The 57671-nt window shown below is 64.4% G+C and carries 42 protein-coding genes and 1 pseudogene (2 of these 43 running past the window's edge); 23 read left to right on the top strand and 20 right to left on the bottom strand.

Features of this window, described 5'->3' with window-relative positions; genetic code table 11:
- Both DEQ92_RS13825 and DEQ92_RS13820 read left to right on the top strand, forming a co-directional pair.
- Positions 1 to 1275: the final stretch of an FAD-binding and (Fe-S)-binding domain-containing protein gene (locus tag DEQ92_RS13825; protein ID WP_049968645.1), read on the top strand. Its footprint begins 1749 nt before the window's first position; 1275 of the gene's 3024 nt are visible here — the last part of the coding sequence; the start codon falls outside the window, past its left edge; its stop codon occupies positions 1273 to 1275.
- A 190-nt stretch (positions 1276 to 1465) separates the two neighbouring features.
- Positions 1466 to 2071, top strand: coding sequence for a YqaA family protein (locus DEQ92_RS13820; RefSeq protein ID WP_004971785.1), 606 nt, complete (start codon positions 1466 to 1468; stop codon positions 2069 to 2071).
- A gap of 16 nt (positions 2072 to 2087) precedes the next feature.
- Here the strand turns inward: DEQ92_RS13820 and DEQ92_RS13815 are convergent, their stop codons facing one another.
- From DEQ92_RS13815 to DEQ92_RS13785, 6 genes are all read right to left on the bottom strand, one after another.
- The gene (locus DEQ92_RS13815; protein WP_115821021.1) at positions 2088 to 3749 is read right to left on the bottom strand and encodes a multicopper oxidase family protein; all 1662 of its coding nucleotides are present in this window, start codon (positions 3747 to 3749) and stop codon (positions 2088 to 2090) included.
- A gap of 209 nt (positions 3750 to 3958) precedes the next feature.
- Positions 3959 to 6322 (bottom strand): PGF-CTERM sorting domain-containing protein, encoded by a 2364-nt coding sequence (locus DEQ92_RS13810; RefSeq protein ID WP_199522915.1) that lies wholly within the window; start codon positions 6320 to 6322, stop codon positions 3959 to 3961.
- A gap of 368 nt (positions 6323 to 6690) precedes the next feature.
- Entirely contained in the window at positions 6691 to 7542 is an 852-nt protein-coding gene (locus tag DEQ92_RS13800) for a sugar phosphate isomerase/epimerase (RefSeq protein WP_115820984.1), read from the bottom strand.
- Positions 7543 to 7638: 96 nt separating this feature from the next.
- A complete protein-coding gene (locus tag DEQ92_RS13795; RefSeq protein ID WP_115820983.1) occupies positions 7639 to 8592 on the bottom strand; it encodes a UbiA family prenyltransferase in 954 nt (317 codons plus the stop codon).
- Between the two features lie 45 nt (positions 8593 to 8637).
- A complete protein-coding gene (locus tag DEQ92_RS13790; protein WP_115820982.1) occupies positions 8638 to 9513 on the bottom strand; it encodes a sugar phosphate isomerase/epimerase in 876 nt (291 codons plus the stop codon).
- Between the two features lie 3 nt (positions 9514 to 9516).
- Complete coding sequence (locus DEQ92_RS13785) at positions 9517 to 10296, bottom strand: TatD family hydrolase (RefSeq protein WP_199522918.1); 780 nt, start codon at positions 10294 to 10296, stop codon at positions 9517 to 9519.
- A gap of 171 nt (positions 10297 to 10467) precedes the next feature.
- Here DEQ92_RS13785 and DEQ92_RS13780 point away from each other — a divergent pair, with 171 nt between their 5' ends.
- From DEQ92_RS13780 to DEQ92_RS13770, 3 genes are all read left to right on the top strand, one after another.
- Positions 10468 to 10677, top strand: a complete 210-nt coding sequence (locus tag DEQ92_RS13780; protein WP_008096745.1) for a hypothetical protein — start codon at positions 10468 to 10470, stop codon at positions 10675 to 10677.
- An 80-nt stretch (positions 10678 to 10757) separates the two neighbouring features.
- The gene (locus DEQ92_RS13775) at positions 10758 to 11954 is read left to right on the top strand and encodes an inositol-3-phosphate synthase (protein ID WP_115820981.1); all 1197 of its coding nucleotides are present in this window, start codon (positions 10758 to 10760) and stop codon (positions 11952 to 11954) included.
- The gene (locus tag DEQ92_RS13770; protein ID WP_115820980.1) at positions 11951 to 13351 is read left to right on the top strand and encodes an alkaline phosphatase family protein; all 1401 of its coding nucleotides are present in this window, start codon (positions 11951 to 11953) and stop codon (positions 13349 to 13351) included. The genes DEQ92_RS13775 and DEQ92_RS13770 overlap by 4 nt, the downstream gene beginning before the upstream one ends.
- A gap of 117 nt (positions 13352 to 13468) precedes the next feature.
- Here the strand turns inward: DEQ92_RS13770 and DEQ92_RS13765 are convergent, their stop codons facing one another.
- Positions 13469 to 18697 carry a PVC-type heme-binding CxxCH protein gene (locus DEQ92_RS13765; RefSeq protein ID WP_115820979.1) on the bottom strand — a complete coding sequence of 1743 codons (5229 nt, stop codon included), beginning with the start codon at positions 18695 to 18697 and terminating at the stop codon, positions 13469 to 13471.
- Between the two features lie 452 nt (positions 18698 to 19149).
- Between DEQ92_RS13765 and DEQ92_RS13760 the strand changes: the two genes are divergently transcribed.
- The 7 genes from DEQ92_RS13760 (at position 19150) to DEQ92_RS13725 (ending at position 27301) form a co-directional block, all read left to right on the top strand.
- Positions 19150 to 20361: a Tm-1-like ATP-binding domain-containing protein gene (locus tag DEQ92_RS13760; protein WP_008096739.1), complete on the top strand. Its 1212-nt coding sequence runs from the start codon at positions 19150 to 19152 to the stop codon at positions 20359 to 20361.
- A 181-nt stretch (positions 20362 to 20542) separates the two neighbouring features.
- A complete protein-coding gene (locus DEQ92_RS13755; RefSeq protein WP_008096737.1) occupies positions 20543 to 21961 on the top strand; it encodes a substrate-binding protein in 1419 nt (472 codons plus the stop codon).
- A gap of 276 nt (positions 21962 to 22237) precedes the next feature.
- Positions 22238 to 23179 (top strand): branched-chain amino acid ABC transporter permease, encoded by a 942-nt coding sequence (locus tag DEQ92_RS13745; protein WP_008096734.1) that lies wholly within the window; start codon positions 22238 to 22240, stop codon positions 23177 to 23179.
- Positions 23176 to 24318 (top strand): branched-chain amino acid ABC transporter permease, encoded by a 1143-nt coding sequence (locus tag DEQ92_RS13740; RefSeq protein WP_008096732.1) that lies wholly within the window; start codon positions 23176 to 23178, stop codon positions 24316 to 24318. The genes DEQ92_RS13745 and DEQ92_RS13740 overlap by 4 nt, the downstream gene beginning before the upstream one ends.
- The gene (locus DEQ92_RS13735; RefSeq protein ID WP_115820978.1) at positions 24318 to 25076 is read left to right on the top strand and encodes an ABC transporter ATP-binding protein; all 759 of its coding nucleotides are present in this window, start codon (positions 24318 to 24320) and stop codon (positions 25074 to 25076) included. Before DEQ92_RS13740 ends, DEQ92_RS13735 begins: the two co-directional genes overlap by 1 nt.
- A complete protein-coding gene (locus DEQ92_RS13730; RefSeq protein ID WP_004971743.1) occupies positions 25073 to 25816 on the top strand; it encodes an ABC transporter ATP-binding protein in 744 nt (247 codons plus the stop codon). The genes DEQ92_RS13735 and DEQ92_RS13730 overlap by 4 nt, the downstream gene beginning before the upstream one ends.
- A gap of 222 nt (positions 25817 to 26038) precedes the next feature.
- Positions 26039 to 27301 (top strand): PQQ-binding-like beta-propeller repeat protein, encoded by a 1263-nt coding sequence (locus DEQ92_RS13725; RefSeq protein WP_115820977.1) that lies wholly within the window; start codon positions 26039 to 26041, stop codon positions 27299 to 27301.
- 83 nt (positions 27302 to 27384) lie between these two features.
- Here the strand turns inward: DEQ92_RS13725 and DEQ92_RS13720 are convergent, their stop codons facing one another.
- From DEQ92_RS13720 to DEQ92_RS13695, 6 genes and pseudogenes are all read right to left on the bottom strand, one after another.
- Complete coding sequence (locus DEQ92_RS13720; protein ID WP_008096729.1) at positions 27385 to 28218, bottom strand: phosphoenolpyruvate hydrolase family protein; 834 nt, start codon at positions 28216 to 28218, stop codon at positions 27385 to 27387.
- Positions 28219 to 28337: 119 nt separating this feature from the next.
- A complete protein-coding gene (locus DEQ92_RS13715; RefSeq protein ID WP_115820976.1) occupies positions 28338 to 28748 on the bottom strand; it encodes a cupin domain-containing protein in 411 nt (136 codons plus the stop codon).
- Positions 28749 to 29675: 927 nt separating this feature from the next.
- Positions 29676 to 30629: an AEC family transporter gene (locus DEQ92_RS13710; RefSeq protein WP_004971734.1), complete on the bottom strand. Its 954-nt coding sequence runs from the start codon at positions 30627 to 30629 to the stop codon at positions 29676 to 29678.
- A 686-nt stretch (positions 30630 to 31315) separates the two neighbouring features.
- Positions 31316 to 31510, bottom strand: a pseudogene (locus DEQ92_RS13705) (2-dehydro-3-deoxyphosphogluconate aldolase); the annotation flags it as partial.
- 335 nt (positions 31511 to 31845) lie between these two features.
- Positions 31846 to 35169, bottom strand: a complete 3324-nt coding sequence (fdhF, locus tag DEQ92_RS13700) for a formate dehydrogenase subunit alpha (RefSeq protein WP_115820975.1) — start codon at positions 35167 to 35169, stop codon at positions 31846 to 31848.
- The gene (locus DEQ92_RS13695; RefSeq protein ID WP_115820974.1) at positions 35166 to 36686 is read right to left on the bottom strand and encodes an NADH-ubiquinone oxidoreductase-F iron-sulfur binding region domain-containing protein; all 1521 of its coding nucleotides are present in this window, start codon (positions 36684 to 36686) and stop codon (positions 35166 to 35168) included. Before DEQ92_RS13695 ends, fdhF begins: the two co-directional genes overlap by 4 nt.
- A gap of 223 nt (positions 36687 to 36909) precedes the next feature.
- Between DEQ92_RS13695 and DEQ92_RS13690 the strand changes: the two genes are divergently transcribed.
- The 3 genes from DEQ92_RS13690 to DEQ92_RS23905 all read left to right on the top strand — a co-directional run bounded on the left by DEQ92_RS13690 (position 36910) and on the right by DEQ92_RS23905 (position 39156).
- Positions 36910 to 37185 (top strand): hypothetical protein, encoded by a 276-nt coding sequence (locus DEQ92_RS13690; protein WP_008097301.1) that lies wholly within the window; start codon positions 36910 to 36912, stop codon positions 37183 to 37185.
- Positions 37186 to 37764: 579 nt separating this feature from the next.
- A complete protein-coding gene (locus DEQ92_RS13685) occupies positions 37765 to 38922 on the top strand; it encodes a glutathione-independent formaldehyde dehydrogenase (RefSeq protein ID WP_115820973.1) in 1158 nt (385 codons plus the stop codon).
- 69 nt (positions 38923 to 38991) lie between these two features.
- Positions 38992 to 39156: a hypothetical protein gene (locus DEQ92_RS23905; RefSeq protein WP_193493643.1), complete on the top strand. Its 165-nt coding sequence runs from the start codon at positions 38992 to 38994 to the stop codon at positions 39154 to 39156.
- Between the two features lie 68 nt (positions 39157 to 39224).
- Here the strand turns inward: DEQ92_RS23905 and DEQ92_RS13680 are convergent, their stop codons facing one another.
- The 3 genes from DEQ92_RS13680 to DEQ92_RS13670 form a co-directional block, all read right to left on the bottom strand.
- Positions 39225 to 40460, bottom strand: coding sequence for an RNA-guided endonuclease TnpB family protein (locus tag DEQ92_RS13680; protein ID WP_115820972.1), 1236 nt, complete (start codon positions 40458 to 40460; stop codon positions 39225 to 39227).
- Entirely contained in the window at positions 40457 to 40846 is a 390-nt protein-coding gene (gene tnpA / locus DEQ92_RS13675) for an IS200/IS605-like element ISHvo18 family transposase (protein WP_115805550.1), read from the bottom strand. Before tnpA ends, DEQ92_RS13680 begins: the two co-directional genes overlap by 4 nt.
- A gap of 142 nt (positions 40847 to 40988) precedes the next feature.
- A complete protein-coding gene (locus DEQ92_RS13670) occupies positions 40989 to 42122 on the bottom strand; it encodes a GTP-binding protein (protein ID WP_115820971.1) in 1134 nt (377 codons plus the stop codon).
- A gap of 277 nt (positions 42123 to 42399) precedes the next feature.
- Here DEQ92_RS13670 and DEQ92_RS13665 point away from each other — a divergent pair, with 277 nt between their 5' ends.
- Entirely contained in the window at positions 42400 to 44154 is a 1755-nt protein-coding gene (locus DEQ92_RS13665; protein WP_115820970.1) for an aldehyde ferredoxin oxidoreductase family protein, read from the top strand.
- Positions 44155 to 44205: 51 nt separating this feature from the next.
- On the top strand, positions 44206 to 44937 hold the full coding sequence (gene yqeC / locus DEQ92_RS13660) for a selenium cofactor biosynthesis protein YqeC (RefSeq protein ID WP_115820969.1): 732 nt from the start codon (positions 44206 to 44208) through the stop codon (positions 44935 to 44937).
- On the opposite strand, the gene DEQ92_RS13655 is transcribed toward yqeC, so the two are convergent.
- Positions 44934 to 45545 (bottom strand): molybdenum cofactor guanylyltransferase, encoded by a 612-nt coding sequence (locus tag DEQ92_RS13655; RefSeq protein ID WP_008097293.1) that lies wholly within the window; start codon positions 45543 to 45545, stop codon positions 44934 to 44936. The genes yqeC and DEQ92_RS13655 overlap by 4 nt on opposite strands.
- Positions 45546 to 47103: 1558 nt before the next feature.
- Here DEQ92_RS13655 and DEQ92_RS13650 point away from each other — a divergent pair.
- Entirely contained in the window at positions 47104 to 47907 is an 804-nt protein-coding gene (locus tag DEQ92_RS13650) for an inositol monophosphatase (RefSeq protein WP_115820968.1), read from the top strand.
- A gap of 655 nt (positions 47908 to 48562) precedes the next feature.
- Positions 48563 to 49360: an IclR family transcriptional regulator gene (locus DEQ92_RS13645; protein WP_115820967.1), complete on the top strand. Its 798-nt coding sequence runs from the start codon at positions 48563 to 48565 to the stop codon at positions 49358 to 49360.
- A 69-nt stretch (positions 49361 to 49429) separates the two neighbouring features.
- Here DEQ92_RS13645 and DEQ92_RS13640 read toward each other — a convergent pair whose 3' ends face one another.
- The gene (locus DEQ92_RS13640; protein WP_008097271.1) at positions 49430 to 51097 is read right to left on the bottom strand and encodes an aldehyde ferredoxin oxidoreductase family protein; all 1668 of its coding nucleotides are present in this window, start codon (positions 51095 to 51097) and stop codon (positions 49430 to 49432) included.
- Between the two features lie 158 nt (positions 51098 to 51255).
- On the opposite strand from DEQ92_RS13640, the gene DEQ92_RS13635 reads away from it, so the two are divergent.
- Both DEQ92_RS13635 and DEQ92_RS13630 read left to right on the top strand, forming a co-directional pair.
- Complete coding sequence (locus DEQ92_RS13635) at positions 51256 to 52635, top strand: aspartate aminotransferase family protein (protein ID WP_008097269.1); 1380 nt, start codon at positions 51256 to 51258, stop codon at positions 52633 to 52635.
- A gap of 18 nt (positions 52636 to 52653) precedes the next feature.
- Positions 52654 to 53040 (top strand): Rid family detoxifying hydrolase, encoded by a 387-nt coding sequence (locus DEQ92_RS13630; protein WP_115805557.1) that lies wholly within the window; start codon positions 52654 to 52656, stop codon positions 53038 to 53040.
- Between the two features lie 63 nt (positions 53041 to 53103).
- Here the strand turns inward: DEQ92_RS13630 and DEQ92_RS13625 are convergent, their stop codons facing one another.
- Positions 53104 to 53757, bottom strand: coding sequence for a hypothetical protein (locus DEQ92_RS13625; RefSeq protein WP_008097264.1), 654 nt, complete (start codon positions 53755 to 53757; stop codon positions 53104 to 53106).
- A 440-nt stretch (positions 53758 to 54197) separates the two neighbouring features.
- Between DEQ92_RS13625 and DEQ92_RS13620 the strand changes: the two genes are divergently transcribed.
- Both DEQ92_RS13620 and DEQ92_RS13615 read left to right on the top strand, forming a co-directional pair.
- Positions 54198 to 55832: a BCCT family transporter gene (locus tag DEQ92_RS13620; protein ID WP_049968809.1), complete on the top strand. Its 1635-nt coding sequence runs from the start codon at positions 54198 to 54200 to the stop codon at positions 55830 to 55832.
- A gap of 185 nt (positions 55833 to 56017) precedes the next feature.
- The gene (locus tag DEQ92_RS13615; RefSeq protein WP_115805559.1) at positions 56018 to 57376 is read left to right on the top strand and encodes an aminotransferase class III-fold pyridoxal phosphate-dependent enzyme; all 1359 of its coding nucleotides are present in this window, start codon (positions 56018 to 56020) and stop codon (positions 57374 to 57376) included.
- Positions 57377 to 57451: 75 nt separating this feature from the next.
- On the opposite strand, the gene ilvA is transcribed toward DEQ92_RS13615, so the two are convergent.
- Positions 57452 to 57671, bottom strand: partial view of a threonine ammonia-lyase gene (gene ilvA / locus DEQ92_RS13610; protein WP_049968807.1) — the end only. The gene runs 1079 nt beyond the window's last position; 220 of the gene's 1299 nt are visible here — the last part of the coding sequence; its start codon lies off the right edge, out of view; its stop codon occupies positions 57452 to 57454.

The following is a 57671-nucleotide window of genomic DNA, read 5'->3' as shown; positions in this document are numbered from 1 at the left end:
CCACAGACCGCCATCGACTTCGACGACGAGGGCGGCTTCTCGCACCTCGTCGAGCTCTGTAACGGCTGTGGCACCTGCCGGCAGACCGACTCGAACACCATGTGCCCGACTTACCGCGCCTCGAAGGAGGAAGTCCAGACGACTCGCGGACGCGCGAACATGCTTCGGGCCGCCATCTCGGGCGAACTCCCCGAGGACGAACTGTACTCCGAGCGCTTCCAGACCGAGGTGTTGGACCTCTGTGTCGGCTGTAAGGGCTGTAAGAGTGACTGCCCGACCGGCGTCGACATGGCGAAGCTGAAGTCCGAGGTGAAACACCAGTACCACCAGAAGGAAGGCACCAGCCTCCGCTCGCGGGTGTTCGGCAACATCGACACCCTGTCGAAAATCGGGAGCAAACTCGCCCCGCTTTCGAACGCCGCCGCGGAGCTTCCGGGGAGCCGACTCGTGATGGAGAAGGTCCTCGGTATCTCCAGCGAGCGCGAGCTTCCGAGCTTCAGCAGCGAGTCGCTCGAGGAGTGGTTCGAGGCTCGGGGCGGGTCGTCCGTGTCGCCCGCCGACGCCCGAGGGAAGGTGCTTCTCTTCCCCGACACCTACACCAACTACAACTACCCCGAACCCGGCAAGGCCGCCGTGGAGGTCCTCGAAGCCGCGAACGTCCACGTGCGGATTCCGAGTGACCTCGAAGCGAGCGGCCGCGCCGCGTTCTCGATGGGGATGCTCGACACGGCCCGCGACCGAGCGCAGCACAACGTCGGGCGGCTCCGCCCCTACATCGACGACGGTTGGTCGGTCGTCTTCGTCGAGCCCTCCGACGCGGTGATGTTCCAAGACGAGTACCTCGACCTCCTCGACGGGACGGGCGTCGAACTCGTCTCGGGGTCGGCCTACGGCATCATGGAGTACCTCGACGTCGCGCGCGCCGACGACCACCTCGACTTCGACGCCCCCGCCGAGACGCTGACGTACCACGGCCACTGCAACCAGAAGGCGACAAACAAGGACCACCACGCGGTGGGCGTCCTCCGTCGCTCCGGTTACGCCGTCGACCCGCTCGACTCCAGTTGCTGCGGGATGGCCGGGTCGTTCGGCTACGAAGAAGAGCACTACGAACTCTCGAAGGGCATCGGCGAAATCCTGTTCGGTCAGGTCGACGAGAGCCCCGGCGACGTCGTCACGGCACCCGGCGCGTCGTGTCGCTCCCAACTCGGCGACAGACCCGGCGAGTCCCGCCCGCCGCACCCCATCGAGAAGATGGCCGAAGCCCTCGACTGACCCGATAGCCGACAGCCGATAGCCTGACGCGACTCACGAACCAACCGACCTGACGCGACCCGCGAACCACCACCGAACCCGCCGCTTTGCACCCGCGGCGACTCTTCGTTTCGCAACCCTCCGCTCGCGGAGTCGAGATTCACGAACAGCGATACTTATTACTGACAGTAGCGGCTGCGTAGAGACGACGATGCTAGACGTACTGGAGACTGTCGAACTATCGACCGCGTTTTTCGCCTCGCTCGGCGCGCCGGGGCTGCTGCTCGTGGCGTTCCTGGAATTCTTTTTGCTCCCTGTCCCACCGGACTTGGTGCTCGTCCCGCTGTCGGCGGCGAACCCCGAGTTCGCGCTCCTGTACGCGGCCGTCGCGACCGTCGGGTCGGTGTCGGCGGGGCTGGTCGGCTTCCTCATGGGGAAGAAGGGTGGCCGGCGCGCGCTGGACTCGCGGTTCGCCGGCGAGCGGGTTCACAAGGTCGAGCGATACTTCGAGCGCTCCGGGTTCGTGACGGTCGCGTTCGGGGCGTTCGCGCCGATTCCCGAGGGGTACGAACTACTCTCTATCGGGTCGGGCGTGTTCGACCTCGACCTCCGGACGTATCTGGCGGCGTCGGTGCTCGGCCGCGGCGGTCGGTACACCATCGAAGCGCTGCTCGCGGTCTATCTCGGCGAGGCCGCCCGGTCGCTCACCGAGGTCGACGTGTACTCGATCATCGGCGTCGCCACCGCGGTCGTCCTCGTCGCGTACGTCGTCCGGAGTCGGTGGTTCTCGGACCGCTCGGCCGAACCGGTGCAGTAACTCGGCGATACCGGAGTCAGGCGACCTCGTCGCCGCTTCGCCACTGGTCGATGACTTCGAGGAGGACCTCGGTTTCGAGGTCGTCGTTCCGCCAGTCGCCGACCGCGTCCGTCAGCCCCGTCGCGTCCACGATGTCGCTTTCGTTCGCATAGTCCGCGATGGGGTTCTCGACGACGAACGGAATCATCATCTTGTTGTCCTCGTGTTCGAGCATGTGGCAATGCCACGGGAACTGCCCGGTGAACCCCTCGAACTTAGCGATTATCCGCACGCGCTCGTCGGGGTCGACGCGGACGGTGTCTTTCGGCCCCAGCTCATTGGGGTCCGGCGGTTGCGTTCCGTCGGGGCCGCGGCCGATGACCCTGAAGGTGACCAGATGCAGGTGAATCGGGTGTCTCCCGCCCGACTCGTTCTGGAGTTCCCATATCTCGGTCGACCCGAGTTGCGGGTAGACGGGCGCGTCCTCGTCGCCGAAGACGTATCCGTTCAGCGTGTGCGTGATGAGGTTGTTTTCCACGTCGACCGTGGTACCCAGCGTCATCTCGCGGGTCACCCGCGCGTCGCTCTCGTCGTACGAGGTCGGTGCGGGAAGCGACAGGTTCGTCGGGTCGGGGCTCGGGTCCTCAGGCGGCGTCTCGGGGTCCGAGACGCGGAACTGGACGAGGTCGGTCAGCTCGGGACCCATGTCGGCCCCGTTGGTGAGCGTGAGCGTCTCGCCCGCGTGGTCGGAGAAGTCGACGATGAGTTCGCCGCGCTCGAAGGGCGTGAGCAAGAGCGAGTCGAGGTCGCCGCCCGGACCGATGGGAACGACTGATTCGAGGAAGCCGTGACCGGGGGCGAACTGGTACATCGTCGGGGCGCCCGACCCGCTTTCGCTCTCCAGTTGGAGGTCGAACGAGCGGTGGTTGGCGCCGTTCAGGATGCGGAAGCGGTACCGACGCGGTTCGACCTCGACGTACGGCCACACGGCCCCGTTGACGACGGCGGTGTCGCCGAGGAACGCCGAGACGAACTCGTCGGGGTAGTGCAGCGAGCCGTCGTCGTTGAACTCCTTGTCTTGGAGCAACAGCGGGATGTCGTAGTCACCCGTTGGCAGGCCGAGCTCCCGCTCCGCGTCGGTCGTAATCGAGTAGAGGCCGAGCAGCCCGGCGTAGGCGTTGAGCCGGGTGATGCCCAGCGTGTGGTCGTGGTACGTCGAGGTCGTCCGACCCTGCTCCATCGGTAGCTCCTGCCACTCCGAGTCGAACCGCGGCCCCTCGACCCCGCTCGGCGAGGTCCACATGTCGGACTGCCCGTCGTTCGCGGGGTCGATTTCGAGGCCGTGGAAGTGGGTGACGGTCCGAACTTCCGGGACCGGACCGTCGTAGCCGGCGTGGTTCTCCGTGGTCGTGCCGCCGATTCGCTCGTCGACGTTGAACAGGTGGTCGTTCGGGAGTTCGCTGTTGTCGAAGCGAACGTGGACCGGACTCCCGGCGTCCGCCTCGATGGTCGGGCCGGGATACGACCCGTCGAACCCCCAGACCGTCGTCTCCGGGAGGTCCGGATGGAGCTGTTGGCTGAATTCGGTGACCGATATCTCGTAGGCGTCCGCGCCGTCTCGCTGCCCGTCCGGTTCCCGGACCGATGGAACCGGAAGCGGTTGCACGAACTTATCCAACGCCGGTGACGCCGCGGACACGTTCGTCGTCGTCTGCGGGAGCGTTCCGGCGATGCCGAGGGCTGCGCCTGTCTGTAGAAACCGCCGCCTAGACCAGTCTGTCATGATGGACCCTGAACTACGACTTGGGAGTTGTTATATTAAATCTTCTGAATGACCGAGTTAGAGCCGAAAGCGGGAGCGGAGGGGATTCGAGGACGTTCGAGGTTGCGGGAAGACGAGTCGCCTCGTTAGGTCGTTCGCCGGCGCGCGAGGAGGACCGAGCCCATCACGAGCGCGGCGAGCGCGACCGAGACACCGAACCCGGGAACGGGCGTGTCAGTCGTGGTCGTCGCGGGCGTGTTGGGGTCGGCGGTCGTCGTCTCGGTCGTTCCGTCGTCCGAGTCGTCGCCGTCGTTGTCATCACCATCGCCACCGTCGTTGTCGTCACCACCGTCGCCATCGTCGCCGTCGTCGCCGTCGTTGTCGTCACCATCGTCGCCGTCGTCGCCGTCGTTGTCATCACCATCGTCGTCGCCGTCGTTGTCGTCACCACCGTCGCCGTCGTTACTGTCGTCTCCGTCATCTCCGTCGTCGCTGCCGTCGTCGGAGGAACCGTCGTCACCGCTGTCACCGTCAGCGCCGACAGAGAGCGATTCGAGGCCGTCGACGCTCATCTCCTTGTCGTCGGCGTCGAACTGCGCGAACCCGCTGAGTTCGTACGAGGCGTCCTCGTCCATGTCCTCACCGGCGGTCACACGGTACTGGAGGGTGACGTTCTCGCGGTCGCCGTAGGTCGCGAACAGTTCGTCGTTGGCGTTCCGCACGCCCGAGAAGTCAGCGCCGTCGTCATCGACGATTTCGACCGACGCGAATCCGGGGTTGAACTCCTCGATGACGGTGAAGTTCGTCGCCTCGCTGCCGGTGATTTCCACCGAGACGACGGTCGATTCACCGGGTTCGAGCGTCGTGTCGTCGGCCGACCGGGTGAGGTCCCAGTTGTCGTCGTCGGACTCGCTCTGAACGTCGAGTTCGTCGGTGCCGCCGGTCGTCACCTCCGAGCCGTCCACGTCGGTGAAGCCGTCGAACTGATAGGCCGTTCCGGCGTCCACGTCGTCACCGGCGGTCACGCGGTACTGGAGGGTGACGCTCTCGCGGTCGCCGTAGGTGGCGAACAGTTCGTCGTTAGCGTTCCGCACGCCCGAGAAGTCAGCCCCGTCGTCGTCGACGATTTCGACCGACGCGAACGCGGGATTGAACTCCTCGATGAGCGTGAAGTTCGCCGCCTCGTCCCGGTCGACCTCGACCGTGACGGTGGTGGATTCGCCCGGGGCGAGCGTCTCGTCGTCGACCGAGCGAACCGCGCCGGAGTCATCGCCGTCCGACGCCTGAACGCTGATTTCGCCGGAACCACCGGTCGCCGACTGCGAGCCGTTCACGTCCGAGAAGCCGTCGAACTCGTAGACCGTACTGGCAGTCGCGTCGTTGTCGGCGGTCACCTCGTAGACGAGCGTGGCCAACTCGCGGTCGCCGTAGGTGGCGAACAGCTCGTCGTTGGCGTCGCGTACGGCCGAGAAGTCCGCGCCGTCAGCGTCGACGATTTCGACCGAGCCGAACGCCGGACTGAACTCCTCGACGAGCGTGAAGTTCGTCGCTCGGTCGCGGTCGAAGGCGACCCGGACCGTGGTCGATTCACCCGGCGCGAGGGTCGCGTCGTCGACCGACCGGACGGCCGCGAGGTCGTCATCGCTCGACTCCTGCACGCTGAGTTCGCTGGTCCCGTCAGTCGCCGACTGCGAGCCGTTCGCGTCCGAGAAGCCGTCGAGCTCGTAGACCGTGCCGGTCGTCGCGTCGTCGGTCGCGGTCACCTCGTAGACGAGTGTGGCGAGCTTCCGGTCGCCGTAGGTCGCGAACAGCTCGTCGTTGGCGTCACGGACACCCGAGAAGTCCGCACCGTCGGCGTCCACGATTTCGACCGAGCCGAAGGCGGGGCTGAACTCCTCGACGAGCGTGAAGTTCGCCGCCTCGTCCCGTTCGACGGCGACCCAGACCGTCGCCGACTCGCCGGGCGCGAGGGTCGCGTCGTCGACCGAGCGGACCACGCTCGCGCCGTCGTCGGTCGAGACGTTGATTTCACCGTCACCGGTCGTCGAGGCCCGGATATCTTCGAGGCCGAAGTCGCCGTATCCGGTGAGTTCGTGGGTCGTCGCGTTCGCGTCGTCGGCCGCGGTCACCTCGTAAACGAGCGTGACGCTCTCGCGGTCGCCGTAGGTGGCGAACAGTTCGTCGTCGGCGTTCCGCACGCCAGAGAAGTCCGCGCCGTCGGCGTCGACGATTTCGACCGATTCGAAGCCCGGACTCAGCTCTTCGACCACGGTGAAGTTCCCCCGTTCGGAGGCGTTCACTTCGACCGTGACGGTGGTGGACTCGCCCGGTGCGAGCGTCGTGTCATCGACTGTCCGGGTGAGCGTCCCGCCGTGGGCGTCCGCGGCGACCGGCGCGATAGCCGCACCCAGACCGAGCGAGCCGAGCACCAAGAGGACCGCCATCGCGACGACCGGGAGCGCGTTCCGGAGTTCCGTCGACCGCCCCGGACGTGGTATGCTCGGTCTCATGACGCGGTGGTCAGGTCGGAGTTCGATGGAGCAGTGGTTCCGCGAACGGAGCGCGAAGCGGCGGTCTGCCGCTTCGCCTCGCCTCGGCGGGACGCGACCGCCGGCGGTGTCTGTTCGACTCGTCGGACAGGAGACTGACGTCTCGTGCGCGCGCTACCTCTGGATGGGGATAGCTCGCTCTCGCTGGAAAGCATGCAATCAGCGTGTGAATCGAAAGCTCCATGCAAATAGTTAACGATTATCTGAGAACCGTTTCCGAGCGTGCGGACCGCGAGGCCACTCACGCGACGTCGCTCGCGGGAATCGATGCCGTCAGCGGCGGTGTTCGGTGCGCTTCTCGCCGCGAATTCCTGCCGAACCGCGGCGCTTCAGCGGGCGTATTCGGCCAGTTCTTCTCGCGCGCGCCGGGCCGCGTCGTCGGGTTCGTCGGGGTACGTGTATAGTTCGAACGTCGCGAAGCCGTCGTAGCCGATGTCGTCGAGCGCGCCGAAGACGGGCGCGAAGTCGATGTCGCCCTCGCCGGGGATGAGGTGGTAGTGTTTCCCGCGGCGGCCGCCCTCGATGTCTTCGAGGTGGATGCCGGTGATGTGGCCGGCGCACTGCCGGATACTCTCGGCGGGGTTCTCGCCGTAGACAGCCGAGTGGCCGACGTCGAAGTTGACGCCGAGCGCGTCGCTCCCCACGTCGTCGATGAGCGTCAACACCTCCTCGGTGCACTCGACGAGGAGTTCCGGTTCGAACTCGATGCCGAGGTCGACCCCGACGTCCTCGGCGTACACCGTGAGTTCGTCGAGCGATTCGAGCAGGTACTCGTAAGCCTCGCTCGGCGGCGTCCCGGGAAGCGACGACCCGCTGGCGACGCACGCCGCGGGCGCGTCGACCAGCGCGGCGAAGTCGATGGCGGCCTTCGTGTACTCGATGCGCCACCGGCGGTCTTCCTCGTCGGCCGAGATGAGCGTCGGGTCGAAGAACGCCGACGGCGGCGCGTCGTCGTAGTAGCCGCAGGTCGTGTTCGCGTTGATGTTCGACACGGAGAGTCCCGTCTCGTCCAGCGCCGTCAGGACGCGCTCGCGGTCGGTCTCGTCGAAGTCGGCGAGAAACGCGTGCGGCACGTCCGCCAGTAGCTCGACCCCGTCGTAGCCGTGGTCGGCGATTCGCCTGATCGCCTCTGGCAGGTCGAAACGCGTGTACGCGTTCGTAGAGAAGGCTAACTGTACCATACGTCGTGGTACAGTCACACATGAATAATTGTTTTGGTACTGCCAATCGTTCGGGACGGAACCCGACGCGCCGACGGACCGACGCGCCGCGTCGGTTCACGACACGTCGAACGCGGACGAGAGACCGACCGCGGGGGCGACGAACGCCGCCGCGACGACGCCCCACGCGGGACTCAGAAGCCCGGCGACCGCCGCGTTCAACACGACGAGCGCGAGGACGCACGTGCCGACCGCGGGGCCGATGGTGCCCGGACGGGGGTCGGCGTAGGCGGTCAGGAGGTCGCGGCCGGTCCACGCCGCGAACCAGACGAGGAGTCCGCCGGTCACGACGACCGTCGCGGAGTCGGTCGAGTCGACGCCGACGGCCGCGCCAGCCGCGACGACCGACCCGACGGCGAGTCCGACGCCGGCCATCCCGACCAGCACCGACCCCGAGTCGCCCGGACCGGTCTCCCGCTCGGCCATGTACGTGACGCCGGCGATGTAGAGCGCGACGACGACCGGCACGACGTAGACCCACGTCGGAGCCGACAGCGACGAGGGAGCTCCCGCCACGACCGCCATGCCGAGGGCGACGTTCGCTCCCCGGCAACCGCCCATCGCCGCGAAGCCGAGCGGCGTCCCCTTGAGCGCGCCGTCGTAGAGTGCGATGAACGAACCGAGGACGACGGCGACGACGCCGGCGGTCGGCCCCCCGGCGGCCGCGGCGACGACGACGCCGGCACAGAGGAGCGCGACGCCGAGGTTCCGAGCTCGCGTGCGCGACACGTCTCCCGACGGTATCGGGCGCTCCGGACGGAACTGCGCGTCCTCGTCGGCGTCGACGTAGTCGTTGAGCGTCGTGCCGGCCGCGTACAGCAGCACCGAGGCGAGCGCGACGCCGGCGAGCGACGAGAGCGGAACCGACGGGCGGCCGCCGCTGACCAACACCGCCCCGAGGATGACGTCGGGCGGCGCGGTGAACAGGTTCGGGACGCGGACGAGTCTGGCGAGACTCGCGAGCGAGCGTCGAAGACCGCCGGTCGAGGGTGTCGCGTTCGTTCGGTTCATCGTCGGTTCGTCGGTCGGTCCGGCTCTCGTTTCCGACCCGCGCGGTCAGGCCCACCCATGGGCTTCGAGGTACTCCATCGCGGTTCGGGCCGTCTCCGCCGCGGTCTCCTGGTAGGGGTACAGTTCGACCGTGACGTAGCCGTCGTAGCCGGTCGCTTCGACCGCTTCGAGGAAGCCGTCGATGTCCATCGCACCCTCGCCGAGTTGGGTGTGTTCGTGGGTGCGGTCGCCCGGGATGTCTTCGAGGTGGTAGTGCGGCGTGTGGGGCGCGAGCGGCTCCACCAGTTCGACCGGGTCCTCGCCGACCGAGTAGAAATGTCCCGCGTCGAAGTTACAGCCGATTCGGGGTGAGTCCACGCGGTCGACGAGGTCGAGGAAGTCCTCGGAGGTCTCGATGAGCAGGTGCGGTTCGGGTTCGACCAGCACGTCGACGCCGAGTTTCTCCGCGGCGTCAGCGACGTCGCGGAGCCCCCAGACGAACGCGTCGAGCGCGTCCGCCCGCGACATGCGTTCCGGGACCGGGCCGCCCGGCGGAATCGAGATGCTCTCCGAGCCGAGCGCGGCCGCGGTGGCGAGCGCGTTCTTCGTGTGGTCGACCCGAGCCTGTCGGTCCTCGGCCGCGAGTTCGACGAACGAGGGGTGGTGGAACGCCTCGGTGTCGCGGTTGAACGTCGCCGCCCGACTCTCCGCGGAGGGCTCGATGGCGCTGAGCATGAAGGCGTTACAGTTGCTGACTTCGATGCCGCAGTCGTCGAGGAGCGAGCGAGCGTGTTCGAGGTCGTCGCCGTCGGCCGTCCCCGGGAACAGGTGCGGGTCGTCAAGCAGGATTTCGACGCCGTCGTAGCCGGCGTCGGCGATTGCTTCGACGCCTTCGGTAAGCGTTCGCTGCCGGAACGCGTTCATCGAGAAGCCAAACTCCATCGGTCACACCTCGTAGTGGAAGTTCGGCGACTGGCCGAAGAACTCCCGGGGGTTGTCGTAGACGACCTTCCGGACCTCGTCTCGGTCCCAGCCGCGGTCGAGCATCTTGTCTCGGGCCTTCGGGACCGCGAGCGGGTCAGATGGGTCCCAGTCGGCGGCGCTGTTGAGCAGCATCTTGTCGGTGCCGAACTCCTCGAGGATGTCGATGGTCGTCTCGGCGTCTATCTTTCCGGGGTAGAGGGTGAAGCCGAGCCAACAGTCGGTCTGCAGCGAGATATCGACCGTGTTCTCGGTGTTGTGGTCGATGACGATTCGCTCTTCGGTCACGTCTTCGTCCTGAATCATCTCGACGAGTCGCTCGGTCCCCTCTGGCTTCTGGGTGTGCGGGGTGTGGATGATGACCGGCAGTTCGCGCTCTTCCGCCATTCTGAGCTGTCGTCTGAACGCGTACTCCTCGGCTTCTGTCCCCTGGTCGAGGCCGATTTCGCCGAGCCCGACGACGTGATCGCGGTCGAGGTACTCGGGGAGCCCGTCCATCACCGCCTCCGCCATCTCGGGGTAGTTCGCCTCCTTCGGTTCGAGGCCGACGGTGACGTAGTGGTCGATGCCCGCCGCCCGCTCCGCCCGGTCGGTCTCGAACTCGATTATCTGTTCGAAGTAGTCGAAGAACGACGCCGCGTGTTGCTTGTCCGTCCCGCTCCAGAACGCGGGTTCGACGCAACATTCCACGCCCGCAAGCCGGGCGCGCTCGTAGTCGCTCGTCGAGCGAGACACCATGTGCATGTGCGGGTCGATAATTGGTATCGACATGTGACCTACCTCTCTGATGGTAGTTAATCATTGTTTCGGTGGATTCGGTGACGGCCGCGGGACGAGCGCGCACCGCCCGACCGCAGCGGCCGCGACCGACGGCGGAGACAGCTATTTACTCGTCCGCGCCGACCCCGTAGTCACATGCCGGAACACTGCCCGTTCTGCGGCGAGCCGATAGAATCGAACCGCGTCACTCCCGAGGAGGGTCGCCCCTACGAGGAGTGGCGCTGCGTCGACTGCGACGAGACGTGGCGGCACCCCGAAGAGACGGTCCTCGACCGGAACCTCGACTTCAGCAAACACGGCGACCAACTCGACAGACGGGACGCTGACACCTCCCGCGACTGGTGAGTTCCCTCCAACCGGGACCGACACAGAAACAACATGATTGAAGGACAAGATTCTTCATCGCACACCGCAATCGTGAGTCGATGACAGTCGGAGTTTGGATTATCGGAGCCAGAGGTAACGTCGCGAGCGTCTCGATGACCGGCGCGCGCGCAATCGCCCGCGGCGTCGCGGACACGACCGGGATGGTGACGGCCAACGAACCGGTGGCCGCGCTGGACCTCCCCGCCGTCGACGACCTCGTGTTCGGGGGCCACGACATCCGGGCCCAGCGAATCGAGGAGACCGCCGAGGAGATGGCGGGCCACGGCGGCGTCGTGGCACCCGACACCCTCGACGCGGTCCGCGAGGACCTCCGCGAAATCGACGAGCGCGTCGAACTCGGAACCGCGCGCCGGTGCGGCGAGGCGGTCGAGGGGATGTCCTCGGAGACGGAGAGTAACGACGTGGCCGTCGCCGACATCGTCGAGGAGATACGGGCCGACTACGCCGCCTTCGCCGACTCGCAGGACGTCGACCGACTGGTCGTCGTGAACGCCGCGTCGACCGAGCCGCCGGTTCCGACGCCCGGCGACTACGACACGCTGGCGGCGTTCGAGACGGCGGTCGAGCGCGACGACCCGAACCTCCCCGCGAGCGCCCTGTACGCGTACGCGGCGCTCCTCGACGGCCACCCGTACATCAACTTCACCCCCAGTACCGGCTCTTCGCTCGGTGGGCTCCGCGAACTCGCGGAGCGAAACGAGGTGCCGCACATGGGCCGCGACGGGAAAACCGGCGAGACGCTGATGAAGTCCGCGCTCGGGCCGATGTTCGCAGGGCGGAACCTGCGCGTCCTCTCGTGGGAGGGTCACAACATCCTCGGCAACAGCGACGGTCTCGTCCTCGAAGACGACGCCAACAAAGCGGGGAAGATCGAGAGCAAGGGCAGCCTGCTGGACGACATCCTCGGGTACGAGACCCACAACGCCGTCCGCATCGACTACACGCCGTCGCTCGGCGACTGGAAGACCGCGTGGGACCACGTCCACTTCGAGGGCTTCCTCGGGACGAAGATGAAGATGCAGTTCACGTGGGAGGGGGCCGACTCGGCGCTCGCCGCCCCGCTCGTCCTCGACATGGTCCGGCTGGCCGCCTTCGCCGACGAGCGCGGCGAGGGCGGGACGATGCCGCACCTCGCGTCCTTCTTCAAGTCCCCCGAGGGCGTCGACAGACACGAACTGTCCGAGCAGTTCCGACTCCTCTACGACTACGCGGAGCGCCACGCGGAGGGAACGTGACGGCTCGAAGGACCTCGGACTCGACCGCGTCCGGTGCCGGGCGCGTCGTCGTCCTCGACGTCGTCGGACTCCAACAAGAACATCTCGACGGGGGATTGGCACCGAATATCGCCGACCTACTTGCCGGAAAGCCGTCCGGGGCGCTCGAACCGCCGTTTCCGAGCGTCACGGTGCCCGCACAGACGACCCTCTCGACCGGGCAGTCGCCCGCCGCCCACGGCGACGTGTCCAGCGGCGAGTTCGACCGCGACCGACAGGTCGCCGAGTTCTGGGAGCGCGACCGAGGAACGCGAACGCGGCTGTGGGAGGCCGCGAGCGACGAGGCGGGCCTCACGACGGGCGCGCTGTTCTTCCAACACCTCATCGGCACGAGCGCCGACGTGGCCGTCACGCCGTCGCCCATCGAAGACGAGGACAACAACCTCATCGAGATGGACTGCTGGACGAATCCCGACGAGTTCTACGACGACCTCCGCGAGGAGTACGGCCACTTCCCGCTGCACAACTACTGGGGGCCGGTCGCCGACGAGCGCAGCAGCGAGTGGATTCTCGCGACCGCGCGGGAGTCGATAGCGCGGTACGACCCGGACCTGCTGTGGGTGTACGTGCCGCACCTCGACTACGACGCGCAGCGGCACGGTCCCGACTCCCCGGAACTTCGGGAGGCCGTCGGCGTCGTCGACGACCTCGTCGGCGAGTTCCTCGACTGGCTCGAAGCGACGCCCCGTTGGTCCGAAACGGCGGTCGGCGTCGTCAACGAGTACGGCTTCAACGCGGTCGACACGCCGGCGTTCCCGAACCGGGCGCTCCGCGACGCGGGGCTGCTCTCGGTGCGCGACGACGGCGAGGGCGGCGAGGAGGTCGATATCGCCGCGTCGTCGGCGTTCGCGATGGTCGACCACCAAATCGCGCACGTGTACACCGACCGGCCGGCGGCCGCCCGAGAGGTTCTCGAATCGCTCCCCGGCGTCGACGCCGTGGTCGAAGGCGAAGCGCGGGGCGACGCGAACCACCCGAACGCCGGCGACCTCGTCGCCGTCGCCGACGCGGACGCGTGGTTCCAGTACTACTGGTGGACCGACGACGCCGACGCGCCGTCGTACGCGACGGAGATGGACATCCACGCCAAGCCCGGCTTCGACCCGTGCGAACTGTTTCTCGGCGACGAAGGGCTCGTGACGCTCGACCCGACGAAGGTGTCCGGGTCGCACGGTCGCGTCGACCCCGAGACGCGCGGCTTCTACGGCTTCGGCGGGCCGGCAGCCCCCGACGGCTCGTCCGACCGAATCGTCGACGCCCGGCGGTTCGCCCCGACGGTCGCGGACCTGCTCGGCATCGCTGACGACGTGTCGCTCGCGTTCGAGCGCCCGTCGCTGTTCGCCGGCCCGCAGGTGTAGGTGTAGTCCGGGCATCGCCGTGACGCGCCCGAAGTGCTGATTTTCCGCGTCGCTCGGCTCAAGTTCGATACGAAAGAAAAGACGCCACGGACCTCGGTCGGAACGCGTCTCGCCCGCTCAGTTACCTCCCGAGCTCGCGATTTCGATGGTGCCGCGCATCCGGAAGCTGTGGGCGCGACAGACGTACTCCGCCATCGAGTCGGTGACGGTGAACGTGACGCTCTGTGACTCGCCCTGCGTCGCGAGGTACGACGTGGAGATGTCGTTCACGACGGTGTCGTCGCCGTTGACGACCTCGAAGTTGTGAGGCGCGCCGTTGCGGTTCGTCCACGTGACCGTGTACTCGCCGCCGGCTTCGAGGGTGAGCGTCGGGTTCGTCGCGTCCGCGATATCGGACGGCGAGACGCCGGTCCAGCCCTCGTTGCTCTCGGCTTCGAGTTCGATGGTCGACCCCGACGGGATGGCGTCGCTGCCGCCGTCGTCGCTGCCGCCGTCGTCGCTCCCGTCACCACTGGTCGCCTCGACGTGTTCGGTGACGCGGTCGTAGACGAGTTCCAGCCCGTTGCCGGAGCCGCCGATGCGCTTCAGTTCGGTGTCGTCGAACCAGACGGTGCCGGTGGCGTTGCCCCAGCCGCCGAACAGCAGGTTAAGCTGGAACTGGCCGGGCGCCGCGCCGGTCGAGAAGGTCGTCTCGAGCAGTTGCCAGTCCTCGACGGGGTCCGTGTAGTAGTCCGTGACTGAACCCTGTCCGAGGCCGTGGACGTTGATCGTGACGCCGTAGGAGCTTCCGATTTCACCGAAGCCGTCCTCAGAGTTGCTGAAGTCGTCCGAGGTCTTGACCCACGCTCGGAAGCGGTACTCGGAGTTCGGTTCGAGGTCGTCGCGGAACTGCGTCCACGACGCGTCCGCGCCCTCCGTTGAGTCGACCCGGACGCTGTAGTCGCCCGTCCGCGCCACGTCCGAGGTGTAGGTGAACTCAGCCGTGCCGCCGTAAGTGGTTCCCTCCCAGTTCGCCGGGCCCTCGGGGTCCGACGACGAGTCGGTGCTCGCGGCCTCTTCGAACGACGCGTTCGGCAGGACGTTGTTCCCGTCAGGGTCGGTCAGCGAGACGTTATCGAACCACGCCGTGCCGGTCGCGTTACCGTAGCCGCCGAACAGGCAGTTGATTTGGACCGTCGTGGTGTCGGCACCCGTCGTGAACGTGGTGCTCACCTCCGTCCAGTCGTTGGTGCCGGTCAGCGGGTCCGTCTCGAAGTCCGTCGTGTGGACGTTGAACAGCGCGCCGCGGGCACCCGAGCTCGCCTGCACATTCTCAGTCTTTATCCAGCCGCTGAGCGTGTACTCCGTCTCAGGCTGGACCGAGATGCCGTCAGCGAGCCAGACCGCATCCGCGCCCTCCGTGGACGAGATTTGGACGCTCTGACTGCCGTCTTGGCCCACGTCTGCGTAGGAGAATTCTGCGAACTCCCCGGTCCCCGCGAAGGCGTTCGTCGTCCAGTCGGCGGGCATCGCAGGCTCGCTGCTGCCGGTGCTCTCTTCGAAGGAACCGTTCGAGAGCACGTCGGTGCCGTCGGGGTCGGTCAGCGAGATGCTGTCGAACCACGCCGTGCCGGTCGCCTCGCCGTAGCCACCGAACAGGCAGTTGATCTGGAGTTCTTCGAGGTCGCCACTGTTGATAGTGATGCTCACGTCCGTCCAGTCGTTGGTGCCGGTCAGTCCGGACGGAATCGTGTCCCATTGCGTGCCTGAGCCCGTGTTCGCTATCTGCTCGACGCTGATGGTCGCCCCGAGCGGCCCCTCGCCGAAGCCGCTCCCGTCCACGAGTTGGACGTTCTCAGTCCTGACGTACGCAGAGAGGGTGTACTCGGTGTTCGGGTCGACCGCGACCGTCGTGTTCCACGAGGCGTCCGCGCCCTCGGTGGACGAGACTTGGACGCTCCGGTCGCCCTCGTACCCCGTCTCGGCGTACGAGAACTCGGCCGAACCGGTGTACGGTGTGGTCGACCAGCCGACGGGCATCGGGTCGGAGTCGTCGGTCTCGCCGCCGACGGGCGTCTCGAACGAGGGGTTTTCGAGGAGGTTCGGGAGGTCTTCGGTGTTGTCCCCGTCCTCGCTCGTGTCCTCGTTGGCCTCGTACGCCGGGATGAACCCGTCGGCGTGGGTCGCGCCGGCGAGCGACGCCGCGTCGACGAGGACCGTGTCCTGATAGTTCGATTCGGCGCTAATCATCTCGTAGACCGCCTCGCCGGACGCGTCGTCGGACGGCGTCTGCGCGAGCGCGACGAGCGCCCACATGGCGACCCGACCGTCCTCGTCGTTGAGGAGGTCGTTGTCGAGAATCGCCTGTCGCGTGTCCGTCGTCGACGGCAGGACGCGGAGTGCGGTGAGCCTGACGCCCGGCGAAGAGTGCGTCAGAGCGCCGAGCGCGGCCTGAATCGCGGTGCTGTTTCCAGTGTCGGCGTCGAGCGCACCGAGGCCGTGCATCGTCCACAGCGCGTGAATCGCCGCCGGGTCGAGGTTGATTTCGTCGAGCGTCTCCGTCGTGACGAGGTCGACGAGCGACGAGAGCGCGCCCGTCTCGTTGCGTTCGACCAACAGCCGCTGGGCCGTCCGCCGCCAGAACATGTTCGTGCTCGACAGCGTGTCGACGAGTTCCGAGACGCTCGCGTCCGCGAGGTCGGTCGGCTCGTAGCCGTCGTCGTCGCCGTAGACGACGCGGAAGAGCCGGGCAGTTGCGTGGTCGCGTACCTCGGTCATGTACGCGTTGCCGGGGCCGTTCTCGAAGCCACCGGGCGTCGGGTTGTGCTGGTAGATGTAGTTGTACCAGTCGATGAACCACAGCATGCCGTCCGGGCCGACGGAGGAGTACGACGGCGCGAACCACGCGTCGGTGCCGCCGGCGATGTTGTGGGCGTAGTGGGTGTTGTAGCCCGCACCGTCCTGCGAGAGGAAGAACGAACCGAGGATGTGACCCGTGCCGTCGCCGACGAAGCCGGTGTTGTTCCAGTACTTCTGGGGGTACTCGCGCGCCGTGTAGATGGTGTGGCCGGTCGCCGCGGTGTACCCGCCGTGGAGGTCGACCTGCCGGACGCGGTCGGTGACCGGGAGGAACCGGTTCGAATCAGACGCCGCACCGAAGTCGTTCGGTCCCGTTCCCTCGATGAGGTCGTAGTACTGATGCGGGATAGCGAAGTAGTTGCTCGGTCGCCCGGAGGTCGCGGCCGAACCGAAGGCGAGACCCTCCTCGGTGAAACCGAGGCCCGCCTGGTTCCCCGGCAGTGCGCCGACGATTTCGAAGTCGGTGACCGAGCCGTCTTCTAACTTGAATCGGTAGACCGAGGAACTGAAGTTTCGCTCCTCGCCGGCGATGTTGCCGCTGAAACCGCCGTACCCGACCTGTCCCCAAATCCAGTTATCGATGCCGTGGGCCAGTTCGTTGGGGCCGGCGTGGGTGTCGCCGTTACCGAACCCGGAGAACAGGACGTTTCGCTCGTCAGCCTGCCCGTCCCCGTCCGTGTCGACGAGGTGGACCATCTTCCCGCTCTCGCTGGGGTCGTCGAGGTCGGCGACGACGACGCCGTCTTCGACGACAACCATGCTGACCGGCACCGAGAGGCCGTCCGCGAAGATGGTGAACTCGTCGGCCTGTCCGTCGCCGTCCGTGTCTTCGCAGACGACGATTTTGTCGCGGTCCTGGCCTAGCTCGTTCGGATAGTCGCGGGTGACCGACAGCCAGACGCGACCCTGCGCGTCGAACTTCGCGTCGAGGATGTTCCCCTTCGCGTCGTCAGGTAGGTCGCCCTCGGTGACGAACGGCTTGAGGTCGAACCCTTCCGGCGTAATCGTCCGCCGGACCGTCTCGCTGGGGTTCAACGCCCGCTGCATCTTGTTCCAATTCGTTCCGCTGCCGACCTCCTCGGGGACCTCCGGCGCCAGGAGGCTCCCCTCCGGCGGCGGATAGTACGGGATGTCGGCGTCGATGAACTCCAGGTCGTTGAGGACCTTGGTGTCCTCAGCGATGGTGTCTTCGTTCTTCGTGACCCAGCGAATCGCGTTCTCGATGAGCGCTTTGAAGCCGTCGGTCGCCCACGGGGCTCTGCCGTGGCCCCACGCGGTGTAGAAGACGCGCCCGTCGCCCTGTGTGCGAGTCCACGACCACGGCTCGCCCTGTTCGCGGCCGTCGTCGTACTCGGGGATGCTGTCGCCGTCGGGGAACTGCGCGTAGGCGAGCACGTTGATATCGTCGTTGAGGTTCATGTGGCGGTACGTCTCGTCTTCGACCGTGATGGGGTCGAGGGTCGACAGAATCGGATGGCTCGGCTGGGCGAAGCTCGTCGTCATCTCGCCGAAGTTGTGAGCGGCGAACTGACCGCCGACGAGGTTCATGTAGGCGTCCGAGCCGGTGAAACACGCCGAAGCGCTGTGTATCGGGATGAAGCCGCCGCCGTTCTCGACGAACTCGACGATGGACTGCTCCTGTTCCGGAGTCAGCTCTTGGCCGTAGTTCGCGCCGCGGTTGTCCATCATGATCCACGCGTCGTAGCGGTGGAGCACGTCGGGTTCGAGGTCGGCGAGCCGGTCGGTGTACTGGACCTCGATGCCGCGGTCCAGCATGTACTCGGTGAGCTGGACCTGCCGGGCCGGCGCGTTGTGACTGCCGCCCTGCGGGCCGCCCATCATGAGGACGCTGATGTTGTCTTCGGCCGGAGGCGGCGTTATCTCGACGCTCCCCCGCATCTCCTCGGGGTGCTCTTCGGCGTAGTACATCGCCATCGACGACTCGGCGGTGAAGCTGACCGTCTGTGAGTCGCCAGACCCCTGCATCGTCGAGAACGACTCCATCACCTCGCCGGTCGGGTCCGCGAGCATGAACGTGATGTCCTCGTCCATGGCGTTCGAGAGTTCGATTTCGTACTCCTCGCCCTCGTGCATGACGAGCGTCGGGTTGGTCGTATCCTCCATCTCGGAGGGCGCGGTCGCGACCCACGAGAACGAGTCCGCCGAGGTCTCAATCTCCGTCCCGTTGCGCCAACTGTTGATTCCCTTCAGCAGGGAGTTCGTCGTCAGGTCGCCCTGACGCCAGTCGGATATCGCGTCGGCGAGACCCGAACCCTCGATAACCGACTCCTCGTTCGTGTACGCCGCGAGAATGTCTCCCTCCGTCGCGACGAGGCGAATCGTGTCGTCGGTGGTGAGCTGTTTCGCCTGTGCGACGCCGCTGGCCCCGAGGAAGTTCGCCGCCCCGACGCCGCTCACTTTCATGAAGTTGCGTCGGTTGATGTTCAGTCCCTCGCTGTCGCCGTCGTCGGGATTCGATTCCCGTGTCGTGTCGTCGTCGTGTGTCATAGTGTGTTGCGTCGGTCGCTGTCGTCGTTGGTTACCGTGCGATTACAGGACTGCGCTGCTCTCGCGAACCGCAACCCAGCCGTGTACCCGGCCAATTCGCCGAACGGGCGGCTCTCGCTCCCGCGTTCCCACCCAACTGACAGGCGAGGTGTAACGGAAGTATAGCCATTATTTCCGTCGGCTCATTGATTTGGGCTACCAAATCTCATGAACTAACATTACTTGAATGTACTGTCCAGCGGCAAGTCGTGTCCGGATGTCCCGATGCGTCACTAGCCGGTGAACGTTGGACTGACCCCAATATTAATTACAGTCTGTAGTGTTGCCACGATTGCAAGTATGAACCGCGCATGCACACAATCAGTCGCATCGGCGGCGACGCCGCGCGGCGTCGAGGTTTCGAACGACGGGTGCGGACCGACCCGACGCGAGCGGTCCACCGCGGGTGACCGATGAGCGTCGTCATCGTCGGCACACTCGATACCAAGGGCGAGGAGATAGGGTTCGCCCGCGACGTGCTCGAAGGGCAGGGAATCGAGGTTCACCTCGTCGACGTCGGCGTGATGGGAGCGCCCGAAATCGAACCGGACACCGACGCCGCGGCCGTGGCCGAGGCGGGCGGCAGCACCCTCGAAGCGCTTCGGGAGGCCGGCGACCGCGGCAAGGCCATCGAAACCATGGGCGACGGTGCGGCCGTCGTCACATCGCGACTCCACGCGGAGGGCCAACTCGACGGCGTCCTCGGTCTGGGCGGCGGGGGGAACACGTCGGTCGCGACGGCCGCGATGCGCGCGCTTCCGATGGGGGTCCCCAAACTGATGCTCTCGACGATGGCCTCGGGGGACACGGAGCCGTACATCGGCTACCACGACATCGCGATGATGTACTCGGTCGCCGACATCGAGGGGCTCAACCAACTCTCGCGGACCGTCATCTCCAACGCGGCACTCGCGATGGTCGGCATGGTGTCGAACGAGCCGGCCGTCGAGACCGAGGACAAACCGACCATCGGAATCACGATGTTCGGCGTCACCACGCCGTGCGTCCAGACGGCGCGCGACTGGCTCGAAGCGCGCGGGTACGAGACTATCGTCTTCCACGCGACCGGGACCGGCGGCCGGGCGATGGAGTCGCTCGTCGAAGAGGGCGTTATCGACGGCGTGCTCGACGTCACGACGACCGAGTGGGCCGACGAACTGGTCGGCGGCGTCCTGGCGGCGGGTCCGGACCGGCTCGACGCCGCGGCCGAGCGCGGCATCCCGCAGGTCGTCTCGACCGGCGCGCTCGACATGGTCAACTTCGGGCCGAAAGACTCCATCTCCGACGAGTTCGACGGCCGGCAGTTCCACGTCCACAACCCGCAGGTGACGCTGATGCGGACGACCCCAGAGGAGAACGCCGAACTCGGCCGAATCATCGCGGAGAAGCTCAACACCGCGACCGGGCCGACCACGCTCGCGCTCCCGCTCGGCGGCGTCTCGATGCTCGACGCCGAAGGCGAGGAGTTCTACGACCCCGAGGCCGACGAGGCGCTGTTCGACGCGCTGCGCGAGCACCTCGACGACCACGTGGAGGTCATCGAGTCGTCGGCCAACATCAACGACGAGGAGTTCGCGCTCACGCTCGCGAAGGCCATCGACCGCCGCATGCGGGCGGCGGCCTAACCCGGGCGTTTCCGAATCGAGAACGGGACTCGGGGGTCGCCCCCGCTGCCGACGACGTGCTGAGCGCCGACGAAGGGGAGTTCGCGCTCGCGGGCCGGCCGGGTGACCTGATTTCTACCCGGATAATCACAAAGTTTAACTATACCATGACACCATGTCACTACCAGCGTTCCAAAGAAACATGACTGATCAACCAGCGCTAACTGACGAATCCAGGCGACGCTATCTGAAAGCAATCGGGACGGCCGGACTCACGGCCGGCCTCGCGGGCTGTACCGGTGGGGGCGGTTCCGAGACCGAGAACACCGACGGCGGCGGAGGCGACGACTCCTCTGGCGGGGACACGTCCGGCGGCGACGACAGCGGCGAGGACTACGAGGCTATCGGGAACTTCCCGCCCGAGGGAAGCTCCGTGAGCATCGGATTCAACGGGCCGACTTCCGGCGCGTTGGGCCCCGACGGCCAAGACCAAGAGAAGGGCTTCGACCTCGCGGTCAAACACCTGAACGAGGGCGGCGGCCTCGTCGACTACTGGGACCGACTGAGCGGCGACGGCATCATGGGCTACCAGGTCGAGCCGACGAAGGCCGACACCGCCGGGAGCGCCGACACGGCACAGGACAACATCGAGCGGATGATTCAGCGGGACAACATCCAGTTCTGGACGGGCGGCATGTCCAGTACGGTGACGATGGCGATGCAGAACGTCGCCCAGCGAGAGAAAGTTCCGTTCATGGGCGGGAACTCAACGTCCGCCGGCATCTCCGGGGAGAACTGCTCGCGATACTACTTCCACCCGACGTTCCACGCGGAGATTATCGGGATGGCGATGGGCGAGGCCGCGCCCTCGGTCCTCGGCGAGGATCGCTCGCTGTTCCACATCTACATGGACTACTCCTACGGGCAGTCGAACCGCGACGCCGCCCGCAAGTACCTCACCGAACAGGGTCCGTGGGAGGACGCCGGCGGTGCCGCCATCGCGGAGGGCGAGACCGACCACAGCTCCCAGATTCAGGCGCTCGAAGACTCCGGTGCCGACACGCTGTACTTCTCCAGCTTCGGCAACTTCGCCGCCAGCGGCCTCGCGCAACTGCGAGACGCCGGCCTGACCGACGACATCGACGTCATCATCCCGCACGTCAGCGCGTTCACCCTCGACCCGCTCGGCGCGGACGCAGAAGGTGTCCTCGGCATGGAGCCGTGGAACCCGAACGCCGACAACGAGGCGAGCCAGACGTTCGTCGAAGCCTATCAGGCCGAGTACGACGAGACGCCCAACCAGAGTTCGCTGCACACCTACGAGTCGATGATGGTGTACGCGGCCGCCGTCGAAGAGGCCGGCACGTTCCACCCGCCGACGGTGGTTCGAACGCTCGAAGAGTTCGAGTGGAGCCTCGCGTGGGGCGACTCCTCGTACCGGACCTGCGACCACCAGGTCGAGCGCCCGTGGTACATGGTCCGCGGCGTCGGCGACGACCGCGCCGAAGAACTCGGTATCCGGACGGAAATCGTCGAGACGACCGACCCGCTCGTCTACGAGTGCAGCGAGTTCCCGGCGTCGAACTGCGCCATGGGCGACAACGAGTACGGAGACGAGTAACGGCCGGACCAAGCCTCGATACGACGTACCTTACTCCCATTTTCTGCAGTCGATAATCCGCGAGCGGCCATCGGCGTTCTCGGCCGCGCGCACGCCATTCTCCCACTCGACTGCATTCGCGCCGCGCCGACATCCGGGACCGCCCCCGACGAACCCGGAGAGTGGCCCGCTGGCATGCCAGAAGTCAGCGAAACACAAGATTAACATACTGAAGAATTCATGAATAATCGTGCACACCATGAAGTGCTTACTCACATCTGTACCGAGGTGGAAACGATGAATATCGACAGCATCGTCGGGTTCCTCTTCATCGCGCTGAGCGTCGCGTCGCTGTACCTGCTCGTCGCGGTCGGCCTGTCCATCGTGTTCGGGTCGCTCAAATACGTGAATATGGCCCACGGCGTCCTCTACTTGAGCGGCGCGTACATCGGGCTCCTCATCGCGTCGAGCGAACAGTACGGCGGACTGTTGAGCGACTTCGGGCAGGTCGGACTCGATTGGGGGTTCATACCCGCGCTCGTGTTGACGCCGGTCGTCATCTTCGTCCTCGGCGTCGCGATGGAGCGTTGGATCGCAAAACCGTTCTACGAGCGAGAACTTCTCGACCAGCTTTTGGTGACATTCGGAATCCTCATCGCCGCTCAAGAGTTAGTCGCCATCCTCTTCGGCCGGACGGGGACCATCTACCCCCGGCCCGAGTGGCTCACGGGCGCGATTTCGCTTCCCCTCATCGGCACGCCGCCGGGGATGAGCGCGGCCTCGACGATACGCGTCCTCGTCGTCGCGCTCACGCTGTTGCTCGTCGCCGGCATCTTCGCGTTCTTCAAATACACCGACTACGGGTTGGCCGTGCGGGCGGGTACCGAAGACTCCGAGATGACGCAGATGCTCGGCATCCGCGTCGGCAGGCCGTTCCTCCTGATATTCGCCGTCGGTGCCGCCTACGCGGGACTCGCCGGCGTCCTCGGCGGGTCGCTGTTCAACGTGACTTCCGAAATCGGCATGGAGATAATTATCCCGTCGCTGGTCATCGTCATCATGGGCGGCGTCGGCAGTTTGCGCGGGACCGTTGTCGGCGCGCTCCTCGCCGGGCTCACCTTCGCGGTGGCGACGGAACTCGAACCGAGCATGACGCAGGCCAGTATCTATCTGCTGGCCATCGTGGTGCTGACGATTAGGCCGAGCGGTATCTTCCCCTCGGCGGAGGTCGGACAATGAGCACGGACAACATCCACAAGACCGTAGACGAAGAATCGTCGTTGATTAGCTGGGACACCTGGGACGGAATCAAACACACCGAGTCGTTCGTCCTCCTGTCGTCGGTGCTGTTCGTCCTGACGTTCTCGTACGCGTTCGGCCGCGCACCGGTCGTTTCGGACATCTTCCAGGGGTATCACGGACTCGCGGTTACGATCCTCATCTGGTCGATATTCGCGCTCGGGTTCAACCTCCTGTTGGGCCAGACCGGCCTCCTCTCGTTCGGGCACGCCATGTTCTTCGGAACCGCGAGCTATGCTGCGGCGCTGTTCGCGATTCACGTGTACAACGACCCGCTGGCGGTTATCGTCGTCGCGACGCTGGCGGCGGTCGCCCTCGGGGCGGTCGCGGCGCTGATTCTCCTGCGTCTCCACACGGTGTACTTCTCCATCGTGGCGCTGGCTATCGGCCAGTTCCTCTACTTCCTCGCCCGAGAACCGCTCGTGGAGATAACCAAGGGCATAAACGGCCTCGAAGTGCCGCGGTCGCCCGTCCTCGGGTTCTTCGAACTGGAACACCAGTACGGCGGCCTCCTCGGCGAACTCGTCGTGAACAACCTCTACCTCTTCGTCGGCGTCTTCTTCGTCGCCGTCGTCGCCTCCATCACGCGCATCCGTAAGTCGCCCTACGGACTCATCTTCAAGGCGATTCGCGAGAACGAGACGCGGACGGCGTTCGTCGGTCTCGACGTCTGGCGCTACAAGTTCGCGGCGTTCCTCCTCTCTGCGTCCATCGTCGGCCTCGCAGGCGGCCTGATGGCCGTCAACACCCAGTTCGCGGGCGTCGAGCGGCTCTACTGGTCCGTCAGCGGCGACGTCGTCGTCATGACCGTTCTCGGCGGCCTCGGCACGCTCGCCGGCCCGGTCATCGGGACGTTCGTGTTCTTCTACTTCAAGGGCATCGTCAACGGCTTCCCGACGCTCGGCAACTACTGGCTGCTCCTGCTCTCGCTTTCGTTTACCACGGTCGTGTGGGTCTACCGCGACGGTATCTGGGGGATGACGACCGCCTTCACCGGCGCGCTCCGCGAACCCAGAGAACTGCTTGACTCCCTCACGGGCGGCGACTCGACCGGCGACTCCTCGGGAGGTGAGAACTGATGGCGCTGCTCGAAACCCACGGGCTCACCAAGGAGTTCGGCGGACTCACGGCGCTCGACGGCGTCGACATCGAAGTCGAAGAGGGCGAACTCGTCTCCCTCATCGGCCCCAACGGGGCTGGCAAGTCCACGCTCATCAACACCATCACCGGTCGGCTGCGCCCGACCGAGGGTGAGGTGTTCTACGCCGGGAACGAACTCGTCGGCATGAAGCCGTTCGAAATCGCACAGCTCGGCGTCGGCCGGTCGTTCCAGACGGCGTCGATTCTCCCGGAACTCACGGTGCGCGAGAACGTGCAGGTCGCGTCGTTCGCGGCCGAACACGGCTCGTTCCGGGTCAACTTCTTCTGCCGGCGGGACTCGTTCGACGAGGTCCAAGCGCGGACGAACGACATCCTGGAGACCATCGGCCTCGACTCGAAGGCCCGGATGGAAGCCGGTTCGCTCCCGTACGGGGACAAGCGGCGCTTAGAGGTCGCCATCGGGCTCGCGACCGACCCTGACCTGCTGTTCATGGACGAGCCGACCGCCGGCATGTCGCCGACGGAGACCGAGATAACGGTCGACCTCATCCACGACCTCCTCGCCGACTGGGGGATGACCATCTTCCTCGTCGAACACGACATGGACATCGTCTTCGACGTGTCCGACCGCATCTTCACGCTCCATCAGGGACGGCTCATCGCGCAGGGTACCCCCGAGGAGATTCGGGAGAATCCGGCCGTTCGCGAGGCCTACCTCGGAGGTGGGGAACAATGAGCCTGCTCGAACTCGACGACGTGCACGCCTACTACGGACCGAGCCACATCCTCCGCGGTGTCTCGCTCGGCATCGACGAGGGCGAGGTCGTCACGCTCCTCGGCCGCAACGGCGCGGGGAAGACGACGACGGTCCGCAGCATCGCCGGGACCGAACCGCCGGCGATTCGGTCCGGGTCGATTCGGTTCGACGGCGACGACATCACGGACTGGCCGGCCGACAACATCGCCATGGGCGGCATCGGCGTCGTTCCCGAGGGTCGTCGGCTGTTCTCCGAACTGACGGTCGAGGAGAACCTCGAGATGTCGAAAATCACTCGCGGCTGGTGGAACACCATCCGCCGGGGCGGCCTCGGCGGCGGCGAGAGCACGATGTCGATAGACGAGCTGTACGACCTGTTCCCGCGGCTCGACGAGCGGCGGACCCAACAGGCCGGGACGCTCTCGGGCGGCGAACAGCAGATGCTCTCCATCGCGCGGACGCTCAGGCTCCCGAACCTGAAGCTGCTGTTGCTGGACGAGCCGACCGAGGGACTGGCCCCCCAAATCGTCAAGGCGGTAGGCGACTCCGTCGCGGAAATCGCCGACCAGGGGCTGACGGTGCTCCTCATCGAACAGAACGTCCGCGAGGCGCTCCGAATCGCGGACCGCGGCTACGTGCTCGACCAGGGCGACATCGTCTACAGAGGGACCGTGGACGAACTCGAATCCGAAGACCTCGACGAGTACCTCGTCGTCTGACCGCGCCGAACGCGCGCCCCTCGGCGCGACGGACGCGCTCTTTTTCTCCCACCTCGCTTCCGTTTCGGTCCGTTCTCGTTCCGATTTGCTCCGCGGCTCTCGTTCCGCTCTCGTTCCGGTTCCTGCCCCGGCGCTCAGTCTCGCATTTCGAAGTCGGTTCTTCGCCCCGGTCGCCGTCAGTCAGTCGACAATATTATTTCGTGACACTCGAACACACGGGACATGAAACGGACCAACCGACGACGATTTCTCGCCGCGTTCTCCTCGTCCGCGCTCACGTTCGCCGCGGGGTGTCAGCGACCTCCAGTCGCGTCTACGTCGCAGAGCCACCCCGTGTCCGAACCGGTCACCTCGTGGCCGACGTTCCGCGGGGGGCGGTACAACACCGGCTACATCGGCGACGTGTCCCCGCTCGACTCGGAACCCTCGGTCGAGTGGACCTTCGAGGCCGACGGGGCGTTCTGGGGAAGCCCAATCGTCGCCGACGACACCGTCTACATCGGGAGCGCCGATAGCTCCCTGTACGCGCTCGACGCGGAGACCGGCGAGGACCGTTGGTCCTTCGAAGCGGGCCATCGAATCGAAGGGACGCCGGCCTACGCCGACGGTATCGTCTACATCGGGTCGTACGACAAACACCTGTACGCCATCGACGCCGAGACCGGCGAGAAACGCTGGTCCCGGGCCTTCGACGGATTGATTCGAGGGAGCCCGACCGTCTGGGACGGGACGGTCTACACCGGCGTCGGCTGTCACAACCTCGCGTGCGCGTGGTACGCGGAGGAGGCCAACGTCTCGGAGAGCGGCTGGGTGTACGCGCTCGACGCGGAGACCGGCGAGACGGAGTGGCACTACGAGGTCGGAGACGAGGTCGTCAGCAGTCCGGCGGTCACGGACGACCGCGTGTACGTCGGCTCCTCGGACGAGGCGCTGTACGCGCTGTCGCGCTCGACCGGCGAGGTCGAGTGGCGCTACGAGACCCGCGACATGATCTGGTCGAGCCCGGCGGTCGCCTACGGCTCCGTGTACTTCACCGACTGGAACGGCAACGTCCACGCCGCCGACGCGGCGACGGGCGAGCGAGAGTGGCTCGCCGACACGGCGGGCCGATACATCTCGGGCTCTGTCGCGGTCGGCGAGGAAGCCGTCTACGTCGGTCACACGCCGTACAACACGCTCGACGACCCGACGACGAACCACGCGAAGGTGTTCCGCTTCGACCGCGAGAGCGGCGCCGAGAACTGGAGCTTCGAGACGCCCGCGCTGGAGGTCGGGAGCAGTCCCGTCCTGACGGAGGACACGCTCTACGTCGGGACGCACCGGCAGTCGGACGGCGACGGGGTCGGCGTCCACGCCATCACGACCGACGGGCAAGAAGAGTGGTTCATGGAAATCGACGGGCGGGGCGTCGGGTCCAGCCCGGCGCTCGTCGACGGGCGGTTGTACTTCGGTGGGACCGACGCGAAGGTGTACGCAGTCGAGTAATCCGACTGTACGCGAGACCGCCTCCGCGACGACTAATCACCGCAGCGGTAGCAATCGCTCGAACGAGAACGTCTCGAAAGCCCTCAGAAGTCGATTTCCTTGAACTTGCGCGCTTGATTCTCGATGGCCTCCTCCGTGGCGAGGCGCTCGATGCTCGACGCGCCGAAGAAGCCGACGACGCCCTCGGTGTTGTTGAGGACGTACTCCGCGTCGTCAGGCCACGCGATGGGGCCGCCGTGGCAGATGACGTGAACGTCGTCACGGATCGACTTGGCGGCGTCGTGGTGCGCCTGCACGCGCTCGGCCGCGTCGTCGAGGTCGAGCGCCGTCTCCGCGCCGATGTCGCCGGAGGTCGTCAGCCCCATGTGGGAGACGATGACGTCGGCACCGGCCTCGGTCATCGCTTTGGCCTGCTCTTCGGTGAAGACGTACGGGCACGTCAGCATACCCTGCTCGTTCGCCTCGCGAATCATCTCGACCTCCTTGTCGTAGCCCATGCCGGTCTCTTCGAGGTTCTTCCGGTAGCTGCTGTCCTCGTCGATGAGTCCGACGGTCGGGAAGTTCTGGACGCCGGAGAAGCCGCGACGGCGCAGGTCTTCGATGAACACGCTCATCTCGCGGAAGGGGTCGGTCCCGTTGACGCCGGCGAGCACCGGCGTGTCTTCGACGACCGGGATGACCTCGTGGCCCATCTCGACGACGATTTCGTTGGCGTCGCCGTACGGCAGGAGACCAGCCAGCGAGCCCCGACCGTTCATCCGGTAGCGCCCCGAGTTGTAGATGATGAGCAGGTCGACGCCGCCGCGTTCCGCGAACTTCGCGGAGATGCCGGTTCCGGCACCGGCGCCGATGACGGGGTCGCCGGATTCGATCGTGGATTCGATACGGTCGAGTGATTCAGCACGAGTATACTTCATCCGAGTTGACAGGCCATCGCATACGACTTTAATATTTCGGAAGAATCGACCGGCGGCCGGGCGTCGGGCGAGCGACCCGACCGAAACGGCGTCGATACGAAGTCGCTCGTCCGCGCGAATCAGTTGTCCGGGAACTCGCCGGGCGGGAAGACCGTCGCGTCGTCGTCCTCGCGAATCACGGCTTCCGGGCCGGGCGGGCAGTACACAGCGAGGAACCGAAGCGGCTCCCACGAGGTGTTGATGGTGCTGTGTTCGACGCCACTGGGGATGTGAACCATGTCGCCCGCGCCGACCGTCCGGGTCTCGTCCTCGATGGTCTGTTCGCCCTCGCCGCCGAGGATGTACAGTATCTCCTCGCTATCAGGGTGGGTGTGTCGCTCGTGGCCCTTCCCGGGTTCGAGCAACACGACGCCGGCGCTGAACCCCTTGGAGCCGGTGACCTCGGGTGTGTTCATCCACTTCAGCGTGCCCCAGTCCAATTGAATCGTCTCTACGTCGTCCGCCTGGACGAACCGCTTTTCGGATACCATGACGTGTTGAGTCAAACAGTATCAATTATTAAATATTTTGGTGGTCGGAACGCGGTCAGAGAGCCCGGCGAGCGCCAACGAGGGCCCCAAGCATTTTCGAGAGGAAAACGACGGTGTGGGGCCGAAATGAGCGAGTTTCGCTACAGAACCGGCAACAGATAGCCTCAAACGCCGATTCACTCCGATTCGAACCGTCAGTACCCGCGTGGCCGGACCACTCCGTTTGCGTGTTGTAAATTATTAATACATCAATATAATCGCCGAGCAGAGCGTGAACGTCCCCACCGGTGACCGAACCATGAACGCCCCCGAGACCGAGCGTAATCAGGCCGAGGTACAGGAGATTATCCGCCTCGTCGAGCCCGGGAGACTGTTCGCCTCACGCGGGCGATGCGGATTACGACCGGTAACACGACCGTCGTTCTCGTATCGAGAGTGAGTCGCGTGGTGACGAACGGGGCGGCCGCTAAACACTCATTTTCATATCGAGAATGGAGGCGTACAAACGCGAGTGCGGTGTCCCTCGGAGTCGACGCTCGACCCGCATATTCAGTCGAGATTACAGGCGTATATCTGTAACAATTCCATTACAGACATATGATTGTAATCCAGTGTGCCACCGTTCGCAGTTTACGAGACGGGAGAAGACCGCAGTGGGGTCATCAGTCGGTTCTACGCTGTACCGTCCCGCGTAGTGTCGAGCGGCTTCGTGGCGCTGGCACTCTCCTGACACCCACCTGAGAAGCGACTGCCGCTACGGCTCGCCGCGTTTACGAGACAACAACCAGCGCGACTCCGTGGTGCGCCGCGAGACCCTTGTTCGAGGTTCACGCGAGAAGTGGACCGGGTATCAGAAACGGTGCTTTCGAAATGTGAATCTAGAGCGTTCGTCGATAACGGGCCCGAATACCGCCGTCCCGAGGTTACTCAGAACAGCGCCCCCGCCTGCAAGACCGCCACGAGAACGGTCAGGACGGCGACGCTGGCGACGGTGGTCGTAAAGATGGTCGTGCTGAGGTACTCGGGGGCGGTGATACCGTCGACCGCCGTCTCGTCGGCGTACTCGATGGTGAGCGCCAGCGGGATGACCGCGGCGGGAGTGGCACACTCAAGGACGAACACCTTCGCGACGGTCGGGTCGCTGAACCCCAACGCGAGCGCGAGTCCGAACCCGACGAGCGGCGCGACGACGAGTTTCAGCGCCGTCGGCGCGAGCGACCGCGATATCACGGACACGTTGGTCTCCGCCAGCTGGATGCCGAGGATGAGCAACATGACCGGAATCGACGCGTCGCCGACGAGTCCGACGGTCTCCATGAGCGCCGAATCGGCCGGCGGGACGAGACCGAGCGCGCGGGCGATGACGCCGGCGATGATGGCGTACAGGAGAGGGAGACGGAATATCTCCGTGACTGCGTCGAGAACTCCGCTGTCGGAGCCGTTGGACGCGATGTAGACGCCGAGAGTGTAGACCACGAGGTTCTGGATGGTGAGGTAGATGACGGCGGTCGTTCGTCCGACCTCGCCGAACGCGAACCCGGACAGCGGGATGCCGACGAAGCCCGAGTTCGGGAACGCCGCCGCCAGCATGAGCGCGCCGAGGAGCGGCCCCGACTCGCCCGCGAGCCGGCCGACGCCCCACGCGATAGCAATCATGAGGAGCGCGTAGCCGACGACGCCGACGCCGAGTTTGAGCACTTCACCGCCGTCCAGGGTCGTCGTGGCGATGCTGTGGAACGCCAACGCCGGGATGAGAACGTACAATCCGAGCGTGTTTATCGGCCCGACGTCGATGTCCGTCGTTCGTGCTAGGAGATAGCCGACGACGGCGACGCCGAGAATCGGGAGAATCGCGTTCGTGAACGCCCCCGTCAACGACATAGTTGGCCCCCCGAGGAGGGTCGGTTCGGCGGTCGGACGGGGTCGACTGAGACTCTGCGCTGTCGCTGTCGGCTCATGTCACTTCCATATTGCTTCTGGTATAAATAGTATCGGAGACGGTTACGTGCGGGGTTGGAGACCGTTGCCGACGAGGACGGCCGACGTCAGAATTTGGACAGTCGCTTCCGAAGGTACGCATCAGATTGTGCTCAAAATATGCAATAACAGTTCGGGGAAGATTCCTAGTCGGATGGCGAATCGAACTGATTGAGTTGTATTGATTTCCAAAAATTAATAGTTAGCCCCAGATAGAACATAGAAATAACACGGTGAAGCTATAATCTCGGTGGGGCCACACTATACAAAATTGTTTAGAGTATCTAGATTATTTGGAATATTCAGATTTTCTGAATGGCGCTACAATATTTCTACGTATATACAATTCAGATGGGGCAGAGACCCATCGAGAGCCCTCCCTGCACCTCGGACGAAACCAACACAGGTTGGGTGGCACGAACAGGAGAGAGACTGCAACCCGTGATATCTCAAACACGGTCGGAATTCCCTCACCCGCAGATGGAAGAGGTGTCAGTCGATATACCCTGCAACTCGGTCGCGCCCACCTGTAGTCGAACGTGACGCACCGACGAGGCAGTAACGAACCACGGCCTCGAAACCGGCCGAATTTACTTGGTTCGGGCGGCCTCGACGGCCGCGCTGAACGCGCGGGCGTTCGCTTCGATAACGCCGAACTCGCCGACGTTGTCCAGTCCGACCCCGCCGGTCGGGACGGTCGGGATGTGTCCGAGGGGACCGCCGAGCGCCGAGACGAACCCCGGTCCGAGCGTGCCGGCGGGGAGCACTTTCACTATGTTCGCGCCGTCGCCTTCGTCTGCGACTCGTGTGGATACGTCCTTCCGCGCGGAGCAGATTGAGGAGACGGACGAACCGATAGAGAATCAACACACGAGCGTCTGTCGGGAGAATCAAACTCGACCGTCGGTGGCGCGTTCACAGCCCCGGAGGATGGGTGGGACACCACCGACCGATAATAGATATAGCGCTATTCACTTTATTGAAAGCTCCGACCGCCCGTGAGCCGAGAACGCCAGTACAGGCGCGTAGTCCACCCCGCCACAAATCCCAGCTTTCAGCGGGAGTCAGCAAGCCGCCAGGTGTTGTAGAGCAGTCCGGCGAAACGAAGCGACCCCCGCAATCAGTCGCTGCCGCGGTCGGCGCTGCCAGCACCTGCGTCCGGAGTCCGCAGCACGTCCGGGTCGGCATCCGGTCCGAGCGGTTCGACGCGCACGCTCGACACTTTGTACTCCGGAATGCCGGCCTGCGGGTCGAAGGTTTCCTGCGTGAGTTTGTTGACCGCACCGGCCGCGAAGTGCATCGGGATGAAGAGCGTTCCGTCGCCGACGCGGTCGGTCACCTCCGCCTTGACGACGATGTCGCCACGGCGGGATTCGACCCTGACGTACTCGCCGTCCGAGACGCCGAGTTCCGCGGCGGTCGTCGGGCTGATTTCGACGAAGCTCTCGCCGACGTGGCTCATAAGCCCCTCGACACGTCGGGTGATCTGTCCGGTGTGCCAGTGATAGAGAACCCGCCCGGACGTGAGCGTGAGGGGGTACTCCTCGTCCGGTAGTTCACCGGGATGGCCGCCGTCTGCCGGCACGAAGCGGGCGAGGCCGTCGTCGAAGTTGAACGCTCCCTCCTCGTAGTCGTAGAGATACGGCGTGCCGGGATGGTCTTCGTCCCAGCAGGGCCACTGGAGTCCGTGCTCGTCGCCCGATTCGAGACGCTCGTAACTGACGCCACCATAGATGGGAGTCAGGTCGCTGATCTCCTCCATGACTTCCCGCGGGTGGTCGTAGCCCCAGTCGTAGCCCAGCCTGGCCGCCAGTTCCTGCGTTATCACCCAGTCCTGGCGTGCCTTTCCGGGCGGCTCCGCGGACGCTCGAACCCGCTGAACCCGACGTTCGGTGTTGGTGAAGGTGCCGTGTTTCTCCGGCGAGGTCGCCGCCGGCAACACCACGTCCGCGTGCTCTGCAGTCTCCGTCATGAAGATGTCCTGTACGACGAGGAAGTCCAAGCCGTCGAGCGCCTCACCGGCGTGCTGGATATCGGGTTCCGAGAGCGCGGGGTTCTCCCCGACGATGTACATTCCGCGGAGTTTGCCTTCGTGGGCCTCGCTGAGCATCTCCGGGACTTTGAGCCCGGGTTCGGCCGGCGGACGTTCGCCCCACACCTCGGCGAACTTCTCGCCGACCTCGTCGTCGGCCGGGTCTTGGTACCCGGGGAGACTGCCGGGCAGGGTACCCATGTCGCCGCCGCCCTGCACATTGTTCTGGCCCCGGAAGGGAGAGAGTCCGGCACCCGGTTTCCCGACCTGCCCGAGCGTGAGCGCGAGGTCGGCCATCGCGAGGAGGTTTTCCGTCCCGTGGCTGGATTGGGTCATCCCCATCGCCCAGCCGAAGACGACGTTCTCGGCGTTTGCGAGCGTCTCGGCGGCCGACTGCAGTTCTGCTGGAGGGACGCCGGCCAGTTCCTCGACTTTCTCGGGTGTAAACGCCTGGACCTTCTGCTTGACCTCCTCGAACCCGTTCGTATTCCGTTCGATGAACGTCTCGTCGTGCAGGTCGTGTTCGATGAGGTATCGGATGAGTCCGTTGAGCCACGCCACGTCGTAGCCGGGCGTCGTTCTCGTGTACTGGTCGGCGTGCTCGGCGATGCCGATTTTCCGGGGGTCGAACACCACGAGGTCGGCCCCGTCGCGGACGTTCTGCTTGATGCGAGTCGCCAACACCGGATGCGACTCGGTCGTGTTCGACCCGCTGATGAGGTAGGCGTCGGCCTCGCCGATGTCCTCGTTGATGCGGTTCGTCATCGCGCCGTAGCCGAGCGTCTGTTGGAGCGCCGCCACCGTCGACGAGTGACAGAGTCGGGCGCAGTTGTCGATGTTCTTCGTGCCGAGCACCTGTCGAGCGAACTTCTGGACGAGATACGCCTCCTCGTTGCTCCCCTTCGACGACGCGAGGCAACTAACCGCGTCGACGCCGTGTTCGTCCTGAATCCCGTGGAGTTCGCTGGCGACGTAGTCGAGCGCCTCGTCCCACGAGGCCGCCTCGAACTCGCCGTCCTCGTTTCGAATCAGTGGCTTCGTGAGCCGCTTCTTGCTGTTGGCGAAGTCGTGTCCGAACTTCCCCTTCACGCACGTCGAGAAGTTGTTGGCCGGTGCATTGTCCGGGTCGTCGACGGGTTGGACGCCGAGGGCGTTGCCGTCTTTGCCCCACATCTCGAACCGACAGCCGACCGCACAGAACCCACACGTCGTCTCCGCTTTGTCGACCTTGCCCAATCGGTAGTCGCTGACGAGCGACGCGATGTCGAATAGCCGACCCTCTGGCAGCGTCTGCGCCGCAATGTTCTCCGCGGTGTGTTCGCCCGCGAGTACGGCCTTCCGACCGTATTTTTCGAGGAAGTCGGACGCCCGGCGTTTGCTCTGATCCATATAGCGGGCGACACCGCTTTGCTCCTCCTGTCTTGCGTTGGCTTCGTCCCCAGCACTCCCCGCACTACCGGGAGCGGGCGAGCGGTTCGGTGCCGTCGTGTCGTCGAGCGTCTCTACCTCCTCGTGTTCGATGACTCGTCCGACTGAGTTCCGCTGTGTGAATCCCGGCAGCGGGAGCGTCCCGGCACCGCCGATATCCTTCTCGGTCAGGGCGCCGGTCGGACAGACCGTGGCGCAGTGTCCGCAGGAGACGCAGTCGGAGTCGGCCATCGTCTCGGCGTCGGACTGGAAGCCGATGCGGGTGTCCTCCCCGGAGCCCTCGATGCGGAGGACGCCTTCGACCTGAACGTCGTTACAGCCCTCGACGCACCGGTTACAGAGGATGCACTTGTTGCGGTCGATCTGAATGAACGAGGAACTGTCGTCGAGCGGTTCGTATTCGCTGCGCTCGTCGAAGACGCCGTAGCGCGGGTGGTCGACCCCCTCGCTGATGGCCGTCTCCTGTAGTTCACAGCGTCCGTTTCCGTTACAGGTCGTACAGCGCAGATTGTGGTTAGAGAGGACGAGGTCGAGATTGACGCTCCGGCACTCCTCGGCGGTCGCCGTGTCGGTCTCGACCGTCAGCCCATCCTCAGCTGGGAACGAACAGGAGGGGACAACCCCGTGTTCGTCCGTTTCGACCATGCAGGTTCGACACTCGCTCCGAGGGCCGATTTCGTCGCTCGCATCGCCTTCGCGGTCGTAGTAGCAGAGCGCCGGAACGTCAGCGTCCTCGTCGAGGCTGTCGGCACCGGGGTCCACGCTCACTATCTCGTCGTCGACGGCCTGCATGGCGTCGATGATAGTCGACCCCGGTGGAACGGTAACCCGTGTTCCGTTAACCGTGATTGTCGTTGGACTCTCACCGCCGGTTCCGACGGGTGGGTCGTTCGCGGTCCCGGTCTCAAACTCCGCCGTGACCGCTGTCTCGTGCTGTGGGTCGTCTATCTCCGGAACGCCCGGGAGTGGGTCGTCAGTACTCATAGTTTGTCAGTACAGGTGCCGCTCGGACAGCGGCCGTCAGCATGTGCTTCGAAACTCGATTCGAACTCGTCCATCGCAGTCAGGACCGGACGCGGTGCATGGGCACCGATCAGGCAGTTGCTCGACTGAGTCATGACCCGGCCGAGTTCGCGTATTTTCCCCCGGTCGAACGAGCCTCGGTAGACCGCTCGCAACAGCTCGGTGAGTTGAACGGTCCCTTCTCGTCCCGGAACGCACCGCCCGCTGTTGGCTTCCGAGGCAAAGCGCGCTCGGTCTCCGGCAGTCGCAACCGCACACCGCTCATCGTTCAACAGTTCGACGACGCCCTCCGTTCCGAGGCCAGCCGCAGTCAGTCCGGCTACGGTTGGTGCGATATCCAGCGTCCGGGTGACTCCTCCAAAAACCCCGCCGACGCAGGCCATCTTGAACGAACCCTCCAGTTCGACGGCGTTCCGAACCGCCGAGAGGTGGGCGTCAGAACCCAACTCTATCGTCGCGGGGGCAGTCACGTCGCCGGTGACAGTCAGCAGTCGCGTCGCCGATCCAGACCCGCTTCTATTGGTCTCCTCCGGGTCCGAGAGCGCGAGATGGATATGGGCGAAGGTCCGCGGCGTATGGATGACCGTGGGGCGACCGTAGAGCCCGTACTCGGCCGGCGACGGTGGCTGGAGACGGGGCTCAATTCTATCCGCACCCTCTATCGCTTCGAGCGCCGCCGTCGGTTCGCCGGCACGGTATTCGTCGGGGCCTGCGACGAGTACCGGAACGACCGGTAGTTCGTCCGCAGCGGCCGAAATGGCCTGCTGAAGACGCTCCCGGAGTTCGGTGTCGGTCTCTGCGAGGTGGATGACCGCATCGGTCGTATCGAGGTACTCGGCGACGGCCGCCACTCCGTCGAGCACCGACATCGGCGACCCGGCGAGGAGCGTTTGGTCCGCCCGCTGCCGGTCGTCCGCGTCGTTTGCATTCACGACGACGACTGGGTCGCCGTCGGCCTCTCGTGCGCGTCGCCAAGCGTCCGCGACCGGTTCGTCAGCGGTGGCATCACCTCTGCCGCGACCGACGAGCCCAGCGTCCGCGATTGCGCCCGCGTCTCTATCGAGCGAGTGAAACTGGTACGCTGTCGGGTCCAGGGGGCCGACCCACCCACAGGGACCGAGGACGCGCCGCTCCCCCACCGCGAACGGCCCGTCCGTCGGAACCGGAAGCGTCGTCGTCTCGACGTCATGTTCGACGACTGCTGCGCCACCGTCCGTCGGTAACTCCCCATCTTCCATGGCGGCGACGAGGTCTCGGACCTTCGGCGTCTCCGGAGCTGGGAAAAACACAGTCCGCCCCGCGTCGGTCGCGAGGACCAACGGGTCGTACTCGCTGATTCCGGTGGGTCCCGTTCGGAGGACCGTGACGGAGTCGGCGGCGGCACGTGCGGTGCTCAAGACGCGCTCGCCGTGTTCCGTTCGTCCGGCTCCCGAGACCCGGACAGTCGGCGACTGGAGCCCTTCGCCTGTGCGATTCATTCTCACGGATGAAGAGACACGGCGGGGTTAAAAAATCATCCCAACCCACGCGCGCCGGAGTGCGGGGTCGAGGCATTCGAGAGAGTTCGGAACCGGCTTCGAGTTCGGTTTCCCGAACGCGTCGAAGTCGGCGCGAGCGCGATTGGGCGGGAGACAGGTGACTGCACCGGACGGGACAGCGAGCGGAGCAAAGACCTAAGGCGGCGACGTGCCGTCTACCGTGATGATGACGAACCCACGGTTCGACGACGTTCGAGAGAAGGCGGCCGATGCGACTCGCGAAGACGACGTCCTGTCCGTGTACACCGGGCTCGTCCACCACGACGGTCGACACGAGTACTACTTCGCCAACGATACCGAAGAGGCGTCGGAGTTACGCGAGACTGCGGCCGTCCAACTCGGGATGCTGGTTCGGGTCCTCGCGGACCGCTCCGATAGCGACGTCGAGGAGATTACCGACCTCGCGGCGGAGCGAGCCGAGAACATGCGATTGAAGTAGTCATTACTCTGGTACCGGGTGTTCGGAAGCGCATTCTCGTCGGGACGTGTCGGACGTGTCACCGAGTCGCTCCGCGTCGGGCGCGAGCGGACGCCGTCCCACGGTGAGAACCAAATCGCTGTCCGTCGTTACCTGACAGTATGCGCCAACAACTGCCGAGGTGTCGAAGTGCTACTGATGCGCTTCATCGCCAGCCGTTTTGGGCGGTCCGTCGTGGATTCATTCCGGGGGCGAACGCCCCGCACATCATGTAAGAAAACAGAGTGCTTGTGGGATATCTCGGCTCGCACGTGAGATACAGACTCCGGCGAAGTTGATTGTGGTACGGTCCTGCGACAGTCGGTCGGACAGATAGCGCCGAACGCGGCCGCGACCGTCGAATTCGAACTCGAGCTTCAGTGAGCGAGTAATCGAACCGAGTTCAACATAGAAAACACACATAATAATTTTTCTGATATTTTGAGAATGCATTACTAAACTCTCCTCAAGCGTGAAGTGTCCGATATCAGGAAGGCTGAATCGACCCGAGATATAAATAGCAACCGTTCGCAGAGGCCGAGTGGAGTCCACACAATGTCTATGAACGCAGTCGTCTACAAAGGCGAACGAGAAGTCGCAGTCGAAGAAGTCGAAGAGCCCCAGATCGAACATCCAAACGACGTCGTCATCGACATCACGACGACCTGTATCTGCGGGTCCGACCTCCACATGTACGAGGGACGGACGGCCGCGGAGCCGGGAATCGTGTTCGGCCACGAGAATATGGGAATCGTCGAAGAGGTCGGCGAGGCCGTCAGTAGTCTCGAAGTCGGCGACCGCGTCGTCGCACCGTTCAACGTCGCCTGTGGCTTCTGTGAGAACTGTGAGAACGGCTACACCGGCTTCTGTACGAACGTTAATCCGGGGTTCGCCGGGGGAGCGTACGGGTACGTCGCCATGGGACCCTATCAAGGAGGGCAGGCCGAGAAGCTCCGCATTCCGTACGCCGACTTCAACGCGCTCAAGCTACCGGACGGACGGGAGCACGAGGACTCGTTCGCGCTGCTCGCGGACATCTTCCCGACGGGCTGGCACGGCACGGAACTCGCTAACCTCGAAGCCGGCGATTCCGTCGCTATCTACGGTGCCGGTCCGGTCGGCCTGATGGCCGCCTACAGCGCCAAGCTCAAGGGCGCTGCCGAGATTTACGTCGTCGACCGCGTTCCCAGTCGCCTCGCACTCGCCGAGGAGCACTGCGACGCCACGCCTATCAACTTCGAGGAGGGCGACCCCGTCGAACAGATCAAAGAGATTCACGGCGGCGGCGTCGACAAGGGCGTCGACGCGGTCGGCTACCAGGCTATCGACCCGGACAAGGAAGCCGACGCCGCGTACGACCCTGCTCGCGAGAACCCGGCTGTCGTCATCAACAACCTCATTCGGACGGTCCGACCGACCGGCGAACTCGGTATTCCCGGTCTCTACGTGCCAGACGACCCCGGCGCTCCCGACGAGATGGCCGCTCAGGGTCGCCTCGGCATCGACTTCGGTCTCCTCTTCGAGAAAGGTCAGGCACTCGGCACCGGTCAGTGTAACGTCAAGGAGTACAACCGACCACTCCGGGACATGATAATCGAAGGCCGCGCCGACCCGAGTTGGGCCGTCTCCCACCGCGTCGGCCTCGACGACGCGCCCGAGATGTACGAGAAGTTCGACAACCGCGAGGAGGGAGTCACGAAGGTACTGCTGGAACCCTAACGTAGCGGAGTCTCTCAACTCGGCCCCCTCACCGACACTCCTTTGCCGGTTTGCCCGGTATCGCGTTCTATGTGTCAGTACTGCAGTTACCGGTACCACGACGGTTGGACGCAGTTGTTGGAGTACGACGAGGTGTATCAGACGGTGATCAGCGGTGAGTCGGAGTCGACCTACGGCTTTCACGAATCGTGGGACGAACTCCGAGACGAGGTCGACTTCGGCGCGGCCTATTGACCTCCTCCCGCGCCTAAAGTCGCGGGAATCCCACCATGGGATTTCAGGCCGAGTGCGGCCCTAAGGTTTCAAGACGCATACGTTCCAAGCGTCTCTTGCTGGGTGTCAGCATCGGCTTGGCTGTCTTGTGGGACGGTCAAATGTCCCCCTTCCTCAGCCGAGTCATCGCCATCCGTGTGTTCTCTTGAATGACTCTCTCCACTGAGGTAGCGGTCTGCAATATTGAGCGCGGCGTTAACGTCTGCTTGGTACTCCGAAACCCAACACGCCGAGTTGGAACACTTGAACGTCGCCTGCTTCGGACGGTAGCCCGTCTCTCCGCAACAGTGGCACGTTTTCGAGGTGTACGCGGGGTTCACTGTCTCCACACGAATCCCTTTCTCAGACGCCTTGTAGCGAATCTGAGCGTGCATCTTGGCGAAGCCCCATCCGTGAAGCCGTCGATTCATGAACGCGCCGTAGTCCATGTTCTCACGGATGTGCGTCAAGTCTTCCAGAACCAACACGGGATTCTCGAATCGGTCGGCGTAGGAGACGACCTCCGACGTGACCGTGTGAAGGATGTGGTCGATGTGTCGCCACAACTCGTCGCCGTAGGATTCAGCGATACGTTCGCTTCCGCGTTTTTGAAGGCGTCGAGTCGCCGTGAAGTACGTCTCACGGAGTTGCCGTACTCGCATGCCTTCGTCGTTCCAGAGGTTGGGTGCAGTCGGGGGGCCGCGCTCGTCACGGTGACACACCGTTAACAAAGAGGCTTCCCCGATGTCTACCCCAATCGGCGTTTCCACCGAACTGGTCTCTCGTTCCTCCACGTCCCGCGTGGCGACGATGTGAAAGTACCACTCGCCGTCACGGTCGAACAACCGACATTCGCCCATCTTTGCGTCTCCTGCGTGCAACGCTTCCAACCACTCTCGCTGTTCGGGATTCGGTTGCGCGGGCAACCAGAGGTTGTAGTCGTCGTGGTGCGGGATTTTGACGTACCACTCGATAGCGTTCTGTGGCTTGTGGTCGAGCTTCGGGCCTTCGTTCGTGAACCGAACGGGGTGGTCGTCGTGAAGCTCTTTGGCGTCGTAGCTTCCGCCACAGAGTTGTGGGACGTACTTCTTGAGCGCGTTCTTGGCGTAGCCGCTCAGGTCGTAGTTGACTACCACGTCGTTCGCCGCCGACTGTGTGGTGCAGTTAGCGTTGAACGCGGATTCAAGGGCGTCTTGGTACGCCTGTTCCGTCTCACAGAGTTTCCGATGCTTGTGGGTGTTCGGTTCCACAAGCTTCAGTTCCAGCGTCTCGGTGAGTTCGGTCACTGTTCGTCCTCCTCGTGACGCTGGATGTACTTCTCGACAGTCTCACTCGAAACGTGTCCTGCTGTCCCCGCGTAGTAGCCTCGCACCCACTTGATTTTCTCACTGTCGTGGTCGGCGTGTCGGTGGTTGTACTTCCGCGAACTGATGCCTTTGAACCAGTTGGCGAGAAGTGACGGAGCGTGCTTCGGCGGGCTACTGACGAACAGGTGGATGTGGTCGGGTTGGACAGTGAGGTCGATAATCTCCAACCCCTTCTCGTCAGCGATTTCGTGGAGGATGTCTCGCACACGGGTTGCAACGTCACCGACGGGTACCGACCGACGGTACTTCGGTATCCACACTATGTGGTAGTTGAGGTTGTACGTTGCGTGCCGTGTGGTCTTCATCCGTACTACACACTATACGTAGCGTGTGTCTTAAAACCACCTTACACGGTGGGAAATCCAGCCGTACTACCGTCGGTGGTTGTGTACGCTATTGTCCGCTTGACCCGCGCCTGAAGACGCGGGTATGCGCTCGCACTATGTATCAGGCGGACTCGCGGGGAAACGGGTCGTCGGGATACGCCGCCCTTCGCTCGTCCGTCGTCGCCAGACACTCGTCGAGTTCTCGGGTTACTGCGTCTTCGTCGAGGTCGCGACCGATGAACACGAGTCGCGTCTCGGGGTCATCATCTCCCCATCGACCGATGGGACCGGCCTGCACCGACGGTCCCGCCTGACTCACGCCGAGAACCGCCTCGGGACGACTCGCGACCCACGCGAACCCCTTCGCGCGGACGACGTTCCCCCGCCAGTCGTCGAGCCACGCGTCGAGACGCTGCGGATGGAACGGACGGTCTCGACGGTAGACGAAAGACTCGACGCCGTGGGCCGTCGCTGCCGAGACGCCCTCATCGTGGGTATGGTCATGGTCGGTGTCGTGGTCGTGGTCGTGGTCCGCCTCGGTCCCGTCGCTCGCGAGGGCCTGCTTCCACCCCTGGTGGCGCTTCGCCGCCTCGAAATCGAAGCGTCTCGTATCGAGAACCCGCGTCGGGTCGACTTCGCTGTAGGTCGTCCGGTGGAGGCTCGCACGCGGCTGGAGCTCTCGAATCTCGGCCTCGACGGCGTCCAACGCATCGTCGGGGACCATATCGCACTTGTTCAGCAACAGCACGTCACAGAACTCGACCTGCTCGACGAGTACCTCCGTCAGCGGACGCTCCGGGTCGGGGGCGGCGTCCGGAAGCGACTCCGCCGGGTCGAACGCCTTCCAAAACCCGTAGGCGTCGATGACCGAGACCGTGGTATCTAACCGGAGTCGTTCCGGCAGACCGCCCTCGTTCGACTCGCCCGTCAGCGCCCGCGCAATCGGGAGCGGTTCGCTGATTCCCGAGGCCTCGATGAGGAGATAGTCGAACGAACGCGTCTCCGCCAACCGCGTCACCTCAGTCACGAGGTCGTCTTGCAACCGGCAACAGATACAGCCGTTCGAGAGGTCGACGACTCCATCGTCAGCCTCTGACGCGACTAATTCCGCGTCGACGTTCAATTCGCCCATATCGTTGACGACGACGGCGATGTCTCTGTCACCGGGGTCGTTCAGGAGTCGATTGACCAACGTCGTTTTACCCGCCCCGAGTGGACCGCTAACGACCGTAATCGGTATTTCGGCTGTGGACATGTCGATGTGTGTGACGCCTCACGAGTGGTCGTAATGAAGACTGGGGCGGCCGACTCACACAGGAGACAGAACCCGCCGTTCTCCGAACTGCCGTCGTGAAAACACATCATGACTATTCTTTGATACTTCTGGTTTCCTGTCCGTTCGTGTTGGGCACCTCGAACACCGAACAAACCGAACTGTGCGTCTTTGTCGGAGACGTTCGCCCCTCGAAATCGCTCGACGGTCCGCGAGAACGGCATCATCTTTTTGGTCGCCGGTACTGACGAACGACCAGATGGCGCCTCCAATCGCTGACCGACTCCTCACAGTCGACTTGTCCGCCGGCTCGGTCGAGAGTACGCCGATTCCGGACGGGTGGCGACAGCGATACGTCGGCGGAAAAGGGTTGGGTGCCCGCTATCTCTACGACGAACTCGACGCCGGCGTCGACCCGCTCGGCGAAGAAAACGCGATTCTGTTCATGCTTGGCCCGCTCTCGGGCTATCTCCCGGGTGACTCGAGATACGCCGCCATCACGAAATCCCCGTTGACAGGGTGTTTTCTCGACTCGTACGCGGGGGGTGAATTTCCCGACTCCCTGGCCGGCGCGCTCGGGTCGCACATGGGCCTGCTCGTAACGGGCATCGCGTCCGACCCCGTTCACCTCGTCATCGAAGACGGGAGCGCGACAATCGAAGCCGCCGAGACGTGGGGAGCCAGTACGGTCGAAACGGCCCGAGCGTTCCCGAACGCGTCTGTCGCGTGTATCGGCCCCGCGGGAGAACGACAGATCGCATATGCCACGATCGCCTCCGACGCCGGCGACCACCACGCGGGCCGAGGGGGAGCGGGAGCGGTGATGGGTTCGAAGCGGCTGAAGGCGATCATCGCGAAAGGAGACCCCCCTGACGGGTTAGACGACCTGCGAGAAGCCTACACGACGAAGTACCGAGAGACCTCTACCGGACAGTGGCTACGGGCCAGCGGGACCGTCGAGACGATCGATTTCGCGAACGAAATCGGCGCACTCTCGACGCGAGGCTGGAGTGGCGGACACTTCGACGAGACGGATGAAGTAGGAATCACGACAGTCGAAGACCGAGCCGTCGGTCGCGAATACGCCGAGGCGACGACTCCGGGAGGGTATCGCGTGGCCACGGAAGAAGGCGATTACGTCCCACGCGGCGCCACCGCGATGTCGCTCGGAGCCGGACTCGACATCGACGACTTCGACGCCGTCGCAGCGTTGGGACAGACCTGTGATCGGCTCGGAATAGACCTCATTAGCGCTGGTAGCGCAGTCGCATGGACCATCAAGGCCAACGCCGCCGACGTACTCGACCGCCCACTCTCGTTCGGTGACCCCGACGGAGCACGCGCCCTCTTAGGGGAGATTGCGGAACGCGAGTCAGACCTCGGCGACGCGCTCGCGGACGGAGTCGAAGTGGCGGCGACGCAGTTCGGCGGGCGAGACCTCGTCCCCACGGTGAAATCGATGGAGCTCCCTGCCTACGACCCGCGCGGCGCGCAGAGCATGGCACTCGCGTACGCGACCAGCGATCGGGGTGCGTGCCATCGGCGGGCGCGACCCATCGAGCGCGAGGTGTTCGACGGGAACTGGGGAGCCGACCGGACCGCGGCGGAGGTCACTCGCGAACAGGACCAGCGGTCGATACTCTGGAGTCTTATCGCCGATGACTTTTTCGGCGACGCGCTCGACGACCTCGGCCGGGAGTGGCTCGAATCGGTCAGCCTCGAAACCGTCGGGGAACTCGCCACAGTCGGCGAACGAGTTTGGAACGTGACGCGCCTGTTCAACGTCCGTGAAGGTATCTCGCGCGAGGACGATGCGCTGCCGGCCACGCTCCAAGAGCCGCTTGGGACAGGGCCACGCGCAGGTGCAGTCGTCGATAGCGACGATTTCGACTCGATGCTCGACGCGTACTACCGCCGCCGTGGTTGGGACGAAAACGGCGTGCCGACGGCCCAGACTATCGACCGCCTCGACCTTACTGAACTCACCGAGGACTTCGACCACCTCCATGATTGAACACCACACGAACGGCGGGACGGCGAACTGTACACTACCCGTGGAGCGAATATGATGCTCGCCGATCTGCTCTGCGCTCGAAGCGGCGTGGTCTGCGTCGTCGGCGCGGGCGGTAAAAAGTCCACACTGTACGCGCTGGCGCGTCAACTCGACCGCGCCGTCGTGACGGCCACCGTCCGCATCCCCACCTTCGACCAGCACGTCGCCGACGTGGTCGTGACCGAGCGCCCGGCTGCCGCGCTCGAACGGGTGGCGGACTGGCCGGTGGGCGTCGTTCCCGACCGCGACCGCGACGACCGCTACCGCGGGTACGACCCCGACGTGGTCGACGCCATCGGAGAATCGGACGCCACCGACGCCGTGCTGGTGAAGGCCGACGGCGCGCGGATGCGCGAGTTCAAGGCACCAGGTGACCGCGAACCACAACTCCCGGAGACTGCCGACACCGTCCTCCCCATCGCCAGCGTCCACGCGGTCGGCGAACCGCTTACCGAAGCGTGCGTCCACCGCCCGGAGCGGGTCACCACCCTCACCGACCTCGAACTCGGCGACACGATCCGCCCGTCCGACGTCGCAACAGTACTCACCAGCGAACGTGGCGGCCACGCGGATGTCCCCGACGGTGCGACAGTGATTCCCGTGCTGAACAAGGTCGACGACGCGGCCCTCGAGGCTGTCGCACGGGAGATTGCTTCGGACGTTCTGGCTCAGTCGGACGTCCCACGCGTCGTACTGACGCAGTTGACGGCGTCTGACCCCGTCGTGGCCGCCGTAGAACGCTAGCGCAACTGTTCCGCCGCGTGAGCGAGCTCTTCGGGGGTGTTGATGTTCTCGAAGGTATCGAGGCTCGCGTACTCGCGCACCTCGTCCTCCCCGAGGACGACGTAGTCGAGCGTGAACAGCGGGTCGATGATTTTGTGGCTCCCTTCAGCTAGCGCGGTTTCACAAGCGTCGGCCATCGCCGAGGCACGGTACACCGCGTGAGTAGGCTGGAACCAGCCGTCACCGACCCGCGGCACGGCAGCGTCGTGACCGCCCGCCCGCTCGAACAGTCTGTCGATGAGCGCGGGTTCGAGAAAGGGCATATCGCATGCGGCGACGAACGCGTACTCCGTCTCCACGGCCCGCAAACCGGTCAGGATTCCCGCCATCGGCCCCTCGTCGCACTCTGCGTCTTCTGCAATCGTTATCGGGTGGTCGTAACCGTCGAGCGCGGTTCGGAGCGTATCAGCCTGTTCCGGTCGGCAGTTGACGACGAGGCTATCGATTACACCGACCATCTGGTCGGCGACGCGACGGATGAGAGGGGTCCCAGCGAGAGAAGCGACTGCTTTGTCCTCCGCACCGAACCGCGTCGAGTACCCGCCGGCGATGATGACACCGGTTCGCATACTAAGCGTGTTCATTTTCGTTGTCCAAAGCAGTTGTGCTACGAATCGGATATCGATCTGGTCCATTCTGTGTGTTCGATGCCTTTTGAGGAGTCAGAACGTTTGATTTTGGGACATTCGAGGGGGTGAAAACGTACTGGAACCATTACACAGATAGCTGTGTTATTCTATATTGTAAAATGGGCTGAGAATCCAGAATGAATTCCGAGTCAGCGATCTCCATGGCAACAGATGATATTGCGCTATACAATTTATGAATCCCCGACTATCGTATTGCGGTACAAGACGAGTGAAAACAGGAGATCGACACCCCGAACCTCGTAGAATAGAACTGTGAGGGCCGAAGAAGCTATTTCCAGAACTAACGCTTGATGGTTCAACATCGAGTCGCAGTACCGAACTGGCGACGCACTGGAACAGCCAACCACTACATTCCGATGTCTCACCTGCGAGTTGCTTGTTCGGTCCACAACTCCCGGGCCGGAGCACCCAAACCGGGCCTCCGCCGACCAATCCGAATCTGAATCCGGGGTTTTCGAGACAATCGGCGATTATGAAATATATTTGAATTGAATACTAGTATCGTTGTCTACTACAGACAACGAGGATTAGTAGTATTGGTAGATGAGCTGGCGATGAGTTAATAAATCACATATAGCTATACAAAATTGAGGATCGGTACGGCCACAACTTCGGAGGATGGGAACTTTGCGCGGCTTTGTCGAGAGGCTCGACGGTATTACGGGAGAAAAAGGCCAGAAGAACGGTTACACGAGGCAGTTCTCCGCGATTATCCGCGTCGATTGAGATTTCACCAATAGACAGCGCCACCACTCACGCAGGGCGAACCAGAGCAGTCCACAAATTAGTCAAGGGAACAGTGCCGGAGAGACCGTCTCAGCGTACCCTCCAACAGATGATCGGTGTGCAGCCCATCTCACCATCAGTCCCGGCGTTCAGCGGGAACACAGTGAGCCACGAAATATTGTAAGTAGTAATAGAATCGGTCGATTTCGTTCGAGTACCGAGACTTCAGGCGCTGAAGAGACCGCTGCGTCGAGAGTTCCAATACACACAGGAAGACAGAATGCATCGGATCCTTCGACCGCACCTTTCGGCACGACCCCCACAAGTAGCGACCTCGCTTGGTGATTCATCACAGCGATAGTGAAGTCGCGAATAAGGCGCTACAGAGACTGATTTCGGCCACGCGCTAACTCGTGACCTCGGGAGAAGGGTCACGGGTGGGCGCAGAGCCCTGCTCTGGGGGGTGCCGTACTCGTATCGAATCGCGGATGGTCGTTCTAAGAGGAAGAACGGTCGAGATACCGCGAGTCGGCACGTTGTGACCCTCAGAACACGTACACCCACGAGAGAAATTAACCGACAGCTATAGTAGCGTTTGCAACTGGTTACACATCTAATCGCACGACAGCGTGCGATTGAGTACGCATTGACTTGCAAACGCCACTATAACTCCCGTCGCGTATTCGGCAAAAGACCGCGAAGGCTTGACCGCTGTCCGAGGCTTTTTCTCGCCGTGTAGTACATAGTCGCTATGGACACGGACCCCCGCGAGGAAGTCGCAATCGACGCCGCGGAGAGAGGTGCCGACCACGCGTCGGCGCGTTTCAGAACCAAACTCGATATCGAGGAGAAAGGCGACGCGATAGACCTCGTCACGGAAGTCGACCGCGAGACACAACGGCGGGTTATCTCGACGATTCGAGAGCGATTCCCCGACGACGCGGTCGTCGGCGAGGAGGAAGACGAACTGAAGACCGTCCCCGAGTCGGGATACGCCTGGATTATCGACCCGATAGACGGGACGCAAAACTACACCCGAGGTGCCCGCGAGTGGGTGACGAGCGTCGCCGTCGTCAAAGACCAGACGCCGATTGCGGCGGTGAACGTCTCTCCCGAGACGAGAGACACCTACATCGCCACGGAAGAGGGAGTCGAGCGAAACGGGCGGCCGATCACGGTCAACGACGAGTCGAACACCAGCGCGTTTCTCGTCTCCTCGACGCTCCGGTATCAGGACGGTGACCGGCCGGGAATCGAGCGACTCGCGGGAGACATCTTCGGCACGTTCGGCGAGATGCGGAAGCTCGGGACGACGCAACTGACGCTTTCGCGCCTCGCCGACGGGTCGATAGACGCCGTCGTCGGGCTCGACGAACAACCGAACGCGTGGGACACCGTGGCCGGGGCCTACCTCGTCGAACGCGCGGGCGGAACCGTAACCGACCTCCACGGAAACAGGTGGGGACCGGGTCAGCCGGGTCTCGTCGCGTCGAACGGACACGCACACGACGAGGTGCTCGAAGCGGCGCAGACGGCGTTCGAGGCGACGCGATAACGGCACCGCCCCCCACCACCCGACCGGACAGACTTCGTGACGGGTGGCCGGGGCGTCAGAATTACACAGTTATGTCTGTAATGAGGATGGGGAGAAACCCCGTCGGCGAGAGACGTAACCCCCCGAGAGACCCCACGAACATAATAATTCTGTCACGAGGCTACGGACGGGAGTTCGCCGTGAACCGACCGAGAACGAAAGCCGAGACCACGGACCGCCGACACGTGGTGCGGATGTTAGTTCGGTGGCATCGCCCAGTCCGCGACCTCACTTAAACGTTCACGCGTCCGAAAGCCGTGACGAGTGAGGCGGTCTCAAGCCCTCACTCGCCCGTAAATTCGAACCTCACGCGTCTCGGGAGACTCGGCGTTCCTAACTTCCGAATACGTATATAGAGGCAAGTCGGTTCCCCCGCCGAAAAACAGATAATTCCAATATGTATTCTTCGTAAACATCTCTAAGACGTGTGTTAACTATTGTCAATCTCAGAGAGAACGTATAAACGTTCGGCTTTCCGGAACCAACTGCGTCGCCGAGCAGAAAGGACCGGTCGTTTACCCCCGGACGTTCAGCATCGAGTCTCGGTCGCTGGTCGGTATGGCTGGCCCCCGCAAACGGAGGTACATCTTTAACCCCTGACCGTGGATTCCCCTCCATGAATAGACACGACCCGTCCGGCGTGCTCAAGACGACCGCCGCCTCGCTGGCGCTCGTCGACCACATCCTCGAACTGGAGGGAGCGACGATGGGCGAGTTGGTCGAGGCGACGGATCTCGCGAAGAGCACCGTCCACGCCCACCTCAAGACGCTCGCGGAGTACGGCTACGTCGTGAACATCGACAACGAGTACCAGTTAGGTGCGAAGTTCTGCCACCTCGGCGACTACGTCAGAACGCGCAAGGACTACTACCGGGTCGCCCAAGAGACCGTCTCGTGGCTCGACAGCGAGTCGTCGATGGACGCGGACTTCGCGGTCGAAGAACACGGCCGCATCGTCTCGTTGTACGGCGACCTCGAGTTCGCGAACTCCCCGCGCTTTCTCATCGACGGCAGTCCGTTTCACGTCCACACGACGAGTTCGGGGAAGGCGATTATCGCCGAGTACCCGGAGACGCGAGTGCGAGACATCATCGACCGCTGGGGACTGCCAGCGGCGACGGACGCCTCCATCACGACCGAAGAGGAACTGTTCGCGGAGCTGGCGACGGTCCGCGAGCAAGGGTACGCCGAGAACAGCGGCGAGGCGGTCGAGGGCTTTTGGGCCATCGGAAAGGCCGTGAAGTCGCCGCGGGGTGAGGTGTACGGGTCGCTGAATCTGAGCGGTCCCGCCTACGTTATCGACGAGGAGACGCGGGCGACGCAGGTGGAACTGCTCGAACGCGCCGCCGAGCGGTTCGAACAGGGCGTCGCGGAACTATATCGGACTCAAGCGGACGAGGCGAACGAAGGGTGAGTGTGAGAAGCGAAAAGTGAGAAGTGAGAAACGTTCGTCGGATCGACGCGAGTCGGTCAATCGGGCGCGTTACGCCGGGACGTTGCCCGACGGGACGACGCCGTCGTCAGTCCATCCGCGACGCTCGTAGTACGCTTCGAGCGCCGCTTCGAACCCGTCTAACTCGTCGGCGTACGGGAGCGTGTCGTCGCCGCGGTCGAAGCCGCGCTGGTTGTTGAAATGCCGTTCGAGCGTGACGATGCGGTCGCCGACGGCCAGCAGGTCCTCGAAGTCGGCGCCGAACAGCATCTCGTAGCGCTCGGGAGTCATGAAGTCCCGCGAGAACTTACAGACGATGCCGCTGTCGTTGAGCGCCATCTGGTTTTCCTTCTCGATGAGGCGCTTGGGCTTGCCCTCGAACCCCTCCGGTGGGTAGGCGTCGTCCTTGCCGACGAGCGGGTACTCCTGGGAGTAGAACACCGCGTACATGTGGTCCGCGCCGCGGTTGGCGACGGCGTACGACAGACCCTGTCCGTGGAGGACCCGCCCCTCGTGGGCGGCGAAGTCCATCCCCTTGACCGTCCAGTTCTCCACGCCGAGGTCGTCGTGGACGCGGGCGATGCCCTCGGCGAGGTCGTCGCCGATTCCCTCCCGGAGCGCGATTTTCTCCACGAGGTCGTGGATAAGGTCGGTGTTACCGAACTCGTCTTCGCTGGCGAGGTAGGCCGCGACGGTGTTGCCGGCCGAGATGGCGTCAAGGCCGTAGCGGTCGCACAGCTCGTTCGACTTCATCACCTCGACGATGTCGTCGACGCCGGAGTTCGACCCGAACGCCATAGTGACTTCGAACTCGGGGCCCTCGGTTTCCACGCCCGCCTCCTCGTCTCTCGTGGGGAGTTTGCACGCGAACGCGCAGGCGGAACAGGTGCCCTTCTTGTACTTCTTCTGCTCGATGGCGTCGCCGTTGATTCCCTCCGCGCCCTCGAAGTGGCGCTCGGAGAAGTAGTACGACGGGAGGCCGTCCATCTCGTTGGCGAGGTCCAGCACGGCGACGGTCCCCTGCCGCTTCATGATGTGGTCGTCGGTGGCGGCCTCGCGGTGAATCTCCATCTGCGACGACGGAATCTCGATGTCGGGCGCGGAGTCGCCGCCGAAGGTGAGCGCCTTCACGTTCTTCGACCCGAGGACGGCACCGAGACCGCCGCGGCCGAACGCGCGCTCCTCGCTCGTCATGATGGAGGCGAAGCGCACGAGATTCTCGCCGGCGGGACCGACGACCATCGTCCGGTCGGCTTCGATGCCGTGTTCGTCGTCGAGGTACGCGACCGTCTCGGGGACCGTCGCGCCGGCGAGGTCCGGGACGGACTCGAACTCGACGCCCTCGTCTGTGACGTGGAGGACGACCAACTCGTCGCTCGCGCCCGTGAGTTCGACCGCCGAGTAGCCCGCGTCCGCGAAGTTCCGCGACACGAACCCGCCCGCGTTCGACGAGCAGAGGCCACCGGTCAGCGGCGAGACGCTGGTGCAGTTCGTGCGACCGGTGAAACTCATGTTCGACGCCTGCATCGGACCGGTGCTGAAGTAGACGCGGTTCTCCGGGCTGAAGGGGTCAACGTCGAATGAGACGCGCTCGTGAGCGAGGCGGGTGGCGACTCCGCGACCCCCGACGTAGGATTCGAGAATCTCGTCGATGTCTTCCGTCCGACTGGTCTCGTTTCCTAAGTCGACCGTGAGCAGCGGACCTTTTGCGTGTAACATTGGAAAAAGAAGGACTTGCCTCGCACAAATCCATTGTGGTTACTGTTACGTCGCTAACCAAATCACCGCGGGTGGCCGATGTCGAAACCGAATACTGTGTACGTCATCAATAGGAAGCGTGGACAAATTATTTATGACTGTTCTACATGGGTTGAGGCATGGTCGCAGGTCCGCCGATTCACGAGTTGCACTTCGACGACGCACCGAACGTGGGCGACGTTCCGGGGCCGAAATCGACGCGACTCCTCGAAAAACAGCAGCGAATCGACAGCAGCGCCGTCTCGTATCCCGAGGACATCCCTATCGCGTTCGAAAGCGGGAAGGGTGCGACGGTGCGCGACGCCGACGGCAACACCTTCATCGACATGTTCGCCGGTATCGGCGTGCTCAACGTGGGTCACTCGAACCCGTACGTGTTGGAGGCGGTCCACGAGCAGACCGACAAGTTCGTCCACACCGTCGACTTCCCGACGGAGGCCCGACTCGACCTCATCGAGAAGTTGGACGAAATCGCGCCAGAGGGACTGCGCGGGAACAACCGCGTCGTCTTCGGCGGTCCGACGGGGAGCGACGCCATCGAGGCGTCCATCAAACTCGCCAAGTACAACACCGAAGGGACCGGTCTCGTCGCCTTCCGCGGCGCGTACCACGGCGCGACGAGCGGCGCGATGAGCCTCACCGGCAACAAGAAGTTCAAGGGCGACTACTCGCCGCTCCTCCCCGACGTGGTCCACGCACCCTACCCGAACACGGTCGAGATGGGTAAAGGCCCGCAGGAGGCGGTCGACCACTGTCTCGAAGAGGTCAAGGCCATCTTCGAGGACCCCTACGGCGGCCTCGCCAACCCGGCGGGCATCTTCGTCGAACCGATTCAGGGCGAAGGCGGCGTCGTCACCCCGCCGAAGGGGTTCCTGAAAGGCCTCCGCGACATCGCCGATGACAACGACGTTCCCCTCGTGTTCGACGAGATTCAGAGCGGCCTCGGCCGCTCCGGCAAGTGGTGGGCGAGCGAGTGGTACGGTGTCACGCCGGACGTGATGACCTCGGCGAAGGCGCTCGGCGGGACCGGCTTCCCGCTGTCGGCGACCATCTACCACGAGGACCTCGACACGTGGGGGTCGGGCGACCACGCGGGCACGTACCGCGGCCACGTCGTCGGGATGCGCGCCGGCACCCGCGCCATCGAGTATATCCAGGAACACGACCTCCTCGCGCACGCCCGCGACCTCGGCCAGTACATCCGCGGCCGGCTCTCGGAGGTCGCGGAGGACAACCCCCGAATCGTGGACGTTCGCGGGAAGGGCCTGTTCATCGGCGCGGAGTTCGTCGACGCCGAGGGCAACCCCGACGGCGAGGCGGCCGACGCGCTCCAGCAGTACTGCTTCGAGCGCGGCGTACTGGTGTGGAAGGCCGGCCGGCACGGCAACATCCTGCGACTGCTCCCGCCGCTCGTGCTCACCCACGACCTCGCGGAGACGGCGCTCGACGTCATCACCGACGGCATCGAAGCGGTCACGGCCGAAACGCAACGAGTCTAACCACGGTCGAACACCACGATGCCACCCGAACGAGTTATCACGGACGACGCCCCGCGTACGGATAACCCCTACTCGCAGGGCGTCGTCGCCGGCGACACGCTCTACGTCTCGGGCTACGGCCCGGTCGACCCCGAGACGGGTGAGGTGGTCGACGGCGACATCGAAGCACAGACCGACCGCGTGCTCGACAACATCGCGGCCGTCGTCTCCGAGGCCGGCGGCGACGGCCTCGACGACGCGGTGAAACTGACGGTGTACGTCACCGACCTCGACGACTACGAACGGGTCAACGAGGCGTACGGCGCGCGGTTCGACGAGGTGCCGCCGGCGCGCGTCTGCGTCGAGGTCGCGCGCCTGCCCGGCGACGTTCGCGTCGAGATGGACGCGATAGCGTATCTCGGGTAGGCCGCAGCGCGTGGCGGCGCCGCCCGGACGCCCGGGAGATTCGCGGCCCAGTCGAACCGGGGCTCAGTCGTTCAGTTCGTCGACTCGGCGGTCGCGCCGCTCGTTCGCGGCGTCGATTCGCTCGACGAACTCGGACATCTGGGCTTTCATATCGGCGCGCAGGTCGGTCGCCGAGAAGTCGTCTGACTCCGCCAGAAGCCTGACGAACGCCTGTAGTTCCTCGTCGGTGAGCTGGTCGAACGCGCCGCGTTCGAGTTTGTCGATGACGGCGTCGACGTCGATTTGGCCGACCGGTTCGACGTTGAAATCCACCGTGACCATCCGGTAGTCGGAGCCGGCCAGTTCCTGCTCGGCCTTGTTGACGCCCTCGGAGAGCATGTCCTTGAACGGGGTGTAGTAGCCCATCGTCCCGAGGTGGAGGAACGCGAGCATGTCGGTGATGCCCCGCGTGTACGCCTCGCGGTCGGCGGCGTCGGGGTTGAACACCGTCTCGCGGTCGCGGTCTTCGAGCGACTCGAACAGGATGGTGAAATCGAGTATCGCGTTGCGGAGGCGGCGTCGAATCCGGTTTCGCTTCTGCTTTTTCGAGTGGTCGGTGTAGTCGGTCTTCCGGCCGAGCAGGAACTCGCGGTCGCTCGGCGTCAGGATGCCGCGGCCGCGGTCGGCGGCGTAGGCGAGGTCGTCGGTGCCGTCCGTTCCGTCGGCGTCGTTTGCCATATACAGAACGCGTGTACGAATTCGATTAAGCGTTACGAACGGGCCGAATATCCGGACGAATCGGGGCGATAGCCGGGGTATTCCGAAGTCTCGTCTACAGTTCGTGTGAACGCACCGGTCGAGGGCGGAGCGAGGCGCTACGCAGCGGGGAAAGCGCACGACTGCAGCGGGTCGACGTCCGACTTTCCGACCGTTTGTAAACGGATTTCGTTCTCGGCGTCACCGATAACCACAAATTTTATGGTAATGTTTGCACTTGTCGTGATGTGAGACATCACGTAGCATGGTGTCCGTCGGAGCGATAGTATGACAGACCACATTACAGCACACGGGTGCAACGGTCATCGTGGCGCACAGTTCGAGGCGCGGGCCTCGACCAGTCAGTCGGGAGGTGGCAGTCTCGTTCAGACGGGGTCGAACGGGGCGATTACGCACGGGGGGTGTCGGCGGTGAGCTCCTCAAACGGCGTCGTGAGTGAGTTCCTCGACGAAATCGAGCCGGTGGTGTTCGCGTTCGGCGCGGCGATAACGCTGCTCTTCGTCGGCGCGTTCAGCCTCAATCCGGAGGCCTCCTACGACTTCGTCCTCGGGATTCGCCGGTGGATTCTCGCCACGTTCAACTGGTTCTTCCTGTTGGCGATGCTCGGGTTCGTCCTGTTCTTGGGCTTCGTCATCTTCGGGCCGTGGGGTAACCTGAAGCTCGGAGACCAGGACCCCGAGTACGGCTTCCTCTCGTACTTCGCAATGATGTACTCCGCCGGCCTCGCGGCGGGTATCGTCTTCTGGGGTCCCGCGGAGGCGCTGTTCCACTACTCGACGGTCCCGCCGCTGTACGGGGCCGAGGCCCAGTCCTCGGCGGCGATGCCGCTGGCGGTCCAGTACTCTATCTTCCATTGGAGTCTGACCCAGTGGTCGTGTTTCACCGTGATGGGTCTCGCCATTGGCTACTTCGTCTACAACTACGACGCGCCGCTTCGCGTGTCGGCGGTCCTGACGCCGATTCTCGGTGCGGACAACGTCGACGGCGCGATAGGGAAAACCGTCGATATCCTCGCCGTGTTCGCGACCCTCGGCGGCGTCGCAACCTCGCTGGGCTTCATCGGAAGCCAGTTCATCACCGGCCTGAACTTCCAGTGGGGAATTCAACTTGGCGACGTGGGAACCATCCTCGTCATCACGGGCATGGTCGTCATCTTCACCATCTCGTTAGTGCTGGGCGTCGACAAGGGGATTCGACGGCTCTCGAACTTCAACATGGTCGTGTTCACCCTGTTGATGCTCGCGACGCTGATATTCGGGCCGACCTTCCGTATCCTCGAACTCGGCACGCAGGCGACCGGTGGCTTCATCGGCGACTTCTTCCAGATGAGCCTGTTCACGCAGGCCACCGCGACCAGCGCCAGTAAGTGGGTCAACGCGTGGACCGTCTTCTACTGGCTCTGGCCGCTCGCGTGGTCGCCCTTCGCGGGCCTGTTCATCGCCCGCATCTCGCGCGGTCGGAGCGTCCGCGAGGTCGCGTTCGCCGGCATCGGTGCGACCTCGCTCGCGACGGTCCCGTGGTTCGCTATCGTCGGCGGCGCGGGCGTCATCATGCAGCACACGGGCGCGGCGAACGTCCTCGGGCCGGTCTCCGAGTACGGCGAAGCGGTCTCGGGGTACGTCCTCTTCGGCAATCTCCCCATCGTCGGACCGCTGCTCCTGTTCGGGTTCCTCGTGCTCGTGACGACGTTCTTCGTCACCTCCGCCGACTCGTCGACGCTGGCTGTGTCGATGATGACGACCGGCGGTAAAAAGGAACCGTCCGCGCTCAACCGCATCTTCTGGGCCGTCCTCCAGGGCGCGGTGGCGTCCATCCTGATGGTCGTCGGCGGCGTGAACGCCCTGCAGTCCGCGGCGATTATCACGGGTGCGCCGTTCGCCGTCATCTGCGTGATAGCGACGCTCGGGCTCATCCGGACCTTCCAAGACGACTACGGAAGCCTGCTCCTCCAAGACGAGACGAACCTCTGGGGGAAGTCGGAGTCGACCGGCGGGCAGGCACCGGCCGCGAACGTCTCCAGCCACGACGACGACTGACGCCGACTCCAGCCGAACGCGGTTCCGTCCCCATCTCTGTCCCCGTCTCCGTCATCTCCATTCTACGAAGGCCCGTACCGACCGAGAGCGCCGCCGGCGCGGTCGCCGAGGCGGATCGCGAACCGTGATGTGTGGTAGCTCCTATGATACCAAGTTTTAATGTACGGTATCAACAAATCCTGTGTATGGATCGGGATACCGCAGAACCGGACGCAGCAGCGCTGCCCGGACCCAACGCGAAGCAGTGGGTCGAGTTCCACCACAAGCACGCCGCGCCCAGCGAGTACTCCCACGAGTTCGTCTGGGACGTGACCGCCGAGGCCGACGGTCCGTTCGTCACCGACGTGGACGGCAACGTCCTCTTGGACTTCACCTGCCACATCGGGGCCGCGCCGCTCGGCTACAACAACGAGAAAGTGCTGTCGAAGCTCCGGGAGTTCGACCTCGTCGAACCGATGAAAATCGCCGGCCAAGACATGTACTTCGGCGCGGGACCGGACCCCGAAACCGCCGAGTTCCCCGGGTCGAGCCACCTGATGGACAAGCTCACCGACGTGTCCTCTCACTACGGGATGGACACGGTATTCCTGTCGAACTCCGGGGCCGAGGCCGTCGAGAACGCGATGAAGATAACGCACGACCACAAGGCCCCCGCGAAGTACGGCTACGCCTTCGACCAGAGCTTCCACGGCCGGACTCTCGGGACGCTCTCGCTCACGAAATCGAAAGAGGTCTACACCCGCCACTACCCGCAAGTCGCGGGCATCGAGACGGTTCCGTTCTGCTCGGATTCTGGCTGTTCGGCGGACTCTTGCGACTGCGGCTTCTTCGCGGGTGGCGGGTCGCAGTTGCGGAACTCGCTCTCGCCGGAGGGCGGCCACGTCAACCCCGACGAGGTCGCGTTCGCGATTCTCGAACCGATTCAGGGCGTCGGCGGCTACCGCTTCCCGAGCGAGGAGTTCATGGCCGAGGTGGGCGACGTCTGCGACACCTACGACATCCCGCTCGTCGTGGACGAGATTCAGTCGGGCGTCGGGCGGACGGGCGAGATGTGGGCCGCCGACCACTACCCCATCGAACCCGATGTCATCGCCAGCGCGAAGGGGCTCCGCGTCGGCGCGACCGTCTCGAGGTCCGACGTCTTCCCGACCGAGAAGAACCGCCTCGGGTCGACGTTCGGCGGCGGCGACCTGCTCGCGTCGATGCAGGGCGCGCTCACGCTCGACGCCATCGAGGAGTACGACCTGCTCGACAACGCGACCGAGCGCGGCCGGCAGGCGAAGGAACTCCTCGCCGACGACGCGCCCGACCACGTGGTCGACGTGCGCGGCAAGGGTCTGATGCTCGCCGTCGAGTTCGACACCAAACAGCGCCGCGACGCCGTCGTCGAAGCGGCGCTCGACCGCGGCCTGCTCACCCTCGGCTGCGGGAAGAAGACGATTCGCCTCCTGCCCCCGCTCGACTCCACCGAGCGCGAAATCGAACTGGGCGTGGGCATCTTCTGCGAGGCGATGGACGCCGTGGCGACCGAAGCGGTCGCGTGAGCGTGGGTTTCGCCGGACGAACAGCGTGAGAAAAAACGGACCCGAGACGCGGTCTGTCCCGTTTTTCCGGACTACTCAGGCCGAGTCAGCAGACTCGCCGACGCACCTGTCCAGCGAGTGCGAAGCGACTTCGACGCCGTCGACCGCGGCCAGCGAGCCGAGCGCGTCCGCGAGGTGGTCCGGACCGCTCCCGTCGAGGCGAACCTCGACCGGAACCCGATTCGGTTCGTCGGCGGCGGTTCGGGCGGCGCGCTCGACGCTATCGAGTTCGGCCCCGGACGCGGCGACGGCCTCG

This window comes from Haloferax sp. Atlit-6N (assembly GCF_003383195.1).
Taxonomy (GTDB): domain Archaea; phylum Halobacteriota; class Halobacteria; order Halobacteriales; family Haloferacaceae; genus Haloferax; species Haloferax gibbonsii.
This window is presented reverse-complemented; position numbering and strand designations above follow the sequence as displayed.

Excerpts from the sequence above, each read along its gene's own strand:
- DEQ92_RS13820 (WP_004971785.1), top strand. The coding sequence starts at position 1,466 with ATGCTAGACGTACTGGAGACTGTCGAACTATCGACCGCGTTTTTCGCC.
- DEQ92_RS13810 (WP_199522915.1), bottom strand. The coding sequence starts at position 6,322 with ATGAGACCGAGCATACCACGTCCGGGGCGGTCGACGGAACTCCGGAAC.
- DEQ92_RS13800 (WP_115820984.1), bottom strand. The coding sequence starts at position 7,542 with ATGGTACAGTTAGCCTTCTCTACGAACGCGTACACGCGTTTCGACCTG.
- DEQ92_RS13795 (WP_115820983.1), bottom strand. The coding sequence starts at position 8,592 with ATGAACCGAACGAACGCGACACCCTCGACCGGCGGTCTTCGACGCTCG.
- DEQ92_RS13790 (WP_115820982.1), bottom strand. The coding sequence starts at position 9,513 with ATGGAGTTTGGCTTCTCGATGAACGCGTTCCGGCAGCGAACGCTTACC.
- DEQ92_RS13785 (WP_199522918.1), bottom strand. The coding sequence starts at position 10,296 with ATGCACATGGTGTCTCGCTCGACGAGCGACTACGAGCGCGCCCGGCTT.
- DEQ92_RS13780 (WP_008096745.1), top strand. The coding sequence starts at position 10,468 with ATGCCGGAACACTGCCCGTTCTGCGGCGAGCCGATAGAATCGAACCGC.
- DEQ92_RS13775 (WP_115820981.1), top strand. The coding sequence starts at position 10,758 with ATGACAGTCGGAGTTTGGATTATCGGAGCCAGAGGTAACGTCGCGAGC.
- DEQ92_RS13765 (WP_115820979.1), bottom strand. The coding sequence starts at position 18,697 with ATGACACACGACGACGACACGACACGGGAATCGAATCCCGACGACGGC.
- DEQ92_RS13760 (WP_008096739.1), top strand. The coding sequence starts at position 19,150 with ATGAGCGTCGTCATCGTCGGCACACTCGATACCAAGGGCGAGGAGATA.
- DEQ92_RS13755 (WP_008096737.1), top strand. The coding sequence starts at position 20,543 with ATGACTGATCAACCAGCGCTAACTGACGAATCCAGGCGACGCTATCTG.
- DEQ92_RS13745 (WP_008096734.1), top strand. The coding sequence starts at position 22,238 with ATGAATATCGACAGCATCGTCGGGTTCCTCTTCATCGCGCTGAGCGTC.
- DEQ92_RS13740 (WP_008096732.1), top strand. The coding sequence starts at position 23,176 with ATGAGCACGGACAACATCCACAAGACCGTAGACGAAGAATCGTCGTTG.
- DEQ92_RS13735 (WP_115820978.1), top strand. The coding sequence starts at position 24,318 with ATGGCGCTGCTCGAAACCCACGGGCTCACCAAGGAGTTCGGCGGACTC.
- DEQ92_RS13730 (WP_004971743.1), top strand. The coding sequence starts at position 25,073 with ATGAGCCTGCTCGAACTCGACGACGTGCACGCCTACTACGGACCGAGC.
- DEQ92_RS13725 (WP_115820977.1), top strand. The coding sequence starts at position 26,039 with ATGAAACGGACCAACCGACGACGATTTCTCGCCGCGTTCTCCTCGTCC.
- DEQ92_RS13720 (WP_008096729.1), bottom strand. The coding sequence starts at position 28,218 with ATGAAGTATACTCGTGCTGAATCACTCGACCGTATCGAATCCACGATC.
- DEQ92_RS13715 (WP_115820976.1), bottom strand. The coding sequence starts at position 28,748 with ATGGTATCCGAAAAGCGGTTCGTCCAGGCGGACGACGTAGAGACGATT.
- DEQ92_RS13710 (WP_004971734.1), bottom strand. The coding sequence starts at position 30,629 with ATGTCGTTGACGGGGGCGTTCACGAACGCGATTCTCCCGATTCTCGGC.
- fdhF (WP_115820975.1), bottom strand. The coding sequence starts at position 35,169 with ATGAGTACTGACGACCCACTCCCGGGCGTTCCGGAGATAGACGACCCA.
- DEQ92_RS13695 (WP_115820974.1), bottom strand. The coding sequence starts at position 36,686 with ATGAATCGCACAGGCGAAGGGCTCCAGTCGCCGACTGTCCGGGTCTCG.
- DEQ92_RS13690 (WP_008097301.1), top strand. The coding sequence starts at position 36,910 with ATGATGACGAACCCACGGTTCGACGACGTTCGAGAGAAGGCGGCCGAT.
- DEQ92_RS13685 (WP_115820973.1), top strand. The coding sequence starts at position 37,765 with ATGAACGCAGTCGTCTACAAAGGCGAACGAGAAGTCGCAGTCGAAGAA.
- DEQ92_RS23905 (WP_193493643.1), top strand. The coding sequence starts at position 38,992 with ATGTGTCAGTACTGCAGTTACCGGTACCACGACGGTTGGACGCAGTTG.
- tnpA (WP_115805550.1), bottom strand. The coding sequence starts at position 40,846 with ATGAAGACCACACGGCACGCAACGTACAACCTCAACTACCACATAGTG.
- DEQ92_RS13670 (WP_115820971.1), bottom strand. The coding sequence starts at position 42,122 with ATGTCCACAGCCGAAATACCGATTACGGTCGTTAGCGGTCCACTCGGG.
- DEQ92_RS13665 (WP_115820970.1), top strand. The coding sequence starts at position 42,400 with ATGGCGCCTCCAATCGCTGACCGACTCCTCACAGTCGACTTGTCCGCC.
- yqeC (WP_115820969.1), top strand. The coding sequence starts at position 44,206 with ATGATGCTCGCCGATCTGCTCTGCGCTCGAAGCGGCGTGGTCTGCGTC.
- DEQ92_RS13655 (WP_008097293.1), bottom strand. The coding sequence starts at position 45,545 with ATGCGAACCGGTGTCATCATCGCCGGCGGGTACTCGACGCGGTTCGGT.
- DEQ92_RS13650 (WP_115820968.1), top strand. The coding sequence starts at position 47,104 with ATGGACACGGACCCCCGCGAGGAAGTCGCAATCGACGCCGCGGAGAGA.
- DEQ92_RS13645 (WP_115820967.1), top strand. The coding sequence starts at position 48,563 with ATGAATAGACACGACCCGTCCGGCGTGCTCAAGACGACCGCCGCCTCG.
- DEQ92_RS13640 (WP_008097271.1), bottom strand. The coding sequence starts at position 51,097 with ATGTTACACGCAAAAGGTCCGCTGCTCACGGTCGACTTAGGAAACGAG.
- DEQ92_RS13635 (WP_008097269.1), top strand. The coding sequence starts at position 51,256 with ATGGTCGCAGGTCCGCCGATTCACGAGTTGCACTTCGACGACGCACCG.
- DEQ92_RS13630 (WP_115805557.1), top strand. The coding sequence starts at position 52,654 with ATGCCACCCGAACGAGTTATCACGGACGACGCCCCGCGTACGGATAAC.
- DEQ92_RS13625 (WP_008097264.1), bottom strand. The coding sequence starts at position 53,757 with ATGGCAAACGACGCCGACGGAACGGACGGCACCGACGACCTCGCCTAC.
- DEQ92_RS13615 (WP_115805559.1), top strand. The coding sequence starts at position 56,018 with ATGGATCGGGATACCGCAGAACCGGACGCAGCAGCGCTGCCCGGACCC.